Origin of the sequence: Paraburkholderia lebeckiae (genome assembly GCF_050436225.1) — a bacterium.
In the GTDB taxonomy this organism is placed as follows: Bacteria; Pseudomonadota; Gammaproteobacteria; order Burkholderiales; family Burkholderiaceae; genus Paraburkholderia; species Paraburkholderia tuberum.
Map to the genome: position 1 here is coordinate 2,643,208 of NZ_JBNDLU010000002.1, position 56,691 is coordinate 2,699,898.

Annotated in this window: 51 protein-coding genes and 6 pseudogenes (2 of these 57 cut by a window edge); 27 read left to right on the forward strand and 30 right to left on the reverse strand. The window is 58.6% G+C overall.

The genetic code is table 11. From position 1 onward, the window contains the following. Positions 1-963, reverse strand: partial view of a porin gene (locus tag OKW45_RS26735; protein ID WP_429472070.1) — the 5' portion only. Its footprint begins 249 nt before the window's first position; the window shows 963 of its 1,212 coding nt (coding positions 1-963); its start codon is at positions 961-963; its stop codon lies beyond the left edge, outside the window. A gap of 539 nt (positions 964-1,502) precedes the next feature. Here OKW45_RS26735 and OKW45_RS26740 point away from each other — a divergent pair. Continuing rightward, positions 1,503-2,279, forward strand: a complete 777-nt coding sequence (locus OKW45_RS26740; RefSeq protein ID WP_429472072.1) for an SDR family NAD(P)-dependent oxidoreductase — start codon at positions 1,503-1,505, stop codon at positions 2,277-2,279. 231 nt (positions 2,280-2,510) lie between these two features. Here the strand turns inward: OKW45_RS26740 and OKW45_RS26745 are convergent, their stop codons facing one another. Together OKW45_RS26745 and OKW45_RS26750 are read right to left on the reverse strand one after the other, a co-directional pair. Then, positions 2,511-3,299 carry an IclR family transcriptional regulator gene (locus OKW45_RS26745; protein WP_429472074.1) on the reverse strand — a complete coding sequence of 263 codons (789 nt, stop codon included), beginning with the start codon at positions 3,297-3,299 and terminating at the stop codon, positions 2,511-2,513. A gap of 156 nt (positions 3,300-3,455) precedes the next feature. After that, a complete protein-coding gene (locus OKW45_RS26750) occupies positions 3,456-5,219 on the reverse strand; it encodes an FAD-dependent oxidoreductase (RefSeq protein ID WP_429472076.1) in 1,764 nt (587 codons plus the stop codon). A gap of 209 nt (positions 5,220-5,428) precedes the next feature. Between OKW45_RS26750 and OKW45_RS26755 the strand changes: the two genes are divergently transcribed. Continuing rightward, positions 5,429-6,187: an EthD domain-containing protein gene (locus OKW45_RS26755; protein ID WP_429472078.1), complete on the forward strand. Its 759-nt coding sequence runs from the start codon at positions 5,429-5,431 to the stop codon at positions 6,185-6,187. 206 nt (positions 6,188-6,393) lie between these two features. Here the strand turns inward: OKW45_RS26755 and OKW45_RS26760 are convergent, their stop codons facing one another. After that, positions 6,394-7,737: an MFS transporter gene (locus OKW45_RS26760; protein ID WP_429472080.1), complete on the reverse strand. Its 1,344-nt coding sequence runs from the start codon at positions 7,735-7,737 to the stop codon at positions 6,394-6,396. 451 nt (positions 7,738-8,188) lie between these two features. Here OKW45_RS26760 and OKW45_RS26765 point away from each other — a divergent pair, with 451 nt between their 5' ends. Further along, positions 8,189-9,358, forward strand: coding sequence for an MFS transporter (locus tag OKW45_RS26765; RefSeq protein WP_429472081.1), 1,170 nt, complete (start codon positions 8,189-8,191; stop codon positions 9,356-9,358). An 82-nt stretch (positions 9,359-9,440) separates the two neighbouring features. Here the strand turns inward: OKW45_RS26765 and OKW45_RS26770 are convergent, their stop codons facing one another. Beyond that, positions 9,441-10,274 (reverse strand): IclR family transcriptional regulator, encoded by an 834-nt coding sequence (locus OKW45_RS26770; RefSeq protein WP_429448889.1) that lies wholly within the window; start codon positions 10,272-10,274, stop codon positions 9,441-9,443. 97 nt (positions 10,275-10,371) lie between these two features. On the opposite strand from OKW45_RS26770, the gene OKW45_RS26775 reads away from it, so the two are divergent. The 6 genes from OKW45_RS26775 to OKW45_RS26800 all read left to right on the forward strand — a co-directional run bounded on the left by OKW45_RS26775 (position 10,372) and on the right by OKW45_RS26800 (position 18,575). Then, on the forward strand, positions 10,372-11,181 hold the full coding sequence (locus tag OKW45_RS26775) for an IclR family transcriptional regulator (protein WP_429472083.1): 810 nt from the start codon (positions 10,372-10,374) through the stop codon (positions 11,179-11,181). A 655-nt stretch (positions 11,182-11,836) separates the two neighbouring features. Continuing rightward, on the forward strand, positions 11,837-12,793 hold the full coding sequence (locus tag OKW45_RS26780; protein WP_429472085.1) for an MBL fold metallo-hydrolase: 957 nt from the start codon (positions 11,837-11,839) through the stop codon (positions 12,791-12,793). A 150-nt stretch (positions 12,794-12,943) separates the two neighbouring features. Next, entirely contained in the window at positions 12,944-14,278 is a 1,335-nt protein-coding gene (gene hmgA / locus OKW45_RS26785) for a homogentisate 1,2-dioxygenase (protein WP_429473368.1), read from the forward strand. After that, on the forward strand, positions 14,278-15,660 hold the full coding sequence (fahA, locus tag OKW45_RS26790) for a fumarylacetoacetase (RefSeq protein WP_429472088.1): 1,383 nt from the start codon (positions 14,278-14,280) through the stop codon (positions 15,658-15,660). The genes hmgA and fahA overlap by 1 nt, the downstream gene beginning before the upstream one ends. Continuing rightward, positions 15,657-16,304, forward strand: a complete 648-nt coding sequence (gene maiA / locus OKW45_RS26795; RefSeq protein ID WP_429472091.1) for a maleylacetoacetate isomerase — start codon at positions 15,657-15,659, stop codon at positions 16,302-16,304. Before fahA ends, maiA begins: the two co-directional genes overlap by 4 nt. Positions 16,305-16,577: 273 nt before the next feature. Then, positions 16,578-18,575 carry an acyl CoA:acetate/3-ketoacid CoA transferase gene (locus OKW45_RS26800; RefSeq protein WP_429472093.1) on the forward strand — a complete coding sequence of 666 codons (1,998 nt, stop codon included), beginning with the start codon at positions 16,578-16,580 and terminating at the stop codon, positions 18,573-18,575. 1,000 nt (positions 18,576-19,575) lie between these two features. Here OKW45_RS26800 and OKW45_RS26805 read toward each other — a convergent pair. Continuing rightward, positions 19,576-19,908 (reverse strand): annotated as a pseudogene (locus OKW45_RS26805) (SIR2 family NAD-dependent protein deacylase); the annotation flags it as partial. A 432-nt stretch (positions 19,909-20,340) separates the two neighbouring features. Here OKW45_RS26805 and OKW45_RS26810 point away from each other — a divergent pair. After that, complete coding sequence (locus OKW45_RS26810; protein ID WP_429472095.1) at positions 20,341-20,979, forward strand: SEL1-like repeat protein; 639 nt, start codon at positions 20,341-20,343, stop codon at positions 20,977-20,979. 67 nt (positions 20,980-21,046) lie between these two features. Here the strand turns inward: OKW45_RS26810 and OKW45_RS26815 are convergent, their stop codons facing one another. Continuing rightward, positions 21,047-21,766: an H-NS family nucleoid-associated regulatory protein gene (locus OKW45_RS26815; RefSeq protein ID WP_429472097.1), complete on the reverse strand. Its 720-nt coding sequence runs from the start codon at positions 21,764-21,766 to the stop codon at positions 21,047-21,049. Between the two features lie 172 nt (positions 21,767-21,938). After that, entirely contained in the window at positions 21,939-22,121 is a 183-nt protein-coding gene (locus OKW45_RS26820) for a hypothetical protein (protein ID WP_429472099.1), read from the reverse strand. A 692-nt stretch (positions 22,122-22,813) separates the two neighbouring features. Between OKW45_RS26820 and OKW45_RS26825 the strand changes: the two genes are divergently transcribed. Next, a complete protein-coding gene (locus OKW45_RS26825) occupies positions 22,814-23,149 on the forward strand; it encodes a hypothetical protein (RefSeq protein WP_018419065.1) in 336 nt (111 codons plus the stop codon). 1,221 nt (positions 23,150-24,370) lie between these two features. Here OKW45_RS26825 and OKW45_RS26830 read toward each other — a convergent pair. Next, on the reverse strand, positions 24,371-24,736 hold the full coding sequence (locus OKW45_RS26830; RefSeq protein WP_429472101.1) for a hypothetical protein: 366 nt from the start codon (positions 24,734-24,736) through the stop codon (positions 24,371-24,373). A gap of 302 nt (positions 24,737-25,038) precedes the next feature. Further along, positions 25,039-25,566: a Uma2 family endonuclease gene (locus tag OKW45_RS26835; protein ID WP_429472102.1), complete on the reverse strand. Its 528-nt coding sequence runs from the start codon at positions 25,564-25,566 to the stop codon at positions 25,039-25,041. Positions 25,567-26,241: 675 nt separating this feature from the next. On the opposite strand from OKW45_RS26835, the gene OKW45_RS26840 reads away from it, so the two are divergent. Together OKW45_RS26840 and OKW45_RS26845 are read left to right on the forward strand one after the other, a co-directional pair. Next, positions 26,242-26,730 carry a short chain dehydrogenase gene (locus OKW45_RS26840; RefSeq protein WP_239499023.1) on the forward strand — a complete coding sequence of 163 codons (489 nt, stop codon included), beginning with the start codon at positions 26,242-26,244 and terminating at the stop codon, positions 26,728-26,730. 205 nt (positions 26,731-26,935) lie between these two features. After that, positions 26,936-27,458 (forward strand): annotated as a pseudogene (locus OKW45_RS26845) (hypothetical protein). Between the two features lie 105 nt (positions 27,459-27,563). Here OKW45_RS26845 and OKW45_RS26850 read toward each other — a convergent pair. The 9 genes and pseudogenes from OKW45_RS26850 to OKW45_RS26890 all read right to left on the reverse strand — a co-directional run. Then, positions 27,564-27,890 (reverse strand): annotated as a pseudogene (locus OKW45_RS26850) (DNA polymerase Y family protein); the annotation flags it as partial. A 281-nt stretch (positions 27,891-28,171) separates the two neighbouring features. Continuing rightward, positions 28,172-28,474: a PepSY domain-containing protein gene (locus tag OKW45_RS26855; RefSeq protein ID WP_026225554.1), complete on the reverse strand. Its 303-nt coding sequence runs from the start codon at positions 28,472-28,474 to the stop codon at positions 28,172-28,174. A gap of 143 nt (positions 28,475-28,617) precedes the next feature. Continuing rightward, positions 28,618-29,346 carry a cytochrome c biogenesis CcdA family protein gene (locus tag OKW45_RS26860; RefSeq protein ID WP_018419059.1) on the reverse strand — a complete coding sequence of 243 codons (729 nt, stop codon included), beginning with the start codon at positions 29,344-29,346 and terminating at the stop codon, positions 28,618-28,620. After that, a complete protein-coding gene (locus OKW45_RS26865) occupies positions 29,346-29,732 on the reverse strand; it encodes a thioredoxin family protein (protein ID WP_018419058.1) in 387 nt (128 codons plus the stop codon). The genes OKW45_RS26860 and OKW45_RS26865 overlap by 1 nt, the downstream gene beginning before the upstream one ends. Before the next feature lie 221 nt (positions 29,733-29,953). Then, the gene (locus OKW45_RS26870) at positions 29,954-30,169 is read right to left on the reverse strand and encodes a GDCCVxC domain-containing (seleno)protein (protein ID WP_084754010.1); all 216 of its coding nucleotides are present in this window, start codon (positions 30,167-30,169) and stop codon (positions 29,954-29,956) included. A 93-nt stretch (positions 30,170-30,262) separates the two neighbouring features. After that, a complete protein-coding gene (locus tag OKW45_RS26875; protein WP_429472104.1) occupies positions 30,263-30,769 on the reverse strand; it encodes a DoxX family protein in 507 nt (168 codons plus the stop codon). Continuing rightward, positions 30,766-31,581, reverse strand: a complete 816-nt coding sequence (locus tag OKW45_RS26880; RefSeq protein ID WP_429472108.1) for an HvfC/BufC family peptide modification chaperone — start codon at positions 31,579-31,581, stop codon at positions 30,766-30,768. The genes OKW45_RS26875 and OKW45_RS26880 overlap by 4 nt, the downstream gene beginning before the upstream one ends. Further along, complete coding sequence (bufB, locus tag OKW45_RS26885) at positions 31,553-32,443, reverse strand: MNIO family bufferin maturase (protein ID WP_429472109.1); 891 nt, start codon at positions 32,441-32,443, stop codon at positions 31,553-31,555. Before bufB ends, OKW45_RS26880 begins: the two co-directional genes overlap by 29 nt. A 15-nt stretch (positions 32,444-32,458) precedes the next feature. Further along, positions 32,459-32,779, reverse strand: coding sequence for a BufA1 family periplasmic bufferin-type metallophore (locus OKW45_RS26890; protein ID WP_018419054.1), 321 nt, complete (start codon positions 32,777-32,779; stop codon positions 32,459-32,461). Between the two features lie 92 nt (positions 32,780-32,871). On the opposite strand from OKW45_RS26890, the gene OKW45_RS26895 reads away from it, so the two are divergent. The 3 genes from OKW45_RS26895 (at position 32,872) to OKW45_RS26905 (ending at position 35,485) form a co-directional block, all read left to right on the forward strand. Next, positions 32,872-33,573 carry a sigma-70 family RNA polymerase sigma factor gene (locus OKW45_RS26895; protein WP_239499022.1) on the forward strand — a complete coding sequence of 234 codons (702 nt, stop codon included), beginning with the start codon at positions 32,872-32,874 and terminating at the stop codon, positions 33,571-33,573. Next, positions 33,570-34,223 (forward strand): NrsF family protein, encoded by a 654-nt coding sequence (locus OKW45_RS26900; protein WP_018419052.1) that lies wholly within the window; start codon positions 33,570-33,572, stop codon positions 34,221-34,223. Before OKW45_RS26895 ends, OKW45_RS26900 begins: the two co-directional genes overlap by 4 nt. Before the next feature lie 446 nt (positions 34,224-34,669). After that, positions 34,670-35,485 (forward strand): class I SAM-dependent methyltransferase, encoded by an 816-nt coding sequence (locus OKW45_RS26905; RefSeq protein ID WP_018419051.1) that lies wholly within the window; start codon positions 34,670-34,672, stop codon positions 35,483-35,485. Between the two features lie 534 nt (positions 35,486-36,019). Here OKW45_RS26905 and OKW45_RS26910 read toward each other — a convergent pair. Then, positions 36,020-36,288: pseudogene (locus OKW45_RS26910) on the reverse strand (hypothetical protein); the annotation flags it as partial. A 151-nt stretch (positions 36,289-36,439) separates the two neighbouring features. Further along, positions 36,440-37,039, reverse strand: coding sequence for a hypothetical protein (locus OKW45_RS26915; protein WP_429472111.1), 600 nt, complete (start codon positions 37,037-37,039; stop codon positions 36,440-36,442). Here OKW45_RS26915 and OKW45_RS26920 point away from each other — a divergent pair. After that, positions 37,038-37,892, forward strand: a complete 855-nt coding sequence (locus tag OKW45_RS26920; protein WP_429472113.1) for a class I SAM-dependent methyltransferase — start codon at positions 37,038-37,040, stop codon at positions 37,890-37,892. The two genes, OKW45_RS26915 and OKW45_RS26920, sit on opposite strands and share 2 nt — an antisense overlap. Positions 37,893-38,252: 360 nt before the next feature. Here OKW45_RS26920 and OKW45_RS26925 read toward each other — a convergent pair whose 3' ends face one another. The 3 genes from OKW45_RS26925 to OKW45_RS26935 form a co-directional block, all read right to left on the reverse strand. Continuing rightward, the gene (locus tag OKW45_RS26925; protein ID WP_026225553.1) at positions 38,253-39,095 is read right to left on the reverse strand and encodes a tetratricopeptide repeat protein; all 843 of its coding nucleotides are present in this window, start codon (positions 39,093-39,095) and stop codon (positions 38,253-38,255) included. Beyond that, positions 39,092-40,042, reverse strand: a complete 951-nt coding sequence (ku, locus tag OKW45_RS26930; protein WP_429472114.1) for a non-homologous end joining protein Ku — start codon at positions 40,040-40,042, stop codon at positions 39,092-39,094. The genes OKW45_RS26925 and ku overlap by 4 nt, the downstream gene beginning before the upstream one ends. Positions 40,043-40,529: 487 nt before the next feature. Continuing rightward, the gene (locus tag OKW45_RS26935; protein ID WP_018419046.1) at positions 40,530-40,694 is read right to left on the reverse strand and encodes a DUF2934 domain-containing protein; all 165 of its coding nucleotides are present in this window, start codon (positions 40,692-40,694) and stop codon (positions 40,530-40,532) included. A gap of 481 nt (positions 40,695-41,175) precedes the next feature. Here OKW45_RS26935 and OKW45_RS26940 point away from each other — a divergent pair, with 481 nt between their 5' ends. Together OKW45_RS26940 and phaP are read left to right on the forward strand one after the other, a co-directional pair. Beyond that, positions 41,176-41,379, forward strand: coding sequence for a cold-shock protein (locus tag OKW45_RS26940; RefSeq protein ID WP_018419045.1), 204 nt, complete (start codon positions 41,176-41,178; stop codon positions 41,377-41,379). A 745-nt stretch (positions 41,380-42,124) separates the two neighbouring features. Continuing rightward, a complete protein-coding gene (gene phaP / locus OKW45_RS26945) occupies positions 42,125-42,652 on the forward strand; it encodes a TIGR01841 family phasin (protein ID WP_018419044.1) in 528 nt (175 codons plus the stop codon). Between the two features lie 544 nt (positions 42,653-43,196). Here the strand turns inward: phaP and OKW45_RS26950 are convergent. Then, positions 43,197-43,421 carry a dodecin family protein gene (locus OKW45_RS26950; RefSeq protein ID WP_018419043.1) on the reverse strand — a complete coding sequence of 75 codons (225 nt, stop codon included), beginning with the start codon at positions 43,419-43,421 and terminating at the stop codon, positions 43,197-43,199. A 739-nt stretch (positions 43,422-44,160) separates the two neighbouring features. On the opposite strand from OKW45_RS26950, the gene OKW45_RS26955 reads away from it, so the two are divergent. The 7 genes from OKW45_RS26955 (at position 44,161) to istB (ending at position 52,097) form a co-directional block, all read left to right on the forward strand. Continuing rightward, positions 44,161-45,921 (forward strand): hybrid sensor histidine kinase/response regulator, encoded by a 1,761-nt coding sequence (locus OKW45_RS26955; protein WP_429472116.1) that lies wholly within the window; start codon positions 44,161-44,163, stop codon positions 45,919-45,921. Positions 45,922-46,208: 287 nt separating this feature from the next. After that, positions 46,209-46,529 (forward strand): acylphosphatase, encoded by a 321-nt coding sequence (locus tag OKW45_RS26960; RefSeq protein WP_018419040.1) that lies wholly within the window; start codon positions 46,209-46,211, stop codon positions 46,527-46,529. Between the two features lie 555 nt (positions 46,530-47,084). Beyond that, positions 47,085-47,477 (forward strand): response regulator, encoded by a 393-nt coding sequence (locus OKW45_RS26965; protein WP_429472118.1) that lies wholly within the window; start codon positions 47,085-47,087, stop codon positions 47,475-47,477. A gap of 728 nt (positions 47,478-48,205) precedes the next feature. After that, complete coding sequence (locus OKW45_RS26970; protein WP_018419038.1) at positions 48,206-48,646, forward strand: Hsp20/alpha crystallin family protein; 441 nt, start codon at positions 48,206-48,208, stop codon at positions 48,644-48,646. A gap of 12 nt (positions 48,647-48,658) precedes the next feature. Then, the gene (locus OKW45_RS26975) at positions 48,659-49,066 is read left to right on the forward strand and encodes an Hsp20/alpha crystallin family protein (RefSeq protein ID WP_018419037.1); all 408 of its coding nucleotides are present in this window, start codon (positions 48,659-48,661) and stop codon (positions 49,064-49,066) included. 719 nt (positions 49,067-49,785) lie between these two features. Beyond that, on the forward strand, positions 49,786-51,285 hold the full coding sequence (istA, locus tag OKW45_RS26980; protein ID WP_429472120.1) for an IS21 family transposase: 1,500 nt from the start codon (positions 49,786-49,788) through the stop codon (positions 51,283-51,285). Then, complete coding sequence (gene istB / locus OKW45_RS26985) at positions 51,282-52,097, forward strand: IS21-like element helper ATPase IstB (protein WP_429470884.1); 816 nt, start codon at positions 51,282-51,284, stop codon at positions 52,095-52,097. Before istA ends, istB begins: the two co-directional genes overlap by 4 nt. Positions 52,098-52,371: 274 nt before the next feature. Here the strand turns inward: istB and OKW45_RS26990 are convergent, their stop codons facing one another. From OKW45_RS26990 to OKW45_RS27010, 5 genes and pseudogenes are all read right to left on the reverse strand, one after another. Beyond that, entirely contained in the window at positions 52,372-52,911 is a 540-nt protein-coding gene (locus OKW45_RS26990; RefSeq protein WP_026225552.1) for a hypothetical protein, read from the reverse strand. A gap of 449 nt (positions 52,912-53,360) precedes the next feature. Next, positions 53,361-53,660, reverse strand: a pseudogene (locus OKW45_RS26995) (SOS response-associated peptidase family protein); the annotation flags it as partial. A gap of 665 nt (positions 53,661-54,325) precedes the next feature. Further along, positions 54,326-54,676: a hypothetical protein gene (locus tag OKW45_RS27000; protein WP_018419034.1), complete on the reverse strand. Its 351-nt coding sequence runs from the start codon at positions 54,674-54,676 to the stop codon at positions 54,326-54,328. A gap of 642 nt (positions 54,677-55,318) precedes the next feature. After that, positions 55,319-56,026: a phosphate signaling complex protein PhoU gene (phoU, locus tag OKW45_RS27005; RefSeq protein ID WP_026225550.1), complete on the reverse strand. Its 708-nt coding sequence runs from the start codon at positions 56,024-56,026 to the stop codon at positions 55,319-55,321. Between the two features lie 164 nt (positions 56,027-56,190). After that, positions 56,191-56,424, reverse strand: a pseudogene (locus OKW45_RS27010) (hypothetical protein); the annotation flags it as partial. Positions 56,425-56,689: 265 nt separating this feature from the next. On the opposite strand from OKW45_RS27010, the gene OKW45_RS27015 reads away from it, so the two are divergent. Continuing rightward, positions 56,690-56,691: a 2-nt sliver of a DUF1488 family protein gene (locus OKW45_RS27015; protein WP_429472122.1), read on the forward strand. 271 nt of this gene lie beyond the right edge of the window; a 2-nt sliver of its 273-nt coding sequence is all that appears in the window; the start codon is cut by the window's right edge — 2 of its three bases fall inside, at positions 56,690-56,691; its stop codon lies beyond the right edge, outside the window.

Sequence of the window (56,691 nt, forward strand, 5' to 3'; positions counted from 1 at the left end):
GGAAGCCCACGTGTAGCTGTAGCCAAGTGCCAAATCGAACGCAACGGCCGGCTTCCAATGAAGCACACTGCCTACCGTGTTCCAGACGGCCGTGTCGGTGAACTTGGAATTCACGCCCGGGACGTACTGCACGTTCGAATATGCAAACGAGATGTCCCAGTTCTGGTTGAAGACATAGCCGCCATTGACAGCAAAACGCTGCTGAGCCTGGGCTTGGCTGTAGCCATTTGTGATGGCTGATACCCCCTGCTGACCGGACGAGTTCACTGAAGATTCCGCGCCGTATGGGCCACCGCCAGGAGTTGAGTTATTGATGCGCCAGAAGCCTGCAGCAAGACCGAAGTTCCCACCCTTGTACTGAAGTCCACCGCTCCAAGTCGACCCCTGATTCAAGCTCCCGGGCACGCCGGCAGGTGCGAATTGGCCACTTGCTGTAATGCCATAGAACGTCGGCGTCGTATAGGAAATCGCGTTGTTGGAGCGATAGTAGGTATCCAAGCCGTCAAGGTCGCCAGGATGCGAACCGTACCCGGTCTGATAGAACGCGGGAACCCACGGCGAAAGCATCACGTAGTAAGCGCTATATTGACGGCCCACTGACAGGGCACCATAGGCAGGGTTCGACAACTCGATGCGTGCCTGCCTACCGAACATGGCATTCGTGAACTGCTGCCCGCCGTTCGCGAGATTGAAACCCGACTCCAGGACAAACAACGTCTGATAACCGTTACCGAGGTCCTCTGTGCCACGAAGCCCCCAACGGTCTCCGTTCCACACACCCGACTGCATGCGAACGTTGGACCTTCCTGGCGTCGTCGAGCCGAGAGTTGTTTGACTGTTTTGATAGGTGATAGACGTGTCGACAATGCCGTACAGAATCACGCTCGACTGAGCAAATGCAGGAAGAACAGCCAAACCAAGACTCGCACCTACTGCACATCGAACAAATCTCTTCTTCGCCATTAAAAGTCTCCTTAATAATTTTCTAGTCCGAGTCGTCAGCGGCGGCGTCTGATTGCCATCACTTGTCGCGGCCTGTCGTGGGCAACACGGCCAATTCGGCTTTCCATATGTAGGATAACGAATCGGTGTAGCGATTTACTCTCACTGGATTCGAGAGGAACGCACCGTGTTACGCGCGGCGCGCAGATTGACCTATTTGCGGCGCTCGTTGTCTTGAGGGAGGGCTGCCTCCCCCGATAGCCCAGATACTACGCCACAAAATTAAACATGCGCCACTCCTTTTGCATAGGTGCAAATCCCTATCGGGCAGCTTCACATTCATCTCAAAGACCATCGGACGGCGAGAACCCACACACCGTGCGGGTTCCAGCCGGAGCCATACGCTAAGTCGCAAGTAACGCATCAGCGCCATTGCAATATCGATGGCAATGTGGTGTCTGGATGTGGGTAATTACACCTATGCAAGTAGATATGTTGATGTGAAACACTAACGCAACGGCGTTGCTAACCGTATATCCATCAGACATCAAGGAGAAATCATGTCGTTCCCTCAATACGTCGCGCCACGTTTGCTCGAAGACCGCGTGGCTTTCGTAACCGGCGCAGGACAAGGCAATGGCCGTGCACTCGCGCTCGGCCTTGCCCAGGCCGGCGCCAAGGTTGTGGTTAGCGACATTGCTTTCGAACACGTCAGGGAAACCGCCGCGCTCATTGAGAAGGAAGGTGGGAAAGCGTGGCCGTTCGAGCTGGATGTCACCAACGCAGACGCTTGCTACACCCTTGCCGAAAAGGTCTCCAACGACATCGGCTGTGTCGACCTGCTTGTGAATAATGCGGGCATCATTATTCGTGAGAACTCGACAAGCCCGAATGCAGCCAAGAACTGGAAGAAAGTGATGGACGTGAACGTTCAAGGGACGTTCAATGTCACGCACGCGTTTCTTGAGGCTATCAAGACGACCAACGGCGTGATTATCAACGTTGCATCTATCGCCGCTTATGCTGGACAAGGCGCTAGCCTCGGCTATTCCCCGTCCAAAGGTGCAATCAAGATGTTCACGCAGTCTCTAGCGGCCGAACTCGCGCCTCACGGGGTACGCGTAAATGCATTGGCGCCCGGCGTCATCGAAACCCCTATGACGGCTGCAACACGCGAGAATCCGGCGCGTCTCGAGGCGTTTATGTCACGCATCCCTATGGGTCGGGTTGGCCAAACGGAGGACCTCGTCGGCCCGACAATATTCCTGGCGTCTGGAATGTCGCGCTACGTGACGGGGGTAACCCTCGCGGTAGATGGTGGATTTCTAGCTATCTAAGGCCTATCTTGCAAAAGCCCGCCCAGCGGGCTTTTTTTTGGCACAACAGCGTCTACGCCGGAGCAGTCAGAAGCGAGTCCTTCGCTGTTCTCGCGGCGAAATCCGTTTGCAGATAGCACGTGCCGACGCCAGCACCAGAAGCTGCACATTTTCGAGAACCTCCCTCCAATCATCCTTTCCACCAGCTTGCTGGGCAGGCATGGACCACCCGAGTCTTCGATTCCCAAGGCGTTACGAAGACAGCTTTTCAGAGAGCTGAAGCAGTCCCCTCGCAACGGTTCCGGTATCAGAGGTATCCAGCGTGCTTGACGGGCCGAAAATGGTAACTGAAAGCACCATCTGCCCGCGGTCGAAAACAGGCGCGCTCAGGCTGTCGACGCCAGGGATTGGCACACCCAGCGTTCGTGACAGATGTGTGCGCCGCACATCTCCTGCGAAGTTCTCAATTACATCGACAAAGCATCGCGCTGAGACCGCATCGGCCTTCGCAACTTCACGAGCAAGCATCGGTTCTATCGTCTGCCTCGGAAGGAACGCGGCGAACAGTCGTCCTGTGCTGCTGTGGGCGATGGACATTACCGACCCCACATGCAAGCCGACATGCAGGTACATTTCGGGGCCGTGGTATCGAATGACGGTGGGGCCATGGTCTGTCCATATCGCCACAAACGCGCCGTGATTATCGTCTTTAAGCAGTCGAATGGCCAACTCCACCGTCTTATGCAATGGATGGAGCTGCGCTAAAGCCCGCAGGCCAAGCTTCAACGCAAGTGGTCCGGGCTCAAAGCTGTGGGTCGTTGAATCACGTCTAACCAGTCCTGTGCGAACCAAGCTGACCATGTATGTGAAGACCTGATTCAAAGGTAAGGCGGTTGCAGCGCTCAGCCCCAGCATCGAAACAGGTTTTCCGGCGTCAGCCAGATGCTGCAAAAGCGTTCCTCCAACCTCCATCGCATGGATTCCACGCTGCTTCCTGGTTCTTCTCGGAGCAAGTTGCTCGACGCATCCGGCAGCCTCCATATCTCCCCTCCTTTGCGAGCATCGTCCCGGACCTGGTGATGCCAACCGGTCGGCACGTCGCGTTTTCTCGACAAGGTCCGACATGCGAAAAAAAGCCGCGGCCGCTGGGCAACAGCAACCGCGGCAATGCACACCCATCGGAATTCCTACGCTTCGTTAATGGGACACCACTGCAAATTTGGTAGCCGGAGCGTCCATCACAGTGTCTTCCTTCCGAACCTCCGTGGTAGATGCGATTGCTTTGCCTGCGATGTAGCCGAAAGTCAACGCCGGTCCCAGCGTAATGCCGGCGCCGGGGTAGTTCCCGCCCATGATGCTGCATGCGTCGTTGCCAACCGCGAACAGCCCGTGGATTGGCGAGCCGTCGGAGTTGAGCACGCGGCATGAAGAATCAGTCTTCAGGCCAGCGAATGTGCCAATGTCACCGATGCGAATTTTGAGAGCATAAAAGGGGCCTTTCTCGATAGGCGCGACACACGGATTCGGCGAATGAAGAGCGTCACCCTGATAACGGTTATACGCTGTGCTTCCCTTTCCGAAGAGTGAGTCGCGACCTAGTCGCGCCTCAGCGTTATAGCCCCGCACCGTCTCTTTGAAGTTGAGCGCATTGACGCCAATCTTCTCGGCCAGCTCCTCTACGGTTGATGCTTTCGTCAGGTAGCCGACACGCAGATAGCGGCCAATGGGCATCGGGAACGGAGCAACACTACCCAGGCCGTACGTTCGGAGAGTCTTGTGGTCGCAGATGAGATGAGCGGAAATTTCCTCTCCCGCCGGCGTCGACTTCACCAGCGCTTGCACAAAGTCATGGTACGAGTGGCCTTCGTTCGTGAACCGACGGCCGTCACGTAGCACGGAGATAACGCCCGGCTTCGCGCGGTCGATAAAGTGCGGCATGATGCCTGTTGTTCCGTCCTTTCTGGTCAGCGTCGAAACCGGCACCCAGGCAGCCGCGTTCGGCAGCGTTGTCGTCACTTGACCGCCGACTGCTTCAGCCATGCGCAGTCCGTCGCCCGTGTTACCGGTCGGAGAAGGCGAGAAATGTTCGGAGCCTGTCGGAGCGTGGGGGAAGAGTTGCTTGCGACGTTCGATGTCGTACGGAAAACCGCCGCTCGCCAAGATAACAGCACGATTCGCGGTCACCCGTACTTTCGAACCGGCCCGGTCAAGGACCGCTCCGGTGATTCGGCCGTTGTCGTTGGTGAGGCTGAGCGCCTTGGTGTTGAGCCAAAGAGGAACGTTCAGGTCGAAGAGCGACTTTGCGAGACGACCGGCAAGCGCGTTGCCGTTCGTCAGCGTCATGCCGCGACCATGCTTCAAAACGTCTGCAAAGTGGCGAGAGAGACGCTTGGTGACGTACCAGGCAGACTTGATTGACTTCGTCACCCGCATGAAGTGCACAATTTCCTTGCCCGAACCAAGCATCATTCCGAATACGGTGAGTTCGGGCAGAGCAGGAGCGAGGTCCTTGATTGCCGTGCCGAGTTCACGGCCGTCAAACGGACGAGTGACCATGGAACGGCCACCTTGCGTGCCGCCGGGGGCCTCGGCGTGATAGTCGGGAAACACGAGAGGCATGTCGAAGCGCACAGCTGTCTTCGCTGTGAAGAAGTCCACAGCTTCCGGCCCATTCTTGATGAAGGCGTCGACGCGCTCACCATCAAAGCTCGACCCCGCCTCGTGCTGCAGATACGTACGCGCGGCATCTTCTGCCTCGTAGATTCCTTGCACCTTTGCAAGCGCTGTATTCGGAATCCAGAGCCAACCGCCCGAGCGAGCTGTTGAGCCGCCGAACTTTGGCTCTTTCTCGATAACGAGGACATTGAGCCCCTCAGACGCCGCCGTGATTGCCGCGGACATTCCCGAGCATCCCGAACCAATAACAAGCACGTCACAGCTGTATTCGCTTTCCTGCTTCATCTCGCATCTCCGATAGCGAGGACGCGTCACCTCAGGTGCGTCCTCATAATCCATCCCCGTCTTCTGGGCCATGGTCAAATCATACTCCGTAATTACATATACGCGTACATATTTGCGTACGTACAATCCCTATATCGGATTTCGTTGTCGCGGATGTAGATTGAGGACTCGATGGGAAACGCTTGTGCCCTTCTGTTTGGATGCGGTAGGTGGCCTTGTGTGCAGGCGCTGCGCTCGCCACCTTTGTCATCGAATTTCTGGCGACGCGGCGGTCTGTCGCCGGTACCGCTTACTTCACCTACTCTGGAGACGACATGATTAAACGTATGACTTTGCTGGCGCGCAAGGAAGGCACTTCGGTAAGCGACTTCCGTGCGTACTGGTCTGGCTGCCATGCTCAACTCGCTTTGTGCATGGATGGCATTTCGAAATACACGCAAAACAGGGTCGAGAAAACTCTCTGGAGGTCCGCAGGTGGTTCGGGATGTTTTGATGTCGATGGCATCGTCGAGCTCTGCTTCGAAAGCGATGAGCTCATGTCCGAAGCGCAACGTTCCGCGGTCGGGAGTCGATACATTCCCGAAGATGAGCCAAACTTCCTGCGCGGATGGACGCTTTGCGTGGTCGACCACGAGGATGGAGCCAAAGAGCACACAGGCGTGAAGGTCATCGTCGTCGCTGCTCTAAAGGCAGGTGTCTCACGAATCGAGTTCGAGAAGGTAATGGTCGAATCCGACAAGGAACAACCGACGCCTGCGACAACATCGCTCAATTGGACGACCAAAAGCGCGAAGCGTGAACGCCTATGGGCAGAGCCGGTAGTGCCCACCGTGCTTGCCGCGCTGTGGTTCAAGAATCTTGCGGAAGCGCATGACGCGTTTCGAGTTGAGAGCAGCCTCGTGCAAAGCATTGACGGCTTAGCCGACCGTGCAGCTGCGTACCTTATCAACCCGCTCGTGGTCAGGTAATCCGAATGGTCGTCAGCATCTCATGCTGGTGACCATTTCAGACCGGTAGCCAGTTTGGTGGGCGCGTCGCCTCCTCTCTCTCTAGCGAAACCATAGCGCACTGCGATTCGGAAATTGCTACGAAACCGCGCCGTTAGCCCGTACCAAAAAACAAAACGGGCGCTGGAGCTCCGAGCGCCCGGTGCATCTCATTTTCGGCTCTCAGCTCACGCTTTATGCAAATTCCTCGCTCGTTCGGACCGTAACGCAAAAAACATCGCTGTGCAGGCAAGAAGCAGCATGAATGCAATGAAATAGAACGCGTTGTTCATGCTTCCGGTGTAGGTCTTGATAAGACCGATTAGATACGGGGTGATGGTTCCGCTGGTTACCCCGATAGTGCTGACCAGCGCGATGCTCGCAGGAGCGCTGGAACCGCGAAAGAAGCTAGCGGGCACAGACCAAAAGATGGGATGAGCCGCGTAAATAAATACGGCCGCCGCAGTCAACAACGCCATGGATAGTGCGAAGCCCAGGCCATGCGAAGTCAGTAGCGCCAGCGCTGCAGCGGCGCCAGAGCCACAGACGATGAAATGCCATTTGCGTTCGTTGCGTCGGTCGGAACGACGAGCAATCAAAATAACGCCCACAGCGCCGATTGCATTCGGGATTGCCGAGTACAGACTAATCTGAACGATGTCGGTAATTCCGAATTCGCGAATCATCGTCGGCATCCAGAATAGCAACAGGAGGATGCCCGAGGTCAGGCAGAAGTACACAAACGCGAACACATAGACGTACGGGTTACCCACTGCCGCAAGCAGGGAATGGCTATGCTCAGCAGGCTTTCCGTCGTGTGCCAGCACGTCTTCCAGCCGCCGCTTCTCACCTGCGCTAAGCCACGGTGCAGCGGACGGCCTGTCCTTCAAGAAGAAGAATGCGATAACACCCAGCAGGATTGCGGGAGCACCCTCGATGGCCAGCATCCACTGCCACCCGTGGACACCATGGACCCCATCCATGCCGCGCATAATCCAGCCAGAGACCAGACCGCCAAGCACACCGGCGACGGCGACACCAGCATAAAAGACAGATAGCGCTCCTGCGCGACGGCGTGCCGGGAACCAGTACGTCAGATATAAAACGATGCCTGGAAAGAAGCCGGCCTCAAATACACCGAGAAGAAAGCGTAAGACGTAAAACTGCGTGCTGTTGGATACCGCGACCATCACCACCGAACACGCGCCCCACAACACCATGATTCGTGCGAAGGTCTTCCTGGCTCCGTACTTATGCAAGAGTATGTTGCTGGGCACTTCGAAGAGGACGTACCCGACAAAGAAGAACACTGCGCCCAAACTGTACGCGGCGTCAGTAAAGGAAAGGTCGTGCTTCATCTGCAACTGGGCGAACCCGATGTTGTTCCGGTCCAGGATTGCAATGACGTAACAGAAGAAAAGAAACGGAATGATTCGCAGCGTCACCTTGCGAAACAGGGTGTCATCCGATGTGCCGACAGATGGGGGATTCGTCGGTGCAGGGACCGTGCCGACTGAACTTCGCGTTGTCATCAGAAACTCCAGTGCAGTTATTTTCAGTTGTGGTCCGCTGTCAGTCGAAGTATCTACGCCACCTCACTGACCGCCAACCCACTCAGAAGGCAACCGCACCATGGCAGGTCCACGCTTCTTGATTACATATTAACGCTGCACTTCGCACATATATAATTCTCGTTTGTACCTATCTGGGTCCTTCTGGACCGCAAACGGCTTCGAAGTGCTGGTAAACACCTAACGTGCCGGCGACTGGTTCGTTAGATGAGTCCAAGAACGAGCTCGGGCTATGCGGCGCACAGGCCAAGACCAGCAAGTTCGAATTGGCCGGCCTTGCCTCGAATTCGCTTTGCCTGGCGGCCCGCAACGCCACCAAGCAAGTTTTGTTTTACACGTATGTGATTGCGTATATATAATCAAGCGCGAGTGAGCTGCTACGTACAGCGATTGCATCGTTAAGGAGACCGGTTTGTCCGCGAGAATGTTGTGGCTTCTGAGCGCGTGCTGCTTTGCCAGCATGGCGTCAATGCGGGTCTGCGATTCGCTGTTACCGTCGCTGCAGGCGGAGTTTGGTGTGAACATGGGGCACGCCGCCCTCGCAATTTCAGGATTCGCCCTCGCATACGGCCTTACGCAACTCGTCTTCGGGCCCTTGGGAGACAAGTTCGGAAAAATCCGCGTAATCGCTCTGACCACGCTAGCCTGCACGGTAGGAAACCTTGGTGCAGCATTGTCCGCTCATATGGGCCAATTGGTCGCGGCCCGAGTATTGTCCGGGGCTGCGGCCGCGGGAATAGTGCCTTTAACTATGGCGTGGATTGGCGACACAGTGCCTTATGAACGGCGTCAGGAAATTCTTGCACGGCTGCTCGGCGCGACGGTTTTCGGGATGATTGCCGGTCAGTGGCTAGGGGCATTGCTCGCCGACGCGGCCGCCTGGCGAATCTCGTTTGCCTCACTGGCCCTGATTTATCTGGTTGCGGGGCTCTTCGTCTTGCGAGAAGTCAATTCGTCGGACATGACGGGCAAGTCGATACCCGGCCGTTTCGCGTACCGTGCTTTTGAGGTGTTGGCGATTCCTTGGGCTCGAACAGTCCTCCTCGTCACCTTCATCGAGGGCTCGCTCGCGTTCAGCGCGCTGTCGTTCATCCCGACCTATCTACACGGGACATTCGAACTTCCGATGTCGAGGGCGGGCGCGATTGTGGCTCTTTATGGGGTAGGCGGTTTAACGTACAGCCGTTGCGCAAGCCTCTTGGTCCGTCGCTTGGGAGAAGCCACTCTGGCGAGGCTTTGCGGTGCCTGTCTCGCAGTGTCATATGGCGCACTCGCGCTTCTCAATACTTGGTGGCTTGCGTTGCCCGCCTGCTTCATGGCTGGATTTGGCTTCTACGCGCTGCACAACACCCTGCAGACCCATGCCACGCAGATGGCACCGAGCGTGCGCGGAACCGCCGTGTCACTCTTTTCGTGCTTTCTTTTCTTTGGGCAATCACTAGGCGTTGCTTGCGCCGCGTGGTTCATCGACAGATTTTCAGCGCCGCCTGTTTTTATAGGCTGTGCTTTCGGCCTATTTCTAGTCGCAGTCGTGTTTTCGTCGCTGGTTTCTCGCCAAACCGCACAGCTGGCGAGGACCTAAAGGAATGCCGGCGGAGCAGATACCCGGGGTGGCAGCCAGCTGGCAAACGAAGCGCACGGCGAATCAGATGGAAAGAGCGTGCCTAGACGGCCGGTACAGTCGGCGCGGAATTCTGTTCGGTCAACAGCTTGGTGGTCGCAAGAAGACTGGTAACCAGCGGGCCTTTCCAGGAAACGTCGAAATTCCCGGCAACGCCGAAGAGCGTCAAAACAAGAACAATCTCTCCGTTGTTGTCAAAAACCGGTGCGCTGATGCTGTTGATACCTGGAATCGGCATGCCCTCTCCTCGCGCGACGCCTCGCTTTCGAATATCCGCCAGAATGGCGTCGAACTGCGTGATAGTCAGACGCTCGCCATCAGGCGTTTGCGACCCGAAGTCCGCACCAACGAGCTCGCCGAGCGTGGAACTCTGCTTGTATGCAGCAAACACCCGGCCAGTCGTCGAATGCGTGAGCGACATCACTGTGCCGACGTGAACACCAGCATGCAGCGAGGCGGCGGGCTCAATGCTTTGCAGAACGGTTGGACCACGGTCTCCCCATGCGGCGAGAAGCACACTTTGCTCGACGCGCGTCGCAAGGTCGGTGGAAGGCTGCATTGCGTTACGGACTGCGGGCACCATGCGAAGCGCATGCAACCCCATGCGGAGAGACAAAGGCCCTGGCTCGAAGCGCGAGGTGACGGGGTCCCGTTTGACGAGGCCGGTACGAAGCAGGCTCACCATATAGGTGAACACCTGATTCGTGGGGATGCCGCTGCGCGCGCTGAGCTCCGCAAGTGTCACTGGTTCGCCAGCGTCCGCGAGATACTGAAGGAAGCGGCCACCAACTTCCATGCTCTGGATGCCGCGTTGCTCCTTCCGGGCACTTGAATCGAGGCTTTCCGGATTTTCTTTTGCCCGCTGCTTCGTTACCATGCAATCCTCTGTGCACGAACACATTATGTTTCGCCGATTTTACCGGCTTCCTGGTCACCGTAAGGCACTTGGATTCTGAATCCGACAAGATACGCAAATGGACACCGAAAGCACCGAAAAAGCCCAGCGGGGAATCCAGTCAGTTGAAGTGGGCAGCGAAATTCTGCTGGCACTCACGCAATCTGACTCGCCCATGCCGCTCAAAGAGATTTCGCGGGTCACCGGCATGTCTCCCGCCAAACTTTTCCCGTATCTGGTGAGCCTCATCAAGCTTCAGCTGGTACAGCGAATGGAGCCGTCAGGCGATTATGCCCCAGGTCCCCTCGCGCTGCGGCTTGGCCTGTATGGGCTGCAACGATTGAATCCTCTGCGCGAAGCCGAGGCGGACGTATTGGCGCTAGCATCGAAAACGGGACAAAGCGTTTTTTTGACGACTTGGGGGCCAAACGGACCGGTCGTCGTCAGACAGGAAGACCCTTCATATCCGCTGCATCTCACTTTGCGAGTCGGCACGGTCATGTCGCTCGTCAACACGGCAACGGGACGACTTTTTGGCGCCTATATGCCAGAGTCCTTGGTGCAGAAGGCTCTCGCAGACGAGAGCATACGGCTCAGCGGTGCAACCGCACTGAAGGCAACGGAAAAGCAGGACCTGTTCAAGGAGTATCGGAAGATTCGCGAGGAAGGCATGACGCGAACTTCGGGCCATCCTTTGCCGGGTGTGAATGCTATCGCGGCACCTGTATTTCTGTTCACTGGGTCGATTGCGCTCGCCATCACTCTGGTTGGGCCCGCAGGTACGTTCGATACAAGTTGGGATGGGGAACTTGCGTTGACCCTGCGCCAGACCACACTGGACCTGTCCTACCGACTAGGCTACTCGGCCATCCCGGGCGACGAGACCTAGTTCATCGTGATGCGACAGCAACGCCCGAGAAATGTGAAGACAATTCGCGGCTGCCTCGGGCGTCGCCTGTCAGCGACTTGAGACCTTTCCAACGCACGCCGGCGGCGCTCCCGCAAGCCCCCCTTCAAATCCCTGCATCGCTTTGATGCGATGGCGCAGCCGACCCTGAAAAACCTGGGCTCACTTGCGCGGCCACCTCTCTGAAACCCTTCGAAACACAGAAGCCCTGACGTCGAGCACCTATCAGTGCGGCACGTCGGCCCACTCGGCCGCCAGGAACAATCAACACGCGTGTCGGCCTCACGGTAGTTCGTCGCAAAGCGCCCTCCCCGTGCCGAAGACATCCACGGACGCAAGTGTGCCGTCCGACAATCACACGAAATGAATCCACGCTTGCGTCTTGGCGTCGCGCCAGTTCATCCCCGCTTTGCGCCGCTCGTCGGCAGCCAGCACCCCTATATACCAGCATGCTTCGGATGCCTGTAATCGCCGAGGGCAAGCAGGACTGGCAGCTCAGGTTTTGGGGACAGTTTAAGGCGTACGGGAAATTATCTATATGCGATTTCATTCGCTTATGTATAATTCCATCAATGCCGGGGTTGCTGGCCAAAACCCACCCTGTCCCCTTCAATCAATTTTGTAGAGGTCTTCTGCCATGGCGACAGAAAAGAAGTTTGCTTCCCACGCGGACGTCGAAGAAAAGAAAGTCACGTTCGAACAGCTTTCTGAACATGCGTACGCATACACCGCTGAAGGCGACCCCAATACCGGCATCATCATCGGGGACGACGCGGTACTCGTAGCGGACACTCAGGCGACGCCGGTGATGGCTCAGGACGTGATTCGCCGCATTCGCGAAGTCACGGACAAACCTATCAAATACGTCCTGCTGACTCACTATCACGCGGTCCGCGTACTTGGAGCATCGGCGTATAACGCTGAGCAAATCATCGCCAGTCAGGACACCTACGACCTGATTGTCGAGCGCGGCGAGCAGGACATGAAGAGCGAAATTGAGCGCTTCCCGCGCCTCTTCAATGCGGTTGAATCGGTGCCCGGCCTGACGTGGCCCACGCTTACCTTCCAGAAAAAGATGACGCTCTGGATGGGCAAGCTCGAAGTGCAAATTCTGCAGCTTGGTCGTGGACACACCAAGGGCGATACGGTTGTCTGGCTTCCTCAGGAAAAGACTCTGCTCTCCGGCGACCTGGTCGAGTACGGAGCAACTCCGTATGCAGGTGATGCGTATTTCCAGGACTGGCCTGCCACGCTCGATGCAATCGCCGCACTGAAGCCCGAAAAGCTGGTTCCCGGCCGAGGCGCTGCTCTCAAGACGCCGCAGGAAGTGGCCGACGGTCTGGCGGGAACCCGTGCTTTCGTCAGCGAGCTCTACAGCAAGGTCAAGTCCGGTTCCAGCGAAGGCAAGGACTTGAACGCCATTTACAAAGAGACCTACGCTACGCTGAAGCCGAAGTTTGGCGACTGGGTCATCTTCGACCATTGCATGCCGTTCGACGTCACGCGAGCACACGACGAAGCAACGCGGTACCCGGACCCTCGCATCTGGACCGCGCAGCGCGACAAGGAGATGTGGGAAACCCTCGAGGGCTGACCTGCATCGCGCGCCGGCCTGTGTGCATCAGGAACGCACAGGTCGCTTCAAAGACAAGCTCAATCTGGAGTTTCCAAAGTGCAACAACCGACGCGAGACAAACCAAGTCGCCGTGAGCCTGCTCAGGCGGGCGCGCCCTGCAATCCATTACTGGAACGCGCATCGTCCGCATCTACGTTCTCTGCCCATCCAGTTGGCTACCAATCGGGATTCGCCAGCGAGTTCGCCACCGAAGCACTTCCCGGTGCTCTGCCGGTTGGTCGAAATTCACCTCAACGTGCGCCCTATGGGCTGTACGCCGAACAGCTCTCGGGTACGGCCTTCACTGCTCCTCGCTCCCACAACCGTCGTTCGTGGCTGTATCGAGTGCGACCAGCTGCGGTCCATATGCCGTTCACGCTGTTACAGAGCGACAAACTCGTTAGCGACTTCTCGAGTGTGCCCCCAACGCCTCCAAATCAGTTGCGCTGGGACCCGCTTCCGATGCCGGAAACGCCGACAGATTTTATTGACGGTCTGGTAACCATGGCAGGCAATGGTTCGGCGGAGGCGATGTCGGGTTGTGCTATCCATATGTACGCAACGAACCGGTCGATGACAGACCGGTTCTTCTACAGCGCCGACGGAGAACTGCTGATTGTTCCCCAAGCCGGTCGCCTGAGCATTGCGACCGAGCTGGGTCTCCTCGACGTGGAGCCACAAGAAATCGCTGTCATTCCGCGAGGCGTACGCTTTCGCGTCGAGTTGCCCGATGGCGAAGCCCGCGGCTATATCTGCGAGAACTTCGGCGCCCTGTTACGCCTGCCGGACCTCGGTCCTATTGGTTCGAACGGTCTTGCCAATCCACGCGACTTCCTGACGCCACTTGCAGCATATGAAGTCCGCGAGGGCAATTTTGAACTGGTGGCAAAGCTTAACGGGCATCTGTGGCGCGCAGATATTGGCCACTCACCGCTCGATGTCGTAGCGTGGCACGGCAACTATGCGCCGTACAAATACGACCTCCGACTCTTCAATACGATTGGCTCATTCAGCTTCGACCATCCGGACCCGTCGATTTTTCTGGTGCTGCACTCGCCGAGTGACACGCCCGGCGTTGACACCATCGACTTTGTCATCTTCCCGCCGCGGTGGCTCGCGGCCGAAGATACGTTCCGGCCGCCCTGGTTCCATCGAAACTTCGCCAGCGAATTCATGGGGCTAATCCATGGCGAGTATGACGCTAAAGCTGAGGGTTTCGTGCCCGGCGGTGCCAGCTTGCACAACTGCATGTCAGGCCACGGGCCCGACGCCGGCACGTTTGAGAAGGCATCGGTGTCTGACACAACAAAGCCCATGAAGGTCGATTCAACCATGGCTTTCATGTTCGAGACTCGCAACCTCATCAAGCCAACTCAGTTCGCCCTGGAGACCTCACAGTTGCAGGCGCAGTATTTTGAGTGCTGGCAAGGCCTCGAAAACAACTTCAATCCGGACGTCAAGTGATGCCAGTCAATACAGACGATACCCTGATGCTTAGTCGGACGACTGACCCGAGCCTCCGATGCTGGGTCGAGTCAGCGAATTCTGCCGATACCGACTTTCCCATCCAGAACCTTCCTTTCGGCGTGTTCTCCGACGACAAGTCCGACAGAGGGCGGGTCGGTGTTGCAATCGGAGACTTGATTGTCGACCTTTGCGAGCTTGAGTCCGCTGGACTGCTTGCCGTACCTTATGTGGTCACGGACGATGACGGCCTACCTAAAAGCGTCTTCCGCCAATCGCGGCTCAATGATTTCGTAGCCTTGGGGAAAGCGACCTGGAGCAGCATCCGGATTCAGCTGTCGACGCTACTGTCCTCGGACAACGCGACGCTTCGGGACGACGCCGAACTGCGAGAGCAAGCGTTCGTGCGCCAAAGCGACGCGGTCATGCGTCTCCCCTTCGACATACCCGGTTACACCGATTTCTATTCATCGAGAGAACATGCGACCAACGTCGGGGCGATGTTTCGTGACCCGAAGAACGCGCTGATGCCAAATTGGCTCGAGATTCCAATCGGATATAACGGGCGAGCGTCTTCGGTAGTAGTGAGCGGCACACCGATTCGCCGCCCGAATGGGCAGCGCAAGGGCCCCGAGGATGAGCGCCCCACTTATGGACCGTGCCGCAAGCTCGACATCGAGCTGGAAACCGGGTTTTTTGTCGGCGTGGGTAACACCCTAGGCACAACGATTCCCGCCGCGGACGCGGATGGTCATATCTTTGGAATGGTCCTCCTCAACGACTGGAGCGCGCGCGACATCCAGCAGTGGGAATACCAGCCCCTCGGCCCGTTCAACTCGAAAGGGTTCGCTACGACCATCTCTCCCTGGGTCGTGACGATGGAAGCACTCGAGCCGTTTCGCGTCGAACAACCACCGCAGATGCCGAAGCCCCTGTCATATCTGCGGGGTGCGACGCGCGCTGGCGTCGACTTACACCTTGAGGTGCAGTTGAAGCCAAAAACTGCTGCGTCGCCGACGACTATTGCCAGGACCAACTTCAAGTACATGTACTGGTCGATGGCGCAGCAGTTGGTGCACCACACCTCCGCTGGCTGCAACACACGGGTCGGAGACCTTCTGGGGTCGGGGACCATCAGCGGACCGAAATCCGAATCGAGCGATGACAAGATTGGGACGTTCGGCAGCCTGCTCGAGCTCACATGGAATGGGCAATCACCCCTTAAGCTCGACGATGGCGAGACACGGGGCTTTATCGACGATGGCGACGAACTTACTCTGACTGGCTGGTGTCAAGGCGATGGCTATCGCGTCGGGTTCGGTTCATGCGTCGGTGTCATACTGCCCGCGCTTGAGGTCCCCGTACAGGAGGACGGTGAATGAAGCTGTATAGCTACTTTCGCAGCTCAGCGTCTTATCGGGTTCGTATCGCACTCGCCTTGAAAGAGCTGCCGTTTCAGTACGAGGCTGTTCATCTTCTCAAAGATGGCGGCCAACAGCTCTCACCGGCATACCGTCGGGTAAATCCAGACGGTATCGTCCCAGCGCTTGAGGACGGACCGGAGGTTCTGACGCAGTCTCTGGCGATAATCGAATACCTCGACGAGATGTATCCCGGCCCGCCGCTTCTTCCGGGAGACTCCACCGACCGGGCCTACGTCCGCTCCGTTGCGCTTCAGGTCGCCTGCGAAATACATCCGGTCAATAATTTGCGGGTACTCCAGTATCTGAAGAAAAACTTCGGCATATCTGATGAGCAGAAGTCGCAATGGTACCGACATTGGATTGATGTCGGTTTCGGTTCATTGGAGGTGCGGCTTAGAGCGGAAAGACGCGTTGGAAAGTTCGCGTTCGGCGACGCACCAACTCTTGCTGACATTTGCCTGGTACCGCAAGTCTGGAACGCCCGCCGATTTGACATACCGCTGGACAGCTATCCGACAATCAAACGCATTGCCGACAATGCGTTTGATTTGGAAGCCTTCAGGCAAGCCGAACCCTCCGCCCAACCGGACGCGGAGGGTTGAACTGACCGTTCATCCCACGCTTGATGGTGCGGGGTCAACCGTCTCTGTTTTGTCGATGGGTGCTTACCCGCCGCGGTCGTGGCCATAAGGCATGGGAGACAGTGACGGCAACGCGGGCACTCGTTACGAATGAGCCTACGGTTTTCCACTGGCCGTCCGTAGCTGATAGATAATTCATCATCAACCAAGAATGAAGGCTGTGGTCGAGTTACGAATGGTCGCAACAACTATATAGCGCCGGAGCCTGGCTCCATGGTGCAGTTTGGAGACATCATGAGTGCAGGCTTTCAACACCCATTCCCTGCAACCGCCAATAGTGTCGCGCGAGGAAAAATCGTTAGCGCACAACAAGCCGTCAGACTGATTCGACCAGGAAGCACCGTGGCAACCGGTGGCTTCGTTGGTATTGGGTTCGCGGAAGAAGTCGCCATCGCGCTGGAGCAGCTGTTCCTTGACTCAGGCCGCAGCGGAAGCGACACGGCTCGAGACTTAACACTGGTCTACGCGGGTGGCCAGGGCGACGGAGCCAGTAAAGGCTTAAATCACCTCGCCCACGAAGGACTCGTTCGGCGGGTTGTCGGTGGCCACTGGGGACTTGTTCCTGGCCTCCAACGCCTGGCCGTTGAAGGTCTCATCGAAGCCTACAATCTTCCGCAAGGCGTCATTTCCCAGCTGTTCCGCGATATTGCCGCTCATCGGCCAGGTCACTTATCGACAGTCGGACTCGGCACGTTCGTCGACCCACGCAACGGTGGCGGCAAGCTTAACGCCCGAACGACGGAGGACCTGGTCAGCCTCATATCCGTCAACGGCGCTGATTGCCTTCTGTATAAAACTTTCCCGGTCGACGTCGCCATCGTGCGTGGCACCACCGCCGACGCGAATGGGAATGTGACAATGGAGAAGGAGGCGCTCACGCTCGAATCACTGGCCATCGCGATGGCCGCGCGTAACTCTGGCGGTATTGTGATAGTCCAGGTCGAGCGTATCGCCGAGTCAGGCACTCTGAATCCACGACAGGTAAAAATACCTGGGATTCTCGTCGACTGCATTGTGGTCGCAAAACAGGAAAACCATTGGCAAACGTTCACTGAGCCCTACAGCCCAGGCTTCGCGAGTGAGCTTCGCATCGCGACAAGTTCGATTCCGTCGATGACGATGAGTGAGCGAAAAATCATCGCCAGACGTGCTTCTTTCGAGCTGATGGCCAATAGCGTCGTCAACCTCGGCATTGGAATGCCCGAAGGAATTGCGAGCGTTGCTAACGAAGAGAAGGTATGCGACCTTTTCACGATGACGACCGAGCCCGGTGTCATTGGCGGGATACCGGCAGGCGGGCTGAATTTCGGCGCAGCAACCAACACCGATGCCATCATCGACCCGCCGTACCAGTTCGACTTCTACGATGGCGGCGGTCTCGACATCGCATTTCTTGGTCTTGCGCAGGTTGACCGCGAGGGCAACCTCAACGTCAGCAAGTTTGGGCCAAAGCTCGCTGGTGCCGGCGGGTTTATAAATATCTCGCAGGCGGCGAAGAAGGTCGTCTTCGTCGGAACGTTCAATGCGGGCCAGCTCAACGTGAGTATCAAAGATGGACGTCTGCAGATTCTCAAGGAAGGGGTCTGCCAGAAGTTTGTGGACGCAGTGGAACATCGAACCTTCGGTGGCCGTTACGCCATTGAACGCCAACAACCGGTCCTGTACGTCACAGAACGTTGCGTCTTTTCTCTTACCCGTGATGGTCTCGAACTCGTCGAGATTGCACCAGGGGTTGACCTCCACCGTGACATCGTCTCTCAGATGGGTTTCGCTCCCATCATGAAAGGTACTCCCCGCCTCATGGACGCGCGCATCTTTGAAGAGCGGCTGATGGGCCTGCGGACAATGTTGCTGCGGCTGAACCTCAGCGAGCGGTTCAGTTACGACTCAGAAAAGAACATGTTTTTCATCAATTTGGAAGGACACAAGGTATCGACGAGGGACGATGTTGAAGCAATCCGCGGCGAGGTTGAACATTCGCTCTCAGGACTCAATGTCCGACTCCATGCAATAGTCAATTACGACAATTTCTCGATAGCGCCCGAGGTCATCGATGCATACTCCAAAATGGTGGCCGGCCTTGTCGGACGATTTTACTCAGATGTGGCTCGGTATACGACAAGCAGCTTTCTGCGGATGAAATTGGGCGACGCGCTACAACAGCGCAGCGTCGCCACATATATCTACGAAAGTCCAGAAGAAGTGTCGTCCCATGAAACGCGCGAGAAATGACGGGCTTCAATCCATTTGCTGCAGCCCATGCGCGCGATTTCGCCGATAGACGTCGGTTGCGAGGAAATTGAAGCGGCCAGCGGTAGCCATGCCTCCTCAATCAGCGCTTCGCCCGTTCCGTTCAGAAAAAGAAGCCGCCGTCGTGTTACCAGCTAGTAGACAATGACTGTTCGAAATGGAGTCGTCGGAAGACCGGCTAAGCCGCCTCAACGAGAATAGACGAGTTGCGCCGGCGTGAGCCGCTTGCGAACCAATGAGGACCCTATGAACGTACGACGACAGGTCGTCTCAGCACGGAGCGGTCGCGCCGGTCACTGGCTAGGCGGGTCACCTTCGCGAGACTGCGCAGAGGGCAGCCAGGGAGTGCGCTAGACGACGGTGACTTCCGAAAAGCTTGACGCTTCCTTAAGGCAGCGCCGGCTTGATAGCAGAAACGCCGCTCGTGCGCACAGCCCTTCGACCTGGTTGCCATAAGCGCTACCCTCTGGGATATTCAGGGCCGTACAACAACACCGAGAAGTTTCATGGGAATCGCTGTCTTGAGTCAATTTTGGGGGCTCCTCGCTCACGCAAAGGGATTTACACAGATTAAAGATTATAAGATTACCGGAGTGCTCGACCGAGAAAACGCCTTGCCTGCACCACGGTTTTCAGAAGTGAATACCCATTTTCCGTGTGTGAAGGCCACGCAAAACGTGGGTGGAGGACAAGTCGTGTCGATGAACTTCGACAGAACGAGTGCGTCACGAGAACGATACGGAACGCAGCAACTGCAGCTATGTACCTGTTCGCATCAGACCGTCGTCCGGACATGTCGCAGAGTTTCAGCATCCTCATGTACGAGTTGATTGGTCGAACGGCGTGTTCTGATACATCAATCATCGGCGAAGTCTTGAAGGAGCGGTCATCGCGAAGGTGAACTTGCACCCGCCTTACCTAGAGCCGGGCGTCAAGCAGTCGAAGCATCGCCGCGGCACCACCCTCAATTCCGACACCGTGCAACGGATTGGTACTTCCCATGGCATTCGTGGACCCGGCTTCCGGAGAAGCAAGCTCTTTGGAACTGCCCATCAACGTTGCTAGTGAACACGAAGGCGCCATGGACCATGCGGTCCGCCCACCTGCGCAAAATCGCGAAACCTTCATGCGGTACGGTCTCGCGGTAAAGCTTCAGGCGGTGTCCGTAGAAGCCCCAGGCCAACTCAGGATGTTTCGCGAAACTTGCAGGGTTTGCCATGTCCTCGAACGACAACCCTTGGTGCTGAAGTGCGGGATAGGCACGCCAAAAGCCTTCGCTGCCGCGAAAGTCAGGTAGGCCCGAATCGACACCCATACCCGCGCCCGCGGTAATTAGAAGCCCGTCGGCCTCTCGCAGCCAGGCGGCAGCTTTCTCCAGCTTCTCGTCTTGCGAATCGGTCACCTCTCACTCCAAATAGATTACGACGACTGTCGACGAGAATTACTTGGACGTTCTGCCCAGTAGCGTGAAACGGTTTCGCCAGTGGTGGGACCCACCATGTGCGAGTATTGCGCATCGAGTTGATGCCGGCGAGCGAAAAAGGTCCCTGCCGAAAACGCTAGGCGCTTCGGCGTAGTGGAAGCCAGCAGAGCCGCGACGGAGAAATCATTGAGAACCTTGCTCGGGCAGAGCGGCAGTCGCTGACTCGAGCTATAGCGAACACAGCCCCGCCCGGCTTGGGGCATCGGACAGCAGCAGCGGTGAGGTATCATTGTGCGCATAAGTCACCACAGGACGCGAAATCTGATGGCTGTAGATTCCAGCTGGTTGGGCCAAATTGAACGTGAGTGGGCACAACTTCGCCAGTGCGACCCGTCACTCGACGTGGAAAGGTTCTTCCGGCACGTTGTGTCGGCAAACAAGGTCGGATTTCTCTCACTTGAATCTATCGCGGCCATTGCGAATGGCCTGCTCACAAGCCCGCTTTCGGGCGCACCTTACCTCGGCCGACGACTGATTGAACGGGTTGGCCCTGACCGGCACCCATCCCTCCGGGTCGCGCTTGCATTGTCTCTTGTCACGGAGACTGGTGGGCCTGCGGACTACGAGGGCGGGCACGTCATTCTGGGCGACGTGCTGAAGGATGATGCGGCGAGCGACCCGCTGCGCGGCATGGCGGCAGCGGCTCTCGCGGACAGCGCGCGGCTTGGTCGTGGCATGGACACCGACCTCGAGATGGCCAAGGGCATGTATGCCACGGCACTGGAACTTGGACACCGGCCGGCCGCGTACAACTTAGGCTTGTACTGGGAGGGACACTGGGATACGAGTGCTCCCGGCGACGTCGTCCCCGACAGCGCAAAGGCGGCACAGGCCTACAAGCGTGGTGGTTCGAACGCAAAATGCGCCGCCCGTCTGGACGCATTGCGAACCCGCTCGAGGTAAGCCACGCCAATCGCGAGTGCCGACGCAACAAAAAGCGAGCTCTGAGTGTGCTCGCTTACACGATTGGTTAAGCAGCCGCGACTTCCGACGCGGCCGCGACATTCGTCGTCGCGCCCACCTTTTTCGCCACAACCGCTTTCTTCGCCGGTGCCTTCTTCGCTACCGCCGCCTTTGTCGCGGGTTTCTTCGCGACGACTTTCGGCTTGCTCGCAGCGCCAGAATCTGCAACTCCGCTAACGCTAGCAATCAGAAACTTTGCCTGGTCTTTCGCACCGGCTAGCCACGCCGGAGCCGGACCGCGCCCGCTCCAAGTCGCACCGGACTTCGCGGCGCGATACTTAGCCGGCTGCGGACCTTTCGGCTGACCCGTGCCACCAGCGGCGCTGACTGACGACGAGACCTTCTTGCCCGCAGTCTTGGCCTTCTTCGCACTTGCCACGCCTGCAGCGACGACTGCATCGGCACTACCCTCAATCAGGAATTTGCTGCGGTCTTTCGCGTTCGCAATCCAACCCGGAGCGCGTCCGTGTCCGGACCATGTAGCCCCTGTCTTCGGGTCCTGATATTTCGCTGCGGACGGCTTGGCGATGACCGCAGATTTGGCACCAGGCTTCGGTCCACGTTTCTTGCCACCAACGTGCGCATCGATGTCGGCAGTCGTTAGACCATGCGTTGACATCAACTCGCGAATCTTTTCGATAACGGCACTCGACTTTTTCGCGATGAATGCGTCTGCTTGAGTCTGCAGTTTTTGGATTTTTGCTTGCAAGGATTCCAGAGTGGGCATTCCCGCCTCCGTAGTTGAGATGCCGGCACTATGCCACGCCAATGATGAGGTGCGCTACTTCTGGCTCGAAGGCGGAATAGATACCCGCCACGGTTGTCCAGCTTCGGCATCGAACCATTGAGTCTTGCGAGCAGATGTGCGCTGTACTTGCTGACTTCACCGGCCTCGCGACTTACACGCTAGGGGGGTCAATAAGTTCGATGGTTTCAACACTCTCCGGATGGTCCGCAGCTTGTCCGCCATTGCGCTCGACATCGCCAGCGGCCGCAACCTCGTTCGCCTGCACGCTTTCGGGGTCGCCATCAGTCAAATCAGCACGCACCTCCTCGACAGCCGTCACCAACGGCAGACTCACACCGAGCCACGAAACATCTCCCTTCAGCGAGCGTGGAGGCGTGTACCCACCATCCCCTCTGCGTTGCCGGTAAGCCGGCTCCGCAGGACGGTCGAAGCAAGACACTCACGCGCTTGCAAGACTAATGGGTCGGCGCGTCGAACAGGGACAGAAGCAGCCAGAGCATAATCGCCGCGCCCCCACTGTGGCAGGAGGAAATGCGGACGTTCGTTCGTTACTGCTCGCAAGAACGGTTTTTCTGGACCCTGCGTGGCACCCATGTTTGCTCGTAGAGGTGGCATGGCGGCGCGATTCGTGCGCCGTCGTTTTGTCCGAGCGGTTGCTTCCGAGGTTGCGTCACCGACGTCAGTGAAAAACGCGCCGACGATGAACACCGGACGGCCTGGCGAGTCCAATCAAATACCGACGAAAACACCTCCTATGCCGAAGAAAGAGGACGCCTGAAGAGAACCAGAAGCCAATTTCCGGACATCTCAAATTCGCGGACGACGCGCGATGTGGAGTTTCTTCTTCCTTCTCTGCTCGGATTCTCAGAGGTGTACGCGCCAATGGACATGCGTGCGCAGGGACCAATTTGAGGGTTGGCACCGTTCGCTGATTGCGCCGATGGGGGCTGTCGCCTACGCGTGAGCGCGTCAGCAAACTGGCGGCCCTTGAGGCTCGTGGTTGCGGGACAGACCAAGGAGCGGCAGATGGACGTTTCTCAATATCTGCAGGCGATGGAGCAACTTGAACGCGCGACGGAAAGCATCTGGAAGAATGCGCCGGAGCCATTCAAAACCCAGGCATTCAAGTGCGGCTGGGCGCTCGACGATACAAAGAAGCGCCTTCGCTCATGGGGTTACGATTTGCTTCGAGACCGCGACCGAATGTTGCTGGCTATGGCTGGCACGAACGCCCAGCGGCTGGAGGCACGCGGAGATTTTGAGAGAGCGTTAAAAGAGATTCAGGCCGCGATTCTCATCTTGCGCAATAGTCACGGCGGGCCGTTTGACGACATCGTCGGCGGTCCACTTACACCAGAGTAAGAGGCTGACTTGCGGCTCCGTGACCTCGGGCCGCCTGCAAGCGCGCCGACTATGGACACCGGACTCCTTCGCGAATCCAATCAGATACCGCCGAAAAATCCTCCGTTACCTAAGAACGAAGACGACTAAGGAGAACCAGAAGCATGTTTTCGGGTCTCTCGAATCTTGCCGACAAGCCTTGTTTTAGGATTCTTCCCGCCCTCGAACCGCGCGCAGGTGCGTGAGCCCGCCAACAAGAAGGCTGCCCTAGGCATAAGCGCGGTGAGGCTTCGAATCGGATTTGGCTGAAGTCTCGTACGTGCTCGTTGTGTCAAACCAGGCTTGATGCGTTTACCTGTGAGACGGTCTCAGGTTCCTTCTCATGCATCTCGAAGTAACAGTCAAGCGCGGCGAGCGTGATGTTTTCGAGCACGGCGGTGCGCGCTTCGCTCTACACCATGTTGCCAAGTGCTGTGACCTTGTAGCCCTGGTCGTCAAGACGTTCCTGGATTTCGTTGCAGCCTTCATAGATAGCGTCAAGCAGCATGGCCGGTCGCCGCTACCGAGTGGCGCAGCGCATCCGCGGACCAGCTCCTCAGAACATCCATTGCCCGCGTTGCGATGCGCCCCGACACGGAATAGGATTGCCTGACTGCCGCAGCAATGCGTGGGAGGCGAAGATGCATTTCTCGAAGAGACGGTCCAGCAATCGACGGTCGTGGGTCGCACCTCACGCGAAGGAACGAGTGAGTCAACGGTCTACCTTGTCGGCAACCTCTGTTCGAGAAATGGTGGACGCAGGTCGATGCGTGTCACTTGGGGAGGTTCCGCCCAACCGGCGCTGCTACCTCATCTACAGTAAAGTCGACGACCGCAGTTATGTCGTCGTGCAGGACATGGCTAACTGGGCTGTCATTACAGTTCTGCCCCTCTGGATGTGGAACAACGACGAGTTGTCGGAAAGTTCGCCGCAGGCAGACGAAGCTCGCAGGTTGGCGCTCGAACCACGCTCACGCCAGCCAAACCGAGAAAATGTCGGGTATCAGTCGCGACAGCCGACCGGCCTGTTCAGACGTCGACGATAAGCCCGGCCCGGAGCGTAACGATTCTCGCAGTTGCTTCGCGTAGCGGATTCGGTCTACGCCAATCGCCCACGCGCCATGAACGAAGGCGACCGGAGTAGCTTCTTCAGCATTGCAGGAGCAGGTTCAAGTTGTCAGTTGGACTTTGTTAGAACCTGATTCAGTGGGCAACCAGGCGGGTATGCCACCACGCCATGACGCTTGCCAGGAATACCCCCCAGCACGCGCCAAGGGCAAGCATCATGAACGGAATGGCGGCGCACATCGTGTCGAACGAGAGTGCGCGCAGTACACGCGGCAATGCATACTGGTCACTGGCCGTGAGGAACAACGCGAAGAGTCCAGTAGACACAGCCCTGCGCCCGTGCATGAAGGCAGGGGCAACCCGCACATGGTAGCGGACGATGAAATATGCGAAAAAACAGGCGACGGCCGCAGGAGCGACCAGCAACAGCGAAAATAGCGCGTCGTGCTGGACTGCAAAGCCCATCAACGCCGCGTGCACATTGTCCAACGCTGCTTCCATAGTTTGCCCTCGTGCTCTCTTCTCGCCGGTACCAGTTTCACCCATTTGCCGACATCGAACTGACCAGCTTGACAATTGGGAAAACAACTCCGCCATCGACAACTCGCGGCCCAACCCGGCTGGTCAGTCTAATGTTGGCGAGCGGGTCAATATTGTGTTGGCGCCAGCACATGAAGCGCCGCGAGGTCAGAAACTCCTCGCTTATCGAAATTTCGACAACTTTGACCGGTACCGACCCTGAAACCAAGTCCGATTTTCGCCACTGCTTTCAGGAGAGATGCTTCGAGCGATGCCGATGCACGTCACGCCCACGCGAAAAACATCGGGTCCGGTTCGAGGGTCACGCGAAACAAGGATGACGCACGCGGACCGTCTAGCCCTCGAAATTCAACCTTCCCGAGGGGGCCGACGATGATGACTTCCTGCGCACCGCTGTTGAGGTAGGCGTCAGCCTTGCGCTCAACCTGGTCGGCGTCGTTGTCGTCCGCGACCACCTCGATGCACAGGTCGGGAACGGAAGGTAACGGGGCGTCCGAATCGATTTCCGGCCACCTCTCCTCGGGCATCCACACGACGTCGGCAATGCGGATACCGAACGACCGGGTTGATACCGGCTGACGCATCGCCACGCGAGGCCCCAACTGCGAGGCAAGCTGGCAGAACATGTCGGTGACCAGGAGTTGATGCCATGGACACACCCGTCGATGGTCGACGACTCGTCCCAGCTGGTCGACTTCGTATCCGACCCGTCCGTCGCTGGCCGCGTGAGCATTCAGGTTTCGCCATACTGCCAACAGCCTGTCTGGGCCCGAGAGATTTTGCGTTTTCATGGTGCTCTCCGCCAAAGAGACAAGCCGAGTGTATACCCTCGCGGAAGCATTGGGTCCAGGTCGACTGCCTCAACGTTGCGGATACCCGGACGACCAGGAGTGCACCGTCCACTCCAACGGCCAACGGGCGCCGGCCCCATATGAGCGTGGCGCTCATCGGATGCAGGGGGTACCTCGCTGAGCCCACGGTCGCCAGCGTCAGACCATCGGCGAACACCGCTACACTTCGCGACGGCGGATGAGCATGCCGGCTGGCCGAGCGCGCTCATGCAAGACCGTACAGTCCCACGACGAGCATGGGATGGTCAGCTGCTCAGCCGCCGATAGGCGCCCAAAAAATGACACACGAAGCCCTGCTTGTCACCAAGTTTGTCGTGAAGCAGGCAAGGTTACGATGCGTATCAGCGTAGGAGGGGTTGAACTCAAGGCATCGCTCGTAGCCCGGTCAGCGTCATCCAGTCGACCTCCCCCCGCTCGAACGGTAGTACGATATTCGCTCGTCTGCACGCTGCGCGTGATGCGTCGCTCCGCGGTGGCGTGACCCTTCCGGATAAGGAGGACCTATGCGCGTGCTGATAGTTGGCGCAACCGGACTGCTCGGCAAGGAAATCGTTCGCCTGCTCTCGTCCGACCACCCAGGTTATTGGCGCGAGCCGCAATGGCCCGGACCTGTCAGTGGACCTCGCAGACAAGGCGTCCATCGTGGCAATGTACCGGCAACTCGGAACCGTTGATGCCGTGATTTGCGCCGCAGGTGCAGCGAAATTTGCACCGCTTGATTCGCTGACCGACGAAGACTTTGCGTTTAGTCTGACGAACAAGCTGATGGGACAGGTCAATCTCGTCCGGTGCTCGGTTGGTCACATCGCACAAGGCGGGTCCCTGACGGTAACCAGCGGCATTCTCTCCCTGCATCCGGTCACAGGGAGTGCCGTAGTGGGCATCGTGAATGCAGGGGTCGAGGCGTTCGTCCGGTCCGCAGCTCTCGAAATGCACGGCAACGCACGCGTTAACGTCATCAGCCCAGGCTGGGTTTCAGAAACACTTGCCGCGATGGGGCAGGCCTATTCGGCAGGTACTCCCGCCGCGGTGGTGGCCCAAGCGTACAAGCGAAGCCTGGTCGAGGACATCACGGGACAGGTCATCACAGTCAAAAAATCGTGAAAGCAGCGCCGCCGCCGTTCAACGCGCTGCCGTCGCAGCAACGGCAGCGCCGGTAGCCGAATCAATCGAACGTGACGGGCCAGTCATGCGGTGTGCTTCTTCGTCGTGTAACCAACCATTGCAGGTGCTGTGCAGCGCGCCGGCTGAATCACCGCAGCCAGGCGAGTATCATCGGAACAAGCACGCAACGGACCGAGATACTGCAATGGACGACCCGTTTGACAGACGCGAGCTGCTGCTTCACCTCGGGGACATGCTCGAAGCTTTGAGCTGTCTGGGCAAGACAGGTCGGCGCGGATGCGCTGGTGGCTCAACTTGCGTAGGAACAGGATTCGTGCAGGACTTCGGGTATCTCCGGGAGCTTGCCCCGAAGATGACGGTGGCCGGAGTTCAGCGCACATGTCGCGAGCGCGTTCTTCCTGTGGCCAAAGGAACTGCTTGAGACGGAGCTCAACCGCAATGCGCTTGCGTCAACCGTTCAGCACGACCTCTTTGATGGCAACCCTGACGGCTGGAACGCATACGTCGCTCACATTAAAAAGAAAGTGCGTTGGTTTGGAATCGGACTTCCCGAAGTGAAAGGGAACGTGTTGCCGGGACGGGTGGGCAGTGTCGCAGGTAAGACGACACCTGTCGAGCCAAAGGACCCAGTTGTGTCACCCGCAGAGCGAGACCTACGTAACGAGAAAAAGGGCTGGCCCTGGCCAGAGCCGAGGTCGACGTCATGAGGCAGGCAACTTGGGGCAGTCACCTCCGAAGTTAAAGCGCCAATGGCTTTCCATCATTCGTCGCGATGGAAAGTGATACCGAGCAGGCAGTTGAAGCAGAAGTCACGCAGCGAGGCGATGCTCAAGCGATGCCAGTTTCAATACGCGCCGGTTACCATATTTCGCGAGCAGCCAGGCGCCCTGGCCAGTCGGCGCGGCGCTAATTCGTGCGGTAAAGCCAAGTGCATTGAGGACAGCCTTCGCTTCGCGACAAAGCGCGAGCAGACCGCCGAAGAGCCGCAGACTTGCGCCGACCTCGACGACGACCGTCGCATCATCGAACAACGCGACTTCGGGCGAGAAGCGCTTCAGAACGACACCCACCTCCCGTTGTGCGGCGCCCTCGCGGCCCATGTCGCGCTCATGCATTTCCGTCTCGGGCGACAGCGTCACGCGCGGCACATGCCCGAGTTCATCCTGTAGGCGCGGAAGCGGTTGTCGTCTTGGACGATTAGTAGGCGCATACGTCGTCTCTTCAACTGCAGAGTGTGCGCCAGTCAAGCTTAGGGTTTTCTTATCCGGACATGGGAGGAGAACGCACCGATGCTGCCCGCGGATACACTCCGGAGCGCAGAAATCGTCGAGAAAGGAGCTTCGCGGGCTTCGAGTGTGAGGGGTTAACGCCTATCAGCCAATAGACATGCAAAATTCCGGCACGACAGGACGCCAACGCATCAGTCAGGGTTGGGTCCTTCCAGCTTGTTTTCCAGAACGGTCCCGTCATGAGCGTCAACTCCGACCTCCTGAGTTGCGTGTCCCGTGCGAATATCGAAGGAATACCGCAATCCAGTGCCCCCAGCCTCTCTTTCCAGTTCTTCATCGACGATTTTTCCCGGATGCGCCTTGAGAGCGATAGAGCGCGCTTCCGCAATGCCAATCTTGGCATTCTTGGCGAGTTGTTCGCCATTGAACGCATGTGCTCCGACACTTGCAACGAACAATCCGCATGTCAATCCGATTCCGAAAAATTTCTGCATCTCATCCTCCATGGTGGCTTTGGCTTAGATTCGATGCTGCTCCGCTTAACCTTAACGGTTGCTTACGGGGGCGTAGCGACTTGCTCGTCAACTTGACGTCGGGGACGCCGATTCCTGGGTCATTGCCGCGGGTGCGTTGCCAGTCACAAAGCCGTCGTGAAAGCAGTCAGCCATTGTGGACTTGCTGAGAGAATGGCCGTCTCGAGCACCTTGTCCAGTCCGGTGAGCGCCAGTACGCCGAATGCGACGAAAACGGCTCCAAAGACAGCCTTTCCGACCCGCGCCGCAGAATCAAGTCCACCGCGCCACCTTGTCATCGACGCTCGCGAAAGCGCACCCAGTATGACCAGTGGAAGGCCGGCACCAAACCCGAACACCATCATCAGGAGAGCGACATCGCCAAGATTTCGTCCTTGGGACGCGAGCGTGGAGGCCGCCCCCAATGTCGGGCCAACGCACGGTGTCCAAACGACCCCTACGAGCAGTCCAATAGCGAACTGACCGGGCAGGGTATCTCCCCTTACCTTGCTCAACCACCTCTGCCCTGCGCCGCCGAAGCGCGCAGTCGCACGAGTGAAGATGACCTGCAGGCGGCCAGAAAGCATCACCAGCCCAAACAAAATCATCAACAGAGCCGCAACGTTGCGAAAGACACTGCCATCGAAACCGAGCGATATGCCCAGCGTCGCCAGAAAAATGCCGATGGCTGAAAAGGAAGCACCCAATCCGAGCGCGAGTGCAATGACAGCCATCCGGTGCGCCGACAACGCCGACGCGATGAGAACCGGAACCAACGGCAGCACACAGGGGGATAACGTCGACAGCGCGCCTGCAGCGAAGCTCAGTCCGTATGCACCCACTCCGAAGTTCATCACAAAGCCTTTGCGAAGGTATCCCTGATATCCCGCTCGCGCGTTTGTCCAGTCGACCGGGCGGCTTCGTGGCCACCTTTGAACACAACGAAGGTCGACTGTTGCGTCACCTTCATGGCCCGCTTCAACGCGACTTCCTTATCGTAGTCGGCCACGAAGATAGTCACCTGTTTCATGTCCGGTTGCGCCGAGAGGTGGTCCACAATCGGTTGCTGCATCTTGCAGGTGGGGCACCACGTCGCGTGGAAATAGACAATGAGCGGCTTCCCGGCGGCGTTCAGTTGGTCAAACTGCGCCTGATTAAACGGCTGTTCGCCGCCGACCGCGCCGCCAGCGGCAAAGCCGAGCATGACAACTAGAAAAATCCGCGCTATCGCTTTCCACATGTTCAATCTCCGGTTACGGGCGATACAGACGTATTATTCATTTGACAGAGAAGGCCTATGGCGCATTTCGCAGGCGAACACGACGCGCAAATGCCGCCTGCGCTCGGTCCCCAACAATCTGCGTATCTCCGGCTTTCTGTGCCCATAGACCTGCCGGATTCATACGCCCCCCGGTGGGACCCGGGCGGAAGAGCCGAGGCCGCGCAGTTGACGTTGGCAAATCAGCAGACCCAGCACGCACCTGCCTGTTGTACCGGAGGACACGCCGTAGTGCCATACGAGCAGTAAACACAGCAATCCCCTGCCTTCGGCTTGAGAACCGTCTTGCAGCGCTCGCACTCGTAAAACCACACGCAGGCATCGACGGGCATCATTTCTTGTTTGGCGTACCCGCACACCGGACAGGTGATGGTCGATTCATGTATGACTGTCTTCATCACTTCGTCTCTCTTAACCTGGACGGATTACCTGATTCTTCCCGTTATAACCGTCGAACGGAAGCATCACCCAATGACAAAAAAGACCCGGGCTCAGTCTGCCGGACGACGTGACCCATTGTCGGAGACGGTACTGAGGCGTCTATATAACAGATGGTCCACTGACCAGTTGCCCGCGCCCCGGCACAGCAGAACCAGCAGCATGGCGGCCCACTGGATGTGCGTGGGCCACGCAAGCGGATACACAAACACCTCGATGACGGTCGTCATGCCGAGTAACACAAACGCGACGGGTCGCGTGGCCAGGCCCAACACCAGTAGAACCGGCGTGGTCAGTTCGATTGACACCGCGACGTACGCAGCGAACTCCGGTGCCAGCAACGGCAATCGATAGTCTTCCCTGAACAGTTCGAGCGCTGCATTCCAGTCAGCCAGTTTGGTCATCGCCGAATTCCAGAAGACCGTTGCCACCGCGAATCGCAGTGGGAGCGCAAGGACCGTATATGGCACTCGCTCCAGCCATCCAATGACGTTCCGTATGCGGTCGTTCAGCGTCGACCCGCGAGAGGTGTTAGAGGCGGATTGGGTTTCGCGTGTCATGTGGCCTGGCTCCCGATTGTCGGACCGCATGCCTGATTTGACATGCGTACTTCGGTAAAGCAGCCTGATGCCAAGAGCGATGCGAGCCAAACGTGCACTTCTCTATTCGGCGCCCCGGCAAGCGCGCCGTGTAACGGGCGGCCCGCAAACAACGCCGTCGCAAACCGCCACTGCCACTCAGCTATCTGCCTGACCTCTGCGCCAGTGGTGCTCCGGTAAACATGGAGCCAGACCGGGCCGGAGGCCAGATTGATGTCCGCCAGTGCGCCATCGTCGCGGGTCAATACTGCGCGCCAGATGGCATCGACTGGATAGTCGGACTGAAGTAGTCGTACAGTCGTGTTCGGCACGAACCGAACGGACTTCAGCCCGCTGTCGTTCAATCGCCCAAGGCGCTGCAGGTCAAGCGGTCTTGCGTCTGGTGCATGCAGCACTCCGTTCACGGCCCATTCGAGGCGCGCGGTATCGGGCAGATAGTCGAGTGACGCCGCTTCTGGCATCTGTGCGAGGAAATCCGGGAACGTCGCACCGTAGTTATCGAGCTGCGCGTGCGACGGTGGGCATTGCTCGATGAACAGCCGGGCGGCCCCTTCAAAGAATTCTTCTCCAACCAGAGCCTGTACGGCCGGATAGGAAAGCTGCAGCGCTTTCAGCAGCGTACTGTTCACCGTATTCCGATAGATGGCGAACCGTGCTTGCGGGGCCAGCCCTTCGGGCATCACGTATTCAGCAGCACCGCCGTCAGCAAGACCGAGCAGGTCGCCGCGGACCGCGCGTTGCAACTCAAGCAGCGTTGGCGCATACATCGTCATTCTGCTGCCCCTCTATATTGGCTTGCGCAATCGCAGCCTCCTCCATCAGGACGTCGAGCGCTGGCACGTCCGTGTCCCACTCGATGAGGGTGGGAACCGGTCCGAAGCGCCTGAGAGCCTGCTCAAACAGGTCCCACACGGGAGGCGCGACGCGCGAGCCGTGGTCGTCGATGCGAATAACCTGACCATGGTCAAGCTGCCGCACGCTGTGCCCGGCGAGGTGAATCTCGGTAATCGCCGCTGGTGGCAGCGCATCCAGGTAAGTCAGTGCGTTCCAGCCATGATTGCTGGCGCTGACATAGATATTGTTGACGTCGCAGAGGATGCCGCACCCGGTGCGACGCGCGACCTCTGCCATGAACTCCCATTCCGGGATGGTCGAGTGCCGGAACCGCAAATAGGTCGACGGGTTCTCTATCGAGATTCGCCGCTGCAGATGAGCCTGGACCTGGTCGACGTGAGTACAGACAACGGCAAGCGCCTCTTCCGTCAGCGGCAATGGCAACAGGTCGGCGAAGTAGGTGCCACCGCTCATGCTCCAGGACAGGTGTTCAGAAACCAGTCCCGGCTCCACGCGCCCAACGACGGCGCGCACGCGTTCCAGATGCGCCGCGTCCAGGCCTTCGGCGCTACCCAGCGAGAGGCCGACCCCGTGGAGAGAGACAGGGTAATCGCAGCGTATGGCATCCAGATAGCCCGGCGCGCTGCCTCCCCCCGTGTAGTTCTCGGTATGCACCTCAAACCACGCGACTGGCGGACGCACTTCGACAACCTCTTGATGGTGCCGGAAGCGCAGCCCAATCCCGGCACGCGCCGGAATCGGGCTGAGCGCATGTTGCGACGCAGCAGAAGAGGCAGACATCGACTGCTCCTTTGCTTAGGCCGGCTTCAGCTTGCCGCCCTGGATTTTGCCGCAATCTCCCGCGGGGAGCAGAACGAATGACCTAGCGTCGCGTGCCTGGGTGGCCTGGCCGGCGCAGGAGTGGGCGCCCTCCGCGCAGTCGTTCTTCGACACGGCGTTGACGCCGTAACACTTCTCGAGTTTGTTCTGCTCCATCCGGGCCATGTTGTCCTTGACGACCTGGGGCATCTTGCTCATGTCCTTCATTTCCTGGGCCTGGGCCGGCAGTGCCTGTAGGGCAAGCGCTAGGCCGATTGCCGACGACAGGGTCGAAGCGGCCATCACATGTCTGTTCATCACGCATCCTCCTGAGGGTTGCGGCCCGGCATCGGCCGTGTAGAGAAGTTCGGCCGGCCACCGCGAAAGGTTACGTCTCAGGAAAACTTTTTTTGGATGACAAACTGTCCCCTGAACCGCAAAATTTCGGGATGCGCCGGCATTCACACTCGCCCAGTCCCGTTCCAGGTTCCGAGAGAGAGGACCGGAAGTCAGCTGCGCCGTGCCGACAGACCGGGCCGCTGGCCAACCGTTCTGACGGCACGCTGGACTGGTCCACTGCGATGGCGAGAGCACAGGCGGGTGACAGGGAGGCCTATCGTCAGCTGCTCCAGGACATCACTCCCTATCTTCGTGCGCTCGCAGCACGCCACATCCGCAATGGCGCGGACATAGAGGACACGGTTCAGGACGTGCTGCTCACCGTGCACGCCGCGCGCAACACATACGACCCGGCCCGCCCGTTCGGGCCATGGCTGGTCGCCATCGCCAACCGGCGCATTGTCGATGGACTGCGGCGGCGCGGTCGCATCGGGTCACATGAAACCCAGGTGGAAACTGACCTAGAAACCTTTTTTTCTGGTGCTGCAGCGAACTTACAGGAAGAGGCAATGAACGACCGCCTCGTCAGGGAAGCGATTGAACAGTTGCCGGTCGGACAGCGTGATGCCATGCGAATGCTGAAGCTCGAGGAAATGTCTCTTCAGGAGGCTGCGGCTGCGAGCGGAACTTCGGTTGCAGCGTTGAAGGTTGCCACTCACCGGGCAATGAAACGGCTGCGTGGACTGTTCCTGCCGCGAGGTAGCAAATCATGACGCGGACCCCCGAACTGATTGACGTGCTGGTTGCGGACGCAACGCCGGTCCGGCGTCTGCGCCCGCCCGCGGCGAGAGCCGCATGCTGGCTGCTGTTTGCGGGAATGGTGATTGTTCTCGTCGGTATCGCGCATGGGGTGCGTGCGGACCTGGCGTTCAAACTCCATCAGCCTCTCTTTGCAATAGGAGTAGCCGCAGCGCTGACGACGGGAGTTCTTGCCGCATTGGGGGCATTTATCGCCAGCGTGCCGGGTCTGTCACGTCGCTGGCTTCTGTTGCCAGTACCGGCCTCGTTCGTCTGGGTGGCGACGATTGGCTATGGCTGCCTGACCAGCTGGGTCTCCATTGGGCCGGACGGTATGTCGTTGGGAGAAACGGCCCGATGCTTCGCAACACTGGTGCTGGTCAGCGTACCGCTCTCCCTGGTGATGCTCATCATGCTGCGCTACATAGCTCGCCTCTCCCCAGGCCCGGTGACGATGGCAGGTAGTCTCGCGGTCGCCGCAATGACTGCGGTCGCGCTTTCAATGCTTCATCCGCTCGATGCGACGGCGATGATACTGTTGTGGAATCTCGGGGTGGCTGCGCTCTTTCTTTCGGTGAGCGGTCGGTACGGCCAGCGGATTCTTGTCTGGCTGACGCGGGGCTAATGCGCCTGTGAGCCGTCAAAGCTCCAGAAGGCGTTTCCTCGGGCCGGCGATGCGCTCCCATGCGGGTTGCCCGTTACCTGGATACAGCGCATTGGCGTTGCGCGGGGCATGTTCGAGGTGGGAGATGGCACACCGTCTGAGGATGCCGAGGTAGTAGGGCTGTTCCAGTCTGATGACAAAGCTAGCCCGCGCTAGGAAGTCCGCCGGAACAGGGTCGAATACACCCGGGGCTGTCTTTTGCGCAGCGACGCTATGCGTCGTACAGCGAACCCCAATTTGATATCAATTGGCCCTGCCAACAGGCGACGTTGTTGGTGCGCCGCACCACATAGTTGCTCGCGCTTCAGTCGTCAGTCTGGATTGTTCCCTCAATAGACAGACAGTACCTTTACGAGGAACATGAAGGCCCTCTAACGCGCCAGGGTGCCGAACGAGTGGAGGCAAACATGGGACAAGTCGACTTCAGCGCATTTGAGCACGAAGGCTGGGAGCGGGTCGCGCAGGCCTATGACGAGTATTTCGGTGATTTGACTGCTCAGTCGAACCACGCGATGCTCGAGGCGCTCGGCATTCAGCGAGGTTCGCGTTTTCTGGATGTAGCATCGGGCCCAGGCTACCTCGCTGCTGCAGCCAAGCTTCGCGGCGCGGACGTCGCTGGCGTGGATTTCTCCTTCGCGATGGTCGAAAAGGCGAAGCGCGTTTTTCCGGGGCTTGAGTTTCGCATCGGCGACGCGGAGGATTTGCCCTTCCCCGATGAAAGCTTCAACGCAGTGGGCATCAGTTTCGGCATGCTGCATTTTCCGCACCCCGAGCGCGCACTCTCGGAGGCGTTTCGTGTGCTGCAACCTGGCGGCAGAATCGCCTTTACGGTCTGGGCCACACCGGACAAGGCAGTCGGCTTCGCGATGGTATTGAATGCAATCGAGAAGCACGGGACAACCGATGTGCCCGTGCCGCCGGGACCGCCCTTCTTTCGGCTCAGCGATTTGGAGGAATCGAAGCGCATATTGCTTGATGCGGGGTTCGTTCAACCGCATATGCGCGAGGTGGACTTGACCCTTGTGCTTCGTTTGCCGGATACACCGTTTCACGCACTCATGCGCGGTGGCGTTCGAGTCGCCGCGATGCTAAACGCCCAGACGCCGGCCGCGCTGGCGTTGATTGAACAGGCCGTCGCGCACGACGCAGAGGCATATCGGAACGACGCCGGAGAGCTGCGGATTCCCATGACCTGCGTCTTGGCTTCCGCACTCAAGGCCTAGGGCCAGCCGGTCTATACAAGCGGGTCGGTACTTCCTCGCCTTGAGTTTGCCAACTCTGATGCTTGAACGTCCCGCATAGAGGCCCGATGACGCGCGCGACCATGAATGATTCAGCGCGTTGAAGAGTTGCGTCAATGCTGCCCTGCGTTCAATAGCATCCAAATCTGCTGCGAAGGTGTGCCACCGAGAATGCGAACGAACACCGCCCCACACTGCGAACAGATGTAGTGTTCCTCTCGTTTTTTAGCCCGCAGCGGCACAATGCCCTCGAGCGCGAGGTCGTGATGAGGAGGCTCGGCCGACGTTTTGCCGTATAGGTCAGCGCACCGTGCGCAGGGTTGAATCCAGAGGTCCATTCGCCAGTTGTCCAAAATTTCTGAGCGACACGGACTATGTCGATGCTGGTAGAACGCACGGGTTTCGAAGCGAGGAATATCTGCGACGCGGCGTCGCAAGGTAGACCATCTGTGGTAAGCGCACCATCAGCGCCCACGCCTTCAAATACCAACAAGGAATCGATGTCTTTCGCGGCCGGTCCCCAAATGGGTTGCCGATTTCTTTCACTGTGGTATTGAGGTCGCGTTCCACACGCGTGGCCTTGAGCACGCGCTCGATGTCGCGCTCGAAACTGACCGCGTTGCCGAAGTGAGTCATGTTCCAGTTGCAGCTTGTCTTGTCAGCTTCATGCAGCTGCGGCCCCGGCACACGAATCTTTACGCCATCCTCCATGATTTTCTGCGTCGATGGATTCCCCGATTGACCTCCTGCTGTAGCCGCGAGGCATTGAGCGTCTTGCGTATCATCCGAGTCTTCTTCCAGTTGCTCAAGCCAGTCAAGCGCAAGTGAGGCGTTGCGCAACTTGCCGCTGAGATGCAAAGTGCCAGGAAAAGGGACGGTGCGGGCGTCGGACTAACTTGTTGCCGAAAAGCTACCCGCCGCGCGAAGCTGGGCGCCCTACGGCCGTCTCGCCATGCCAGCAGCGGGTGGAAACACGTTCCAGTAGCCGTCGTCGTGTTCAAAGAAGAACAGTGCGTGAAGACCCGTCACTTGTAAGGTTTCCACACGTACGTAACGCCCTCTGCCAAAGCGGCTGTGCCCAAACGCGGTTACATGCACTGGCGCGGTGGGAGCAAGCCATTTTTCAACCTGGTACCGCAGTGACGCCGTTTTCGTGTCTTTCATCCGCTGCACCCTTGCATCGGCGCTTTTACGGCCCAGTCGCCCGATAGGCGAAAACGCCGTGACGCACCGGCCGCCTTCGAGGGATGACGCATTTTTCCGCACCGCATCCAGAGGCAGGAAACTACTTGAACTATAGTGCCAAAAGTTGACATTGGCATTTGTTTCAGCGGGACCGCAACACGAACAAGCGTAGCCCAAAAGCGGCTGTTCGGCGGCCTCGGGTGACGCTTGTTGGTGCGGCGCACCACACATTCGTTTGCTCTTTGCGTCGCCGACCCTGGATTGTTTTCCCGATAGGCAGACATACCCTTTACGAGGAACATAAGCCTGCGCAGCAACTTGCCAACGTGTCGGACCGGTCGAGGTAAGCATGGGGCAACTCGACTTCAGCGCCTTCGAGCACGAAGGTTGGGAGCGGGTCGCGCAGGCCTATCATACGTATTTCGGTGATTTGACCACCCAGTCGAACCACGCAATGCTCGAGACGCTCTGCCTTCAGCGAGGCGCGCGTTTTCTCGACGTTGCATGCGGCCCTGGCTACCTCGCCGCTGCCGCCGCGCGGTGCGGCGCGGATGTCGCCGGCGTGGATTTCTCGGTTGCGATGGTTGAAAAGGCGAGACGTGTCTTTCCGGGACTTGAGTTCCGCGTCGGCGACGCGGAGGATTTGCCATTTCCCGACGAAAGCTTCGCGGCAGTGGGCATCAGCTTCGCATTGTTGTTGCATTTTCCGCACCCCGAGCGCGCGCTCGCGGAGGCGTTTCGTGTACTGCAACCTAACGGCAGAATCGCCTTCACGGTATGGGCGACACCGGAGAAGGCAGTGGGCTTCGCCATGGTGTTGAAGGCCATCGAGAAGCATGGGACGACCGATGTTCCCGTCCCTCCGGGACCACCCTTCTTCCGGTTCAGCGATTGGCAGGAATCAGCACGCGTGTTGCTCGATGCCGGGTTCGTCCAACCGGGCGTGCGGGAGCTGGACCTTACCCTCGTGCTTCATGCTCCCGATACACCCTCTCATGCCCTCATACGCGGTGGCGTACGGTTTGCCGCGTTGCTGAACGCCCAGACGTCGGCCGCCCTGAAGTCGATTGAACGGGCCGTCGTACACGACGCAGAGGCGTATCGCAGCGATGGTGGGGAACTGCGGCTTCCCATGAGCTGCGTTCTCGCTTCCGCTCTGAAGACTTTGGGGGACGCGGATTTATCTGAACGGGCCCGTGGCTAGAATTTGCCAAGCCGGATGCTTGAATACTCGGAGTAAAAGCCCCGACGCCTCGCACCACCGATAATGACACGGAGCATCGAACGCTCGAATCTCCCGTCCTGCGAGTTAGAGCTTGCGGGCATGCTCGCACGCGCATTCGAGCTTGACCCTCTTGCCCGCTTTGTTTTTCCGGACGACGCGGTTAGGAGACGTCACTTGGTTCTTCTTTACCGACTCTACGAGAACGATGCGCAACGCAGCTTTGTACGTGCTCGCATCAGGCCGTCGCCTGCACATGCCGCGAGTTTCAGCATCCTCATGAACGGGTTGATTGGTCGAACGTCGTGCTCTGAAACACACGAATTGGCGGCGAAGTCCAGTTCAGCCGACGAGCCGACGATAAGCGCTGAGATGCCGGACGAGACCTTGTTTGTCGCCACGAATCTCGCTCAGCCGGGCAAGGTTAAAGTGAGCGTCTGCATGCGTCGGGTCGAGTTCTATGCATCGCTCATAGGCTGTCGCCGCAGCGTCATAGCGTTTCAGCTCTTCGAGAACGACCGCGCGGTTGAAGTGCAGTAACGCGTCATCCGGGAAGTGCTCTAACGCCCCTTCAAAAACGGACAATGCCTCATCGCAACGCGTTTCTGCCTCACACAGCAATACGCCCAGATTGGTATATGCGTGGTAGTGCGGCGATGGCGCGAGCTCCAGCACTTTCCGGTAGGCCTGCTCTGCGCCAATAGCATCGGTTCCGGTCAGTTGTTCGGCGAGTGCAAACCATTCCTCCGCTTGCTGTTCCCGACTCGCCAGGTTTCGCGGTGTCGAGTCGAGGAACGCGACCTCGCCTCGAATAGGCGCGACCTCGAAGTCGAGCAGGTGCTGGCCCGAGGCCGCGTCCCATTGGGCCTGTCCTGACCTGACAGCCACGGTCTCGCCTACCGATGTGATTCGGATTCCAGACAGTGGAAGCTCGTCAGGGAGTTCGGCCTTTAGCTTGGCAAGCGCCTTCAGAATCTTCCGTGATGAGACTTTGGCTGATTGCAACTGAAATGCTGTGCGCAGGACCACTACATCCTGGAAAGAGAACCGAAGTTCGTTTCTTCGGCCGCGTGCAGGGTGAACAAATCCTGCTTCAATCAGCCCGGAAAGCACCCGACGCGAGACCCCCAGCAGCGATTGAAGGCTGCGCAACGAGTAGTCGTTTGACTGATTCCGTCTGGTCACTTGCGTGCTCGAACCTTTGCCGGTTGCGCCTCTTTGATGTCGGCTTTCGGTGTGGCTCGTTTGACAGGGCGCCTTGGTTTGGCTGCCAACACTTCGACGTCAGCGGCGGTGGTCTTCTTCGTTGCCATTGTCCTGGCCGGCGCCGTCTTCGCCGGTACGTCCCGTTTCGCCTTGTTGGCGCTGAGACTCGCCCGAAGCGCTTCCATCAGGTCAATTACCTGGCCGCCCGACTCACTCGTGGACTCCTCTGGAGACACAATCTGCTTGCCCGCGATTTTCCGGTCGATGGCCTCGAGAATCCGCTTTTTCTCCTCGTCCTCATAAGCCGACGGGTCGTACGCGTCTTCGGAGACCTGGTCGATGATTTGCAGCGCAAGCTTGAGTTCCGTGGCGGTTACGGGCTCCTGCTCGATATGCAAATCGCTCAATGCGCGCACCTCATCTGCGAACAGCAGCTGCTGGAAAACCATACCGTCTTCAGCGGGCCGTATCTGGACGATGCGGGTTTTGCCTTTATAGGACCATTTGGCGAGTGCGCACCGTTCGCTTTGGCGCATCGCCTGCTGCAGCAGACTGTAGGGTTTGCCACCCCGTTTGTCCGGCGCAATGAAATACGCCTTGTCGTAGTACAGCGGGTCGACCGATTTTTCCGGCACGAAAGAGACAATTTCCACGACATGCGTCGCGCCTTCCTCGAGCGCTTTCAGCTCATCAGGCGTGAAAACGACGAACTGTCCCTTCTCGAACTCGTACCCTTTCTTCATGTCAGCACGTGTCACGACCTTGCCGGTGGCTTCAGAAACGTACTGCTGCTTCACCCGCCCGCCTTCTGGCGACAGGAAATTGAAGCCTACCCCTGAGGCACTCTCGGTGGCCGAATACAGTTTGACCGGGATGGAAACCAGCCCGAATGAAAGGGTCAACGATGCGATTGAGCGCGCTGCCATGGACTTCTCCTCGTAGCCGGCGGCAGGAAACTCGCGCGGCTTCTGATTACGGCTGGACCAGCCAGCTGTTGGAGGCTAGCCGATACCCTCCCGGCTTTCGCAAGCTTAGCACCGGGAGACTAGTTCCCGGAGGCCGGAGCAAGCGAAATGCCCGTCGATGCTGATGCCGCCTTCAGTCGCACAGCGCCGCCGTTTGCACGGGAACCGAACTTTCTATTCATCCAAAGCTTTCGCAGAGTCAGTCCAACTCCGAGACGTTGCGCGCCTTACGCTCGGTCATGCGCGAACCGCCAGTTGTTTTCGCAGGGTATCCAGGTGTGCTACCTGCTAGCGCCGCCGATTTTGGCTCACTGGAAAGCACCCGAACTGGCGAAGAGCAAAGCGACACCCGGACGGTCGGAGTACCTGAGACCAGTCCGGTCAATCGCCAAGACAGGCGCGTGAGGGCCCTTGCTCAGGCGCCCGCATTGCCTTTGGCGCGCGCCGCTCAGGCTACTGTGTCGCCCTCAGATGCTGCCGGTGACTCGTCCGCACCCAACTGCTGTCGAGCCTTCTCCCAGTATTCGTCCGCGCGTCCTTCGGGAGAGCCGTCCTTCTCCCACAGATAGAAAGCAAGTGTTCGGATTTGTTCTTCAGTGACTGGCACGTCCATCTCAATCTCCTTAAAGAAAGTGGCCCGGGCGGGCAGGCTAATTACGGCTAGTCGATGGTAGCAAGGCGCCTGCTTGATGTCGCTGGTCGTCGGCGACTCACCGTCTCAGTCTGGCACGGACCGTGGTTGCCCGAACGCTCTTCGTTGAGAGCCGACCTCATGTTGCTTTTGCGACGTCTTCACCTGGCCTATTTGATACTGAAACGGTCCCTCGGTTGGGTCAGCCGCCGAACAGATTTCGCCGAGTTCCCTTCGGGGCCGGCAACAGGCCAGTCAGCGGCCTCCTCGCGGCCACCTTCGCTCCTTCAGTTCGCGGTCAGCATGACATGTTGCGGACCAACGAAATGCGACAGAAGTCTCCATGTGCCGATGCCCCTGGTTGTCGGCCGTCAATCCGCTGTGGTAAAACCGGAATGGCTCGAGTCAGCCGTCCAGCTGACCGGCGTCTAACACAACACGTCTCTTTGGAAGATTCAGCAAAATGGCAACAGGTACAGTCAAGTGGTTCAACGACGCGAAGGGGTTCGGATTCATTACGCCAGATGATGGCGGAGAAGACCTGTTCGCACATTTCTCTGAAGTCCAGGGAAGCGGCTTCAAATCGCTGCAAGAGAACCAGAAGGTGAGTTTCGAAGTGAAACAAGGCCCGAAGGGCAAGCAGGCATCGAACATTCAGCCGCTGTAGGCGCGGGTCATCGAATGGTTTGAACCGGATGGCCCGCTCATGCGGGCCATCTGCTTTTCACGAGCATCGCCGCTTCCGGCATCGATAGCAGATACCGCAAGATGTCACCGCCATGACTCCCTGGCGCCTTTGCAACAATGGTTTACGCGTAGCATGCGCCAAGTCATGACGACAAGGCTCAAAGCGCTGGCGGCCAATATCCAGACGATATACCCGATTGCTTCTTGGGCCCGGGCCTATACGATTGTTGACACGCCAGCGCCCCAATGCGTTGCGTGTGTGTTTCGGCCGCAGCGATGTCTGCGGCTTTTTTTGCGCATTGCGGTACATGGAACACCGGTTCCGAAGTTGCAGCCCGCTGTTGCCGGATGGGCGGCTTCATTTTCGTCGACGCGCACCGCTGGCCGGCCCATTGGCGCCGTCATTGGCTGTCTTGCGGGAAAGTACCTACTGAGCGCAAAGCGTGGCCTGAACTGACGACAGGCCGTTAGAACCACCCTGGGCTGCCAGTGCGTGGGGCTTCCGGGTTGACAGACGTCCGCCGCCAGGGCTAATTTGTGGCACTGCATGAATGAATAGTGCGTTGCAGTACAAGGCAGCGGAGAGCCCGGGTAGCCGCTTCCATGGCACGGTGGGAGTGTCGGGGCCCTGCAAGGTCAGCGCAGATGGCCCAGCCAAGTTCTTGTTCGGACTGCTAACAATCGGTCGACACCCTTTTGCCCTTTTCCTGAATGGAGTGACTAGCATGAGTACCGTGGCCCCGGAGCAGTTTGTTGCAGCACAGAAAGCACGCGCAACAGCGCTTTACAGCCTTTTCGAAAGCGGTTTCAAAGGCTTTGAAAAGCTGGTCCAACTGAATGTCGAAGCCACCAGGGCCAGTTTGGCCGAGAACCAGGCGGTTGCGACGGAGGCCGTTTCGGTTAAGTCACCCGAGGCGTTCTTCACCTTGCAATCGCGTCAGGCACAGGCATCGAACGAGAAGCTTCAGGCCTACTGGCGGCATGTGAACGAAATCCTGTCCGAGGCGGGCAGCGAAATCCTCGCAACCAGCGGGAAGCAGATTGATGAATACGTTCGGCAATCCCAGGCGTTCTTCGAGAACCTCTTCAGGAACGCGCCGGCGGGCAGTGAAGCATTTGTATCGCTGTGGAAGACGGGCTTCGGCGCTGCGCGTGACGCCGGAAATGCGACCTACGAGAATGCACAGTCGGCAGCCAGGCAGGCTGTCGAAGTCATCGACAAAGCGGGCAAGACCGTCAGCGCGAAGCCGTAACAACCGGGTCCTTGAGTTGCGCGATTGGCGCCGCATAAGCAGTCGCAGACGCTCGTCTCCCGGTTCGTCCCGACACGGCAATCGATGGACCTCGGTGAGCTGGACATGCGCCCCTGCAACGCCACGTGCGAGTGGCTGTAGCGCTGCAGGCGCTAATGTAAATACTTCTGCCGCATCGGCCAGTGGCGGTTTGACCGTGGCGCAATAGTAGCCGGCCCCGGAAGGACTACGCCATCTGCGATGCGACGAACGTGGTCGAATTTATGTGCGTTGAAGGCGAGCGCGTCCTGCCAGTTCGCAGCGGCAAGGAGGCGCAGGACTGACTGAAGCCCGCTGCCACGCAGGCACGCCGCCAGACTGAACTGCATGGCCCCGCAGGCGCGCTAGCGCAACATGCCGAGGCGTCGTGCATCGCGGCCACCGGAGCGTAAGCGCTAGCGTGAGCACTCTGGGAGTCGCACCCTCCGCAACTGGCGTACAAGCTCGATGCCGCAAACTTGCAGTATCGGAAGCCTCTTCTCTGCCGAGGTACGGGGTCGTCGTTTCATGCTTCGTACTTGAACGACAAAGAGACTCGCGCCCGGTATTCAACGACCTTGCCGCTATCGACCCTCATGTCGAGCTTGCAGACTTCGGCGACTCGCAAATCACGCAGCGAGTTCGCTGCAATTTCCACAGCATTTTTCGCCGCATCCTCCCAGGAGGTTGGGCTGGTGCCGATAATTTCCGTGACGCTGTAGACGCTGGATTCGGTATCTTGCTTGGCCATGATTCTCGCTCCTCTGGGTTAGGAGGCACGTTTTCCGCACCTCAATGATTTCATCATAGGCCGTCCCGCGTACCACGCGTCGCTTGAAGTGGCAACGCGCTGCCAGAGTCCCGCCAGGAGGCGGGCCAACTTCCAAGGGGGAAGCCATGTTCGATTGCACACCGAAACGCCGCCACATGCTCGCGCAATCGCCCACGAATGATTCTGCTCGCGGTGCCACCCGTGATGATGCAGCTACCGTGAAGCGGAGCGAGCCCGAAACTTCGAAGGTCCTCTGAACGTCGTGAAGGGTGTCTTTGCCGACGCCCAGGATGCAGTCATCACAGGTACTGCACCGTCTCCGCAGTTCGCCCTTGACGCTCAGACAGAAGCAACCGCTCCGTAGCGGGATATCGCATGTTCACTGTTCGGACGTCCGTCCCGGTACTTCCGGTTCCGCTCAGTCGAGCAGATTATGAATCGCCTTTATCAACTGGCCTATAGGGGCGGGCTTCAGCGACAATACGTCTCATAGCGGCTCTTCCGGTTCAGGCGGCAGCGCGGCCGACAGCATGACCACCGGAATGTCGGCCGTCGCGGTGTCGCCCTTCAACCGTTGACAGAGTTCGACTCCGTCAACGCGCGGCATCTCCAGTCGGTCACGGCTTGCCGGCCGGTTTTTGTGATGCAGCGCCTACAATTAATCCAGCATGGTAATTTCTTCCGTGTAGCCACATACCCATTACAACCTGGAGACCCTATGGCCGGGCTGTCTGCATCATCGGCAGCGGACCGCGCGCGGCGTGAGGGTAGTCTCGTCACACCAACGCTCGACACGCGTGCGCATCGCCCACCCGACTATGCGGCAGAAAGCAGCGCGATGCACCGTCTGGCGCAGGCACTGACGTCGTCGGACGGTGCCATGCTGCAGACGCTCTCGGATATGGCACTGAGTCTGTGCGAAGCCGGGAGCGCGGGCATCGGCCTGCTGGAAACCGGCACTGCCGGCGCCCTCGTGTTCCGCTGGGTCGCGGTTTCGGGTGCATGCGTGGCCGCTGTGGGCACCACCATCCCGACTGCGGACAGCCCGAGCGCCGTGACGCTCGAACTGGCTTCGGGACAACTGTTTTCGTTTCCCCGGCGCCACTTCGCCTGCCTGGAACACGTCTCTCCGGAGATTATCGAAGAGCTGGTTGTACCCATTCCGGGCGAACATGAGCCGTGGGGCACCCTGTGGGTCATGTCCCACGACGGGGTACACCTTTTCGATGCGGAGGACCGCAGAATCCTGACCAGCCTTGCAAACTTCACCTGCGCGGCGCTCACCATGACCCGGGCGAAGGCTGACGCGGAAGCCCGGGCGGCAGAAGCGGAGGCCGCCAGGAATGCGCTGGCCCTGGCTGAAGCACGCAAGGACGACTTCATTGCGACCCTGACTCATGAATTACGCAATCCCCTCGCGCCAATCGACGGTGCCCTGACGGCGGCGCGAAAGCTCGCGACAGACAATCCCGCCGTGTTGGCTGCATTGGGCATCGCTGACAGACAGATGCGGATACTGAAACGGCTCGTCGGCGACCTGCTCGACGCGTCCCGGATAAGGCATGGCAAACTGTCCGTGCGCCCGTCGTACGGGTTGCTCCAGGATATCGTGGCCGACGCGGTGACGGCGATGAAGGCCGACGCCGCTAATGGTCCGCACCAGCTGCATGTCACTGTTCCCCCGTATCCGGTGACCGTTCATGCGGACGCGGCCCGACTCACCCAGGTTATATCGAATCTGCTGACGAACGCGGTGAAATACACGCCTCCCGGCGGCGACATCACGTTATCGGTAAAGGCACCGGACCTGAGCATCGCATCGATACGCGGCTCATCGCCCCGAACTGCGGTCATCACGGTGACGGACAACGGTGCGGGCATTTCATCTTCAATGCTGCCGCACGTCTTTGACATGTTTGCCCAGTCGGCGTCAGCACGCGGAAAGGCACAAGGCGGACTCGGAATCGGACTGGCGGTCGTGAAGCATCTGGTTGCCGCACACAACGGCACGGTTACCATTGCGAGCGCGGGCGAAGGTAAAGGGACGGAAGTCACCGTGCAGCTCCCGATTGTCTGCGAGAGCACGAGCGAGTCTGTCGTTACCGCGACACGCCCGACGGCGTCAAGTCGTATCCTTCTTGTCGACGACAACGCGGACACCATGGAGGCGCTGGCTACGTTGCTGGAGCTCGAGGGGCATGAAGTGAAACGGGCACAGAGCGGACCCGACGCGCTCTCGATAGTGGAGTCATTTACTCCGGACGTTGCCCTGATTGATATCACGATGCCCGGCATGGATGGCCTTGAGCTTGCGCAACTGCTTCGCCTTCGGGCCCAGTGCTCCCAGACGAAGCTGGTTGCTTTAACGGGCTACACCGATGCCACCAACAGATTCCAGACCGACGAACGGGTATTTGACTGCCATCTCACCAAGCCACTATCGCTCGATGACCTGGCGGATGTCATGCGTCGCTCGTAGAGCCTGATGGCTCGATGGCAAACAGCCCGATGGCAAACGTTGAAGGCGAGTCTCATGGCGCCGCGACACTGGACGCCGCTATCCCGCTGGACGGTTACGTGGCGGTATGCGAATACGCATCCATTCGCGCAGCGCGGCTGCGGTACCTGAGCCGCATTTCCGGGACAGAGCGTTCTTCAGGTATTTCCAGGAAAAGCCTGCGGGAGACGATAGTCAGGCATGCGATTGCAGCCGGGCCACTTCAGTGAGGGGCGAAGCTGCGCCAATACTTTTCAAGGACTACACGCATGGAAACTGACAACCAGGATGGGATGCTTGAGACCCGGCTGGTGCAGGTGCGTGGTCAGGGGCGTGGTCAGGTGCAGGGCATTGGCTACCGGGAAGCGTGCGTACGTCAGGCTCGGGCGGTAGGCGTCACCGGCTGGGTACGTAACCGCATGGACGGTTCGGTGGAGGTGATGCTGCAGGGTTCGCCGGAGCAGCTTGCCAACATGTGCACGTGGCTAAGCGAGGGCATGTCCGCAGCGCTGGTCGGCGAGCTTGAAGTGACCGAGGTGCCGCCGCCGTTTGCCCGCTTTGACTACTTTGAGCGATTGCCCACGCTGTAAAGGCGAGCATTTCGACACAGCGGAAGATGTCGGGTTTTCCATCTGCAGGCCTGTCGGGCAGCGCCATCGCTGATGTCAACGGGATGGACCTCGGTGCCTTTCAGCTGCGGGGTCACCGCGCGCTTCGAAATACACACAACCAGGCGGTAGCGATATGCCAAACATCGAGGCCTGCCGCTGGCCCAACGGCCCCCAAAATCCAACCTGTCCGCGCCGACCCCCGACAATGACTTCGCTGGCGCCCCTTCCAGATAAGCTCCGACCCTCCGGTCGATGTCCTGCGGCCCGTCCCTGTCGAGAAGCACGTCAACATAGAGGTCGGGCACGAACGGCACGGGTTATCGCGGTCGAAACGCTCTGGTCAGACGACGCCACGCGGCGACCAATCCGTTGCGGTCCAGGAAAGTGGGCGCGTCCATAAGCGTCTCCCCGGGAACTTACTTTAAGCGTATGCCCTTTGTTGTAATGTAACAATTATGTATGTGTGCACTGCGCCAGTAACACTACCTGCATAGCCTTTGCCGGACCGGCGGCAGGAAGACTCCGGCACGGTCGTTGCTTCAGCTTCTTCTGGAAGAGCATGGCCATCACGTACTCTTTGCAGAAGATGGGGACGTGGCGCTGCGAAAGGCTGCCCGCCACGTTCCGGAACTGATTGTTACGGACTGGGAGATGCCCGGGATGAACGGGGTCGAACTGTGCGAACGTCTCAAGCTCTATCCGGCGCTTGCCCAGATTCCAGTGGTGATGGTTTCCGCCCGGGCTCCTCCGGAAGGAGAGGTGAAAATCTGGAACGCCTTTCTGCGCAAACCCATCGACCTAGATAGTTTTGACGCAACTGTGAGTTCGTTCCTGGCTAAACGGCTAAGGGACTTATCGAGACGCTCGTTCCCTTCGGACCGCGCAATGTCCCGATGGCAGCCAATCTGCTCGAAGTGTTGGCCGTAGCAGGTTTGCGGATGGCCTGGATGCGGCGGCGGGACGAACGGGCAGAGAAAGCGGACAGGCTGCCAGGCGGCCAGTCTCGGCTCTGTTCCCTTGCAGGTGCACGGAGGAGGTAGCAACATCTACCAGCTTGGTCCGGACCACCTCGTTCAGGCACGATGACTCCGCTCGTTGCGCACGGTTACCGCCGCGCTTCGCCGCCTGAAACGCCAGCGCCACGGGGTCAGCAGCGTACAGCTGTATGACACGGTCGCCTCTTACCCGTGCAATACGTTGCATAGCGACACAAAAAAACCGCTCCGCAGAGTGCCTTCGCGGAGGAACCTCGTCCGTCTGCAGACCAGTTGCGCTGAACCGGGTCTGCCGGCCGACCGAAGACCCGTTTGATGCACCTCCGCCTGCCGCATGACATCTGTTGGAAAGCCTCGTGTTGAGCGCAGCCTCACCCGATGCCTGCCAAAGGTTCTCCAGTCCGTATCGAATTCCACAATGCTCTCCAAGTTGAACCGGGTGCGTGAATTCTATGGGCACCGGCGTGGTTTTCAAGAGCCGAAAAATTTCTGCTGGTCGCCCCTTGAAAATCTCTTCCGGCCTACTATTTTTGAATCGCTCAGGCGGCAGTCCTGCAGTTAGCGGTCGCCGCGTGTTTCAACCTGTTTGTCTGCGACCAGGCAAACGAACCGGTGAGCGTATGCCGGTTCGTCTCCTTGCCGCCAGAGGAGAAAGCGACCATGAGTGACCCTTACTTTGGAACCGACCTCTTCAGCGAACTGGACCGACTGCAACGTCAGATGTCCAGCCTGTTCGGCGGCTTTCCTTCAAGCCTTCGTTCCAGCCGGTTCGGAACGTTTCCGCCCATCAACATAGGTACAACCGACGACACAATTGAAATCGTAGCGTTCGCTCCAGGTGTCGATGCATCGAAGCTCGACATTTCCATCGACAAGGGACTCCTTACGGTAGCCGGTGAGCGCACGACTTCGGAGACGGCATTGGCCGAAGAGACGAGACAGTATGCACAGGAGAGGTTCAGCGGCTCTTTCCGTCGCGTCATCGAGCTTCCGCAGCAGGCCGACCCGGACAAGGTGCAGGCGCGTTATATCGACGGATGCCTGCTTGTTTCAGTTGGCAAGCGCGAAGCTTCCCGGCCTCGTGCGATTACCGTTCAGTAATGGGGTGACATCATGAGCGATACGACCCAGATTGCCCAACGCGAGCAGGGAGAAGTGACGCGTCAAGGTGCAGAAGAAGCGTCGCGCCGAACGGCGCTGACGCCGGCCGTTGACGTCTTTGAGGACAGTCATGCCGTCACCCTCTGGGCAGATTTGCCCGGCGTCCCCAGGGACAAGCTTGATATCAAGGTGCATGACGGCAGCCTGTCCATCGAGGCGGAGTCGGTAGTTCAGACTCCTCCCAATCTACGGTTGTCCCACGCAGAAGTGGGCGGCCCGTATTTTCGGCGGCGGTTTACCATCGGCGACGATTTTGACACATCAAAGATTGAAGCGAACCTGAAGGACGGCGTCCTGAAATTAACCATCCCGCGCCGCGAGGAATCGAAACCACGCCGCATTGAAGTAAGCGTAGTCTAAAACGACAGTCAGGTGAAACGACGAAAGGAGCATGGGGCCGTCTGCGAACGGTCCCATGTGTCACGGCACTTTCGCTTTTCCTGAGCAGGCATACGGCTAAACACGCGACCGCAGAGTTCCCTGGTACCGCTGACGGGAAGTAGCCGGCAGAGCGTCCACAGGAAGCCAAAAACTGGAGGCGCTGTCCGCTGCTGCGGCGACGCCTCAGGAAAGGATTAGCCCCTTTGGCAACATCCGGCCGCCCATGCGACGTCGCTACCGGCGCTCCAGTTACCGTACCGACACTGGATTGATGCTGGCTTCCAGTCGCTTGAGGATAAGCTCAAATCGGAACGTCGCGTGGGCAATTTCGTTTTCGGCGATGCGCCCACGATGGCTGATGTATGACTTGTGCCACAGGTCCGAAATGCTCGTCGATTCGAGATTCCGATGGACAAATACCCGTTAATTTCACGGCTCGCTGACAATGCCATGACTCTGGAGGCATCTATTCAGGCGGAGCCAAGGAGTCAGCCCGACGCGGAGAACTGACGCAAAAGTTTCGAGGCGCCGGTCCGAGCTGGGCGGCGACAATGACTACGTCCGGTGTACCGACATTCATCTTGGCCGGTAGTGAGGAGTCGGAGGCGGCGTAGCCGCCGGAGACGACGAACTGCCGGCGGCGCCGGAGCGGCGAGGCTTAGGATGGCTGACTGAACCTAAAAAGAGGCGGTCAGCCCATGTCTGGAAGCCGCATTACCGACCTGCAGGTCCGCCTCTACATGAACCATCGCAAACACCATCCGCAGAAGCTTGCTGCGGCGAAGTCAGGCATGAGCGAGCGCACGGCGCGGCGTGTCGAACACGAAGCCGGGCTACCGTCGCAGCAGCCCCGGCGCTACTGGCGCTCGCGCCCAGATCCGTTCGCCGATGTCTGGGATAGCGAAGTGGTGCCATTGCTACGCGCTGCGCCAAAGCTGAAGGCGATCACCCTGCTGCGCAAATTGCAGGAGGACCATCCCGAACGCTTTCCGGACAGCATGCGGCGCACGTTCGAGCGGCATGTCAGCCAGTGGCGCGCGCTCGAAGGGCCGAACCAGGAAGTGTTCTTCCCTCAAACGTATCAACCAGGCGCGCGAGGCCTGTCGGACTTCACGCACATGGACAAGTTGTGCGTAACGATTGGTGGCATCCCGTTCAACCACCTGCTGTATCACTTCGTGCTGGCGTTCTCGCGCTGGGAATACGCCAGCGTGGTCGATGGTGGCGAGAGCTTCCAGGCGCTCGCGACGGGACTGCAGAACGCGCTTTGGCAGGCCGGCGGCTGCCCACGCGAACACCGTTCCGACAGTCTGTCGGCGGCGTTCAGAAACCTGCAGGAAGAGGAAGACTTCACGGTTCGCTATGCAGCGCTGCTCGAACACTACGGGATGCAAGGCACGCGCAACAACCGTGGCATGGGTCATGAGAATGGCAGCGTCGAATCCTCGCATCGCTATCTGAAGGATCAGGTCGATCAGGCTCTGGAGTTGCGCGGTCACCGCGACTTCGCAGACCGCGCCGCGTACGACGAGTTCGTGCGCGGGGTGGTAATGCACCGCAACCGGCGCAATGCTGCAGCGTTCCAGATCGAGCGCGAACACCTGCTGGATCTGCCTGAGCACCGTACCACCGACTTCGTTGAGGAAGAGGCGCGCGTGACCCGTTGCGGAACCTTCACCGTACGTTGCGTCCTGTACAGCGCGCCGTCGCGGCTGATCGGCCATCGCCTGAAGGTGCGCCTTTACAGTGACCGGCTCGATTGCTATCTGTCCGGCGCGCTCGTGCACAGCACGACGAGGGCCACGCACACCAGCAAGCGGCGCGGTCGCGGCATCGACTACCGGCACTTCATCGATTCGCTCAAACGCAAGCCGCAGGCCTTCAGGGGTCTCGCGTTCCGTGACGATCTGTTTCCGCGTGAAGCCTATCGTCGCACCTGGGAACGGCTGGATCAGGCACTGACGCCGCGTAGCGCCTGCAAGACCATGGTGGGCCTGCTTGAACTCGCCGGGCACCACGGCGTTGAGGCGCAACTGGCCGAGCGGCTCGATGCCTTGCTCGAACTCGGTGAACTGCCCGATCTGAAGGTGTTGTTCGATGAGTTCGCGCCGCGCCAGGCCGAGTGTCCGGTGGTTGTCGTCGAGATGCCGTCCGCCGCGCTTTACGATACGTTGCTCGATGAGGAGGTGCTCGCATGAACGCCGCCTACGATACTGGCCGTATCGCACTTATGCTCAACGAACTGCGCCTGCCAACGATCGGCCGGTTGTGGCCGGACTTCGCTGAACGCTCGGACAAGGAAAGCTGGCAGGCGTCGCGGTTACTCGGTGCATTGCTCGAACATGAACTTGCCGAGCGCGCCAAACGAAGAATCGAACGTCATCGTGCCGAGTCACATCTGGATCCGACCAAGACGCTCGCCACCTTCGACTTCGGTGTTGTGCCTATGGTCTCAAAGGCGCATGTGATGGCGCTGGCCACCGGCGATTCGTGGCTTGAGAAAGGCGCCACGATTCTCCTGTTCGGGCCGCCTGGAGGCGGGAAAAGTCATCTTGGCAGCGCAATCGGACATGCCCTGATCGATGCCGGCTATCGCGTGTTGTTCACCCGGACCGGCGAAATCGTGCAGAAGCTCCAGGTCGCACGTCAAAGTTTGCAACTGCCTTCGGCGCTCGCCAAACTCGACCGGTTCGACCTGATCATCCTGGACGATCTGTCGTATGTGAGGAAGGACCAGGCCGAAACCAGCGTGCTGTTCGAGCTGATCGCCGAAAGATACGAGCGGAAAAGTCTTCTGATAACCGCCAACCAGCCATTCTCCGGCTGGAATGACGTCTTCCCGGACCCCGGCATGACGGTGGCGGCCATCGACCGGCTCGTCCATCACTCGACGATCTTTGAGCTGAATGTCGAAAGCTATCGGCGCCGCACAGCCAGCGACAAACAGAAAGAGCGCCGCCGTCAATTACCCACTGACAACCCGAACGGAGCGACAACCATGCTCCCCTGACGCAGCGACAATCACCTCGGCCGACCGGCCAAGATGTTTGTCGGTAAACCGGACGTCCTGCTTGACGCTATCCACCGAGCAGTGGTCTGGAGACATGCTTTTGACCGGCGATAATCTTATCGCACGACTGATAAGATTACGAGAAAATCACAGGACTACGCCTAATCTTCTCGCAAACTCATCACAAGTGAGAAGCTTTCCCTGTCGCCATTCCCTTTTTGAGTTCGGTCGGGGACGCGGGTAGGCCGGTCCCAGCTTAGTCGCCCGGACTACGTTACTTCAACAGCGTCGTGAACTCCGGGGAATGCACAACCTTTGCAATCAGGTCCTGCACCGCTGGCATCAACGCCTGAGCAGTCTGGTTGCAGGCAGTTTCGCCATAGTAGCTGGACGCGTATGAATAGTTTTCGGCAACGCTCAAGCTGCGACCATTCGACGACGAAACGGTCAATCCGAGATTCCACGCGCCAGAGACTGACGAAAAGTCGATACTGTCCAATCGCCCCGTAAGCTGGACCGGGGCACCGGGCGCGTACACCCCAGCGATTTTGAGCTCTGACACAAGCCCACTCTTTACGAAGTCGGCGAATGGCTCACCGTCCGGCGTCTTGATAGGTCCGACACCTCGACACATTATCTCGTTCGGGCTTTGGTTCGACATCGGCGATTGGGTGAATGCGCCCACACCAACACCGTTGACCACAGTCGACTTCAAGGCGACCACATTGTCGGCAGAAATCGAGTACCTCGGAACCGCATAAGTTGAGCAGCCGGCCAGCGTGGCGACTGCAAGCAAACCAAAAAGTAGCTTCATCCTTCTATTCCCCATTTGTTGTGTTTCTTTTGAGCCGTCTTATCCGGGTTTGAGACGGTTTCCAAGCCTGTGTCGTCGAACTGGGTAATGGCCGCGCCGTCGTGTCGAGCTGATTCACAGGAGAAACTTTCGCACCCCGAAAGCACCGGCGTAAAATCCGTTCGCGGAACAACCCAGCGTGGTGTTCAGTTCCTGCGAACGTCCTGCGGTTGGCTATGCTGCCGTGACCGCCCTTGGTATTACGGCGGTCTGGAGCCGGACTTGAGGAAATGTGTCCCGATAGGGTCTACGTCCGCGACGGGGATGACTGGCTTTCTTGCCGCAGCACAGACGAAGCGAGGTCGTTTCTACAGTTGTACCCAGCGGAGGAAATGCATGCAGAGGCATTCCCGCCGCCGCCACGGACGCCGCGTGCGAAGCACGCTGAGGGCGAGCAGTCGCTGCTCGATTAGCCGATGTTCATGGAACGGCCGGTCTCTGTCATCAAGAATCGCGTATTGCGCCCCAAGGTCGGATGCATCGGGATTCAGCCATACGTCGATGCGCTCCGGCTTGATTGGGATGATGCAGCGGTCGTGCCCCGCAGCAGCAATCTCCCGCGGCGGCTCGTCCGTAATAGCAGCAAACAAAAACATATCCGGCTCACCCGCACCCGACCAATGCGACCAGAGACATGCGACAAGCATGTTGTGAGCTGGATTTCGCTTGAACTGAAGAACTACGTTTTCATCCTTCTCCCCCTCGGCGAGTATCGCCGCGCACGTTGCGAGGACTCACGTTAACAACTGTTTCGAAGACCAGGGACAGCGAAACGCCCAGACACGGATGGACATCCTGGGCGATGCCAGCAATGGTCTCAACGTGGTCGGCTGAAAACGAAAATCCTCGCCAAATGCCACCAGCAGACACCAGCTAATGCTTCGGCTGTGCAGGAGAAAGAGAGAATTATGAACCCGGAAGCAACGGCGGCAGGGCCTGGCATTCGTGTCCCGGCTCCGGTATTTTACCTGGCAGCGCTCGCGATAGGAATCGCACTTGAGTATCTGCTATGGCCGGTTCCGATTCCTGCAGCTCCGTCAAAGTATGTGATTGCGTCGATTTTTATTATCGTCAGTGTTTTGATAATTCCGCTTGTCCTCATGCGCTTTCGTCGAGCTGCCACTCCTTTCGACGCGAGGAAGCCTGCTGCTGCGTCTCTTAACAGATTGACCTTACCAGTTTCCCGCAATCCGGCATCAGTTCTTCGGAGCGACCCCTGGTTGGTCGAAACCGCTGGGAACGGAAATTCTGACCACAGATTAGCCATCAGGCAGATTGGGGATGATTGTTTATTTGCCGGCTGTGGACGAGGCAAACCCACGATGACTTTCATGGAAGTCATTGCAGAACGGAGATGAGAGGCCGCAGCACTAATTCAGTCGGAGCTCAATGTGTCGTCAATGACACGTTGCGCAGCACTGACACCGGTTGCGAGCGCATCTTCTTCCGTTGCGAAGAGGCGTCCGCTCGCGGCACCTAACCGGAGAGGGGAGAAGAGTACTCCCGTATCGCCCTCGCGCCTGACGGTTACAAGCGCGACATATCCCTGCGGTGAGGCGTAGCCGCTTCCATGCCCCTGGCCGGTGACGGGCAGGGCCTCTACCTCGACGATAAAAAGCTTGTACTGGTAAATCCGCCTCATTTCGGTCCCCAAGACCCGCGAAGCAATGACAGAAACCAGAAGCACGTCCCTCAAATCGCTTTCGAGGCAAGTTGTCTCACGCATGCTTCGAGCCGCGAGCGCTGTTAATGTCAACGCGCCAGCAGGAGCGCTTCCAAAGACACCGGTTTGACGAGAGAGCAACCCAGGCCAGTGCAACCCGTCGCCTAGATTTCCGGAATTCGCGTACCGCTGTTCGCTATGGCGCAGGCTCCTCGATTTCAAAGTTGGCCGCCATCTGCGTGTGCTCGCCTCCATGGAGACCAGGTAGTGAAATCCGCTGATAAAGGCAAAAAAACAAGAGCCCTTACCGGCGCGCTCCGCGCCGACTGCGAAACAGCGTACGACTTACCAGCGTGGCGATGGTCGCAATCGCAATGCACGTGACCGTAGTCGACGACAATCCGACAAAAATCATGCAGACAATCGCCGCGACGGCAAACGTCATTTGCACCAGGCCGAGGACCAGCCGCAGAATCCCCCAGATGAGGTAATTCTTTTCGACCGAGCCCAAAGTCGAAGGAGCGTTCGGGGCAAGGACTCTCGCCGGTGCTCGCGTTCTATCTGCCTTCGATGCCTGACTGATTTCATGTAAGGGCCTTCTCGCCTAAGAATTCCCGATGTACGAGCAGGCGCATCACCCCCTTTCCTTATTACGTCCCCAGAATTTGAGATTTGGACTGTGGCGGTGCATCGCCTGCTTCAATCTCAGCTACCCGAGGCATCCCGCTCAAGTTGTTCTTGGGATACATGGCGAACATCGGCACCCTTGACGACATAAATCACAAATTCGGCGATGTTCTTCGCGTGGTCGCCGATACGCTCAATAGCCTTCGCAATGAACAGGTAGTCCAGTCCAATCGAGATGGTTTGAGGGTCTTCCGCCATGTATGTGACGAGCTTGCGCACGAACGCCCGGAACTCGCTATCGATAGCTTCGTCATCGCGGACAATCTGTGCAGCGGCAACTGTATCCATCCGTGCGAACGCGTCCAGCGCTCTGCGCAGGATGTGCACGGCCATTTCGCCGGAAGCCTTGATTTCAGCGGTGTTGACGTTTAGCCCTCCGCCGTTCGCGTGGATGCGCCGCATACGTTTCACTATTTTCCGCGCTTCGTCGCCCGCACGCTCCAGGTTGGTAATGCACTTCGAAGTGGCCATCAGGAATCGCAGGTCACGGGCGGCGGGCTGTCGACGAGCAATGATATTGGTGACCTCCTCGTCGATTTTGATTTCCATGGCATTGAGCCGATGTTCACCCTCGAGGACCTGGTCAACGAGTACCGTATCGAATTCTTTTACAGCCTCGAGCGCGTATGCAATCTGTGACTCCACAAGTCCTCCCATCTCGAGAAGCCTTGATGAAAGAAAGTTGAGGTCCGCATCAAACTTACTGGAAAGGTGCTTGTCTGGCATGGTCGCTCCCGAGTCGATACAGCCGGTGAAGCAATCGACGGTCATGCAATGCAGGTTGAAAAATCTGTTCGGTCGTATCAAATCCAGCGAGCGCGTCCCAATCCATGAAGGCCGTGTGCTCGCCCTCCGGGGCGCACTGACAGCGCACCGAGGGCGCTGTATCGCTACAATTTTGCCGGCCGACCGGTCTTGACGGTTTCCACTGCAGAAATAGCTGCCAGCAGACCCTCGGTAGTGGAAGCTGAGTCCAGCAAGAGCAGGCCAGCGCGAAGAATCTCACTCTTTTTAACCGACACGCCAGCGCCGAGACACTTCTGTTTCAGTACCGCGATTTTTTCGTAGTCGGACTTCGGCATGGTGAAGCTGTCGCGCACGACCTTTTCCTTCTTCATGCGCTTTCAGACTCAAGTTTAGCACCTCCCCAATGACTAATTTCGGCGTCCTCTCATGTACCTGCGGCCTCGAAGAATGTGGCGCCGCTGCGAACCATCCCGACTGCACTGCGCCCGGTTACTCTATGGGCTGCGGTGACGCTTCCGCTTAACGAAAGGGCTCGATAGCGGTCAACGCCGGGGGGCGGTCTGATTTATTATTGACCAGGTATGTCAGCGGGTGCTTTCGGGCGGTAATCCTGCGTTCGGTCAATAAGGAATCTATACAACTAT

What these genes read in the sequence shown, in the direction of transcription:
- OKW45_RS26740 (WP_429472072.1), top strand. Translation starts at nt 1,503, where the DNA reads ATGTCGTTCCCTCAATACGTCGCGCCACGTTTGCTCGAAGACCGCGTG.
- OKW45_RS26745 (WP_429472074.1), bottom strand. Translation starts at nt 3,299, where the DNA reads ATGGAGGCTGCCGGATGCGTCGAGCAACTTGCTCCGAGAAGAACCAGG.
- OKW45_RS26750 (WP_429472076.1), bottom strand. Translation starts at nt 5,219, where the DNA reads ATGAAGCAGGAAAGCGAATACAGCTGTGACGTGCTTGTTATTGGTTCG.
- OKW45_RS26760 (WP_429472080.1), bottom strand. Translation starts at nt 7,737, where the DNA reads ATGACAACGCGAAGTTCAGTCGGCACGGTCCCTGCACCGACGAATCCC.
- OKW45_RS26770 (WP_429448889.1), bottom strand. Translation starts at nt 10,274, where the DNA reads ATGGTAACGAAGCAGCGGGCAAAAGAAAATCCGGAAAGCCTCGATTCA.
- OKW45_RS26775 (WP_429472083.1), top strand. Translation starts at nt 10,372, where the DNA reads ATGGACACCGAAAGCACCGAAAAAGCCCAGCGGGGAATCCAGTCAGTT.
- OKW45_RS26780 (WP_429472085.1), top strand. Translation starts at nt 11,837, where the DNA reads ATGGCGACAGAAAAGAAGTTTGCTTCCCACGCGGACGTCGAAGAAAAG.
- fahA (WP_429472088.1), top strand. Translation starts at nt 14,278, where the DNA reads ATGCCAGTCAATACAGACGATACCCTGATGCTTAGTCGGACGACTGAC.
- maiA (WP_429472091.1), top strand. Translation starts at nt 15,657, where the DNA reads ATGAAGCTGTATAGCTACTTTCGCAGCTCAGCGTCTTATCGGGTTCGT.
- OKW45_RS26800 (WP_429472093.1), top strand. Translation starts at nt 16,578, where the DNA reads ATGAGTGCAGGCTTTCAACACCCATTCCCTGCAACCGCCAATAGTGTC.
- OKW45_RS26810 (WP_429472095.1), top strand. Translation starts at nt 20,341, where the DNA reads ATGGCTGTAGATTCCAGCTGGTTGGGCCAAATTGAACGTGAGTGGGCA.
- OKW45_RS26815 (WP_429472097.1), bottom strand. Translation starts at nt 21,766, where the DNA reads ATGCCCACTCTGGAATCCTTGCAAGCAAAAATCCAAAAACTGCAGACT.
- OKW45_RS26825 (WP_018419065.1), top strand. Translation starts at nt 22,814, where the DNA reads ATGGACGTTTCTCAATATCTGCAGGCGATGGAGCAACTTGAACGCGCG.
- OKW45_RS26830 (WP_429472101.1), bottom strand. Translation starts at nt 24,736, where the DNA reads ATGGAAGCAGCGTTGGACAATGTGCACGCGGCGTTGATGGGCTTTGCA.
- OKW45_RS26835 (WP_429472102.1), bottom strand. Translation starts at nt 25,566, where the DNA reads ATGAAAACGCAAAATCTCTCGGGCCCAGACAGGCTGTTGGCAGTATGG.
- OKW45_RS26855 (WP_026225554.1), bottom strand. Translation starts at nt 28,474, where the DNA reads ATGCAGAAATTTTTCGGAATCGGATTGACATGCGGATTGTTCGTTGCA.
- OKW45_RS26860 (WP_018419059.1), bottom strand. Translation starts at nt 29,346, where the DNA reads ATGAACTTCGGAGTGGGTGCATACGGACTGAGCTTCGCTGCAGGCGCG.
- OKW45_RS26865 (WP_018419058.1), bottom strand. Translation starts at nt 29,732, where the DNA reads ATGTGGAAAGCGATAGCGCGGATTTTTCTAGTTGTCATGCTCGGCTTT.
- OKW45_RS26870 (WP_084754010.1), bottom strand. Translation starts at nt 30,169, where the DNA reads ATGAAGACAGTCATACATGAATCGACCATCACCTGTCCGGTGTGCGGG.
- OKW45_RS26875 (WP_429472104.1), bottom strand. Translation starts at nt 30,769, where the DNA reads ATGACACGCGAAACCCAATCCGCCTCTAACACCTCTCGCGGGTCGACG.
- OKW45_RS26880 (WP_429472108.1), bottom strand. Translation starts at nt 31,581, where the DNA reads ATGACGATGTATGCGCCAACGCTGCTTGAGTTGCAACGCGCGGTCCGC.
- bufB (WP_429472109.1), bottom strand. Translation starts at nt 32,443, where the DNA reads ATGTCTGCCTCTTCTGCTGCGTCGCAACATGCGCTCAGCCCGATTCCG.
- OKW45_RS26890 (WP_018419054.1), bottom strand. Translation starts at nt 32,779, where the DNA reads ATGAACAGACATGTGATGGCCGCTTCGACCCTGTCGTCGGCAATCGGC.
- OKW45_RS26900 (WP_018419052.1), top strand. Translation starts at nt 33,570, where the DNA reads ATGACGCGGACCCCCGAACTGATTGACGTGCTGGTTGCGGACGCAACG.
- OKW45_RS26905 (WP_018419051.1), top strand. Translation starts at nt 34,670, where the DNA reads ATGGGACAAGTCGACTTCAGCGCATTTGAGCACGAAGGCTGGGAGCGG.
- OKW45_RS26920 (WP_429472113.1), top strand. Translation starts at nt 37,038, where the DNA reads ATGGGGCAACTCGACTTCAGCGCCTTCGAGCACGAAGGTTGGGAGCGG.
- OKW45_RS26915 (WP_429472111.1), bottom strand. Translation starts at nt 37,039, where the DNA reads ATGCTTACCTCGACCGGTCCGACACGTTGGCAAGTTGCTGCGCAGGCT.
- ku (WP_429472114.1), bottom strand. Translation starts at nt 40,042, where the DNA reads ATGGCAGCGCGCTCAATCGCATCGTTGACCCTTTCATTCGGGCTGGTT.
- OKW45_RS26935 (WP_018419046.1), bottom strand. Translation starts at nt 40,694, where the DNA reads ATGGACGTGCCAGTCACTGAAGAACAAATCCGAACACTTGCTTTCTAT.
- OKW45_RS26940 (WP_018419045.1), top strand. Translation starts at nt 41,176, where the DNA reads ATGGCAACAGGTACAGTCAAGTGGTTCAACGACGCGAAGGGGTTCGGA.
- phaP (WP_018419044.1), top strand. Translation starts at nt 42,125, where the DNA reads ATGAGTACCGTGGCCCCGGAGCAGTTTGTTGCAGCACAGAAAGCACGC.
- OKW45_RS26950 (WP_018419043.1), bottom strand. Translation starts at nt 43,421, where the DNA reads ATGGCCAAGCAAGATACCGAATCCAGCGTCTACAGCGTCACGGAAATT.
- OKW45_RS26955 (WP_429472116.1), top strand. Translation starts at nt 44,161, where the DNA reads ATGGCCGGGCTGTCTGCATCATCGGCAGCGGACCGCGCGCGGCGTGAG.
- OKW45_RS26960 (WP_018419040.1), top strand. Translation starts at nt 46,209, where the DNA reads ATGGAAACTGACAACCAGGATGGGATGCTTGAGACCCGGCTGGTGCAG.
- OKW45_RS26970 (WP_018419038.1), top strand. Translation starts at nt 48,206, where the DNA reads ATGAGTGACCCTTACTTTGGAACCGACCTCTTCAGCGAACTGGACCGA.
- OKW45_RS26975 (WP_018419037.1), top strand. Translation starts at nt 48,659, where the DNA reads ATGAGCGATACGACCCAGATTGCCCAACGCGAGCAGGGAGAAGTGACG.
- istA (WP_429472120.1), top strand. Translation starts at nt 49,786, where the DNA reads ATGTCTGGAAGCCGCATTACCGACCTGCAGGTCCGCCTCTACATGAAC.
- istB (WP_429470884.1), top strand. Translation starts at nt 51,282, where the DNA reads ATGAACGCCGCCTACGATACTGGCCGTATCGCACTTATGCTCAACGAA.
- OKW45_RS26990 (WP_026225552.1), bottom strand. Translation starts at nt 52,911, where the DNA reads ATGAAGCTACTTTTTGGTTTGCTTGCAGTCGCCACGCTGGCCGGCTGC.
- OKW45_RS27000 (WP_018419034.1), bottom strand. Translation starts at nt 54,676, where the DNA reads ATGCGTGAGACAACTTGCCTCGAAAGCGATTTGAGGGACGTGCTTCTG.
- phoU (WP_026225550.1), bottom strand. Translation starts at nt 56,026, where the DNA reads ATGCCAGACAAGCACCTTTCCAGTAAGTTTGATGCGGACCTCAACTTT.